The organism is Paracoccus sp. SM22M-07 (assembly GCF_001887735.1).
In the GTDB taxonomy this organism is placed as follows: domain Bacteria; phylum Pseudomonadota; class Alphaproteobacteria; order Rhodobacterales; family Rhodobacteraceae; genus Paracoccus.
The window spans coordinates 1-53,309 of sequence record NZ_JPKW01000017.1; the positions used below are offsets into that span (position 1 = coordinate 1).

Consider the following 53,309-nt stretch of genomic DNA (forward strand, 5'->3'; position numbering starts at 1 on the left):
GTCGTCCCCGGCGGCCTGAAGATCGTCGAACTGGCCGACGGCGTCACCCAAGACCAGCTGCGCGCCGCAACCGACGCAAACATCGTCGAATGACGGGACATCTGCATCGGGTCCTTCCGGTGCAGACATCCATCACGAAAAGCAACAAGAGGGAACAGCCCCATGCACCAGGACGCACCGATGACCGCCGACCGGATCGAGGCCTTGTTCACCCAATCCGATCAGCGGTTTCTCTGCGCCCGTTGGGGGCGGCCCGTGGCGCCGGTGATCTTCGGCCTGGCCGATGAATCACTGAACATCTTTCGGGCCGCCATCAAGGCCGGCTTCGCCCATGCCGGCCACCCGGTGATCGAGACCGATCCCGAGATGGGCGCCAACCTGATGGTCTTCTTCCTGCGCAGCTGGGACGAGCTGAAGGACATCCCCGACCTTGCCCATCTGACCGGCGTCGCGGACCTGCCACAGCGGTTGGCCGGGGGCACGGCCGATCAGTACCGACTGTTCCGCTATGACGACCATGGCGGCATCCGGGCGTGCCTGACCTTCCTGAACATGTCGGGACCGCTGGCCGATGCCCATCCTGCCCTTCTGGCCGAACGCGTGATGATGCAATCGGCCCTGACCTTCGCCACGGATTTCACGGCTGACGGGCAGATGGCCGCGCTGATCCGCGCGGCCTATGATCCGGTCCTGCCCGTGGCCTCCGATCAGCCGACCCACGCATTGCGCCTTGCAGCGCGCGTGGCGGCGCAGGCCTAGGGGGTCAGGCCTTCGGGGTCGGGCAGGCCGTTGGCGCGCGCCGTGGCCGTCAGGGTGTTGGCCAGCAGGCAGGCGATGGTCATGGGGCCGACGCCCCCCGGCACGGGCGTCAGGGCGCCCGCCACCTGTTCGACCGATGCCTGATCGACATCGCCCACCAGCCCGTCTTCGGTCCGGTTGATGCCCACATCGATGACCGTCGCACCGGGCTTGATCCAGTCGCCCTTGACGAAACCGGCGCGACCGACCGCCGCCACCACGATATCCGCCTGACGACACAGCCCCGGCAGGTCGGCGGTGCGCGAATGGGCCACGGTGACCGTCGCACTGTCGCGCAGCAGCAGCTGGGCCATCGGCTTGCCGACGATATTGCTGCGCCCGATCACCACCGCGTTCTTGCCCGACAGCGAACCCAACCGGTCGCGTAGCAGCATCAGGCAGCCCAAGGGCGTGCAGGGCACCATGGCTTTTTGCCCGGTGGCCAGACGCCCGACATTCAGGATGTGGAACCCGTCCACGTCCTTTTCGGGAGCGATGGCATTGATGACGGCGGCCTCGTCCATATGATCCGGCAGCGGCAGCTGCACCAGAATGCCGTTTACCGCCGTATCGGCGTTCAGGCGCGCGACCAGCGCCAGCAGGTCGTCCTGCGCGGTATCGACGGGCAGCCGGTGTTCGAACGACTCCATGCCCACTTCGCGCGTCATCCGCCCCTTGGAGCGGACATAGACCTGGCTTGCCGGATCCTCGCCCACCAGAACCACCGCCAGACCGGGCCTGATGCCGCGTTCGGCCATGCCGGCCACCTCGGCTGCGATGCGCGTGCGAAGGCGGGCGGCAAAAGCCTTGCCGTCGATGATCTGGGCGGTCATGGGCGATCCTTGTTCAAGTGGCGTTCTTCCTGCGCGATGGCGGCCTCGATCAACGCGCGCCACAGCCGGTCATAGAGATCGGGGTCCAGCCCGTGTCGCAGGGCATGGGCGCGGATGTTGGCCACCACCTCCTCGACCCTTTCGGGAATGCGGGCGGGCCAGCCATTTCCCGCCTTGATGCGGGCCGCGCGATCGATCAGCGCATGGCGACGGGCCAGAAGCGCCATCAATTCGCCATCCAGCGCATCGATTTCCAGGCGCAGGGCGGGCATATCCGGAATGTCATCGGTCGGTGTCATGATGGCGACCCATTGCACTTTCGGACGCCGAATCGCAAGGGCCTCGGGCCTAGTCCTGGTCCTGCGCGACGATGGATCTGCGCAGTTTCCGGATCATCGCCTGCAACTGTTGCAATTCCTCCAGCGACATCCCCAATCCGGACACCACGCAGGACCGGATATGGCTGGAATGGGCCTGCAGCGCCCTTCCCTGATCCGTCAGCGACACGATGACCCGTCTTTCGTCCAAGGGATCGCGATTGCGCACCACAAGACCTGCAGCCTCGATCCGTTTGATCAGCGGGGTCAGGGTGCTGCTGTCCAGCCCAAGGCCGCCCCCGATCTGTCCGACCGTCTGGTCGTCCTGCGTCCACAGCGACATCAACACCAGATATTGCGAATAGGTAAGGCCAAGGGGGTCCAAGAGCGGCTTGTAGATCCGCCCGAAGGCCAGATTGACGGCATAGACGTCAAAGCAAAGCATGTCGTCGAACGGGGATTCTTTGATCTGGTTCATCCGAGCATTTTAGGTGGCGCGCGATTGGATCGCAACGATTGCTTTTATCCGCAAAGCTATTATATGTCGCGCTATCCATTATCGCGAAAGGTTAAGTCATGGTTACCAAGGTCCTGTATCGCACCGCTGCCGTCGCCTCTGGCGGGGGTCGCGACGGCCACACCGCGATCGACGATGGCAGCGCCGGGTTCGATCTGACCGTCCCGAAAGAACTAGGCGGCATGTCGGATGCGGGAATGAACCCCGAAAAGCTGTTTGCGCTGGGGTATTCGGCCTGCTTCATGGGGGCATTGCGCCATTACGCGGCCTCGCAGAAGGTGCAGGTTCCGGCGGATACGTCGGTCAAGGTTTCGGTGGGGATCGGCCCGCGCGATGATAACGGTTTCGGCCTGGACGTGCAGATCATCGTGGACCTGCCGGGCATGGACCGTGATCAGGCGCAGGACCTGATCCAGGGGGCGCATCACGTCTGCCCTTATTCGCATGCCACGGGCAGCACGCTGGCGATCACGCCGGTCTTGGCCTGAGGCCATGAAAAAGCCCCCGATCCTGTCCGGATCGGGGGCCTTCTTTTGTCAGGCCCTTCTGGCGGGCGTCACGCCGGTGCGGGATCGCCGCCGGGGTTCGGACCGGTTTTCGGCACCGCCGTCACCGAGGGGATCTTGGTCTTGGGCGTATCATCGTCATTGCTGTCCAGGGAATCGCCGCGGACGATCTTGCCGATCTCTTCGCCGGTCAGGGTCTCGTATTCCAGCAGGCCCTTGGCCAGACGCTCGAACTCGACCTCCTTTTCGACCAGAATGCGATAGGCTTCCTGATATCCGCTCTCGATCAGCTCGCGCACTTCCTGTTCGATCAGCTCCTTGGTGGCCGCCGAGACCGAGAAGCCGCCGGTGCTGCCGGAATAACCCTCATGCGCCTCGGCGTAATCGACGGCGCCGACCTTGTCGGACATGCCCCACCGCATCACCATGGCACGGGCCAGCTGGCTGGCCTGCTGGATATCGCCCGCGGGGCCGTTGGACACGCCTTCCTCACCATATTTGATGATCTCGGCGGCCTTGCCGGCCATCGTCATGATGATCTTCTGCTTGGCCTCGTCCTTGTGGAAGTTCAGGCGGTCCATCTCGGGCAGGCTGACGACCATGCCCAAGGCACCGCCGCGCGGAATGATCGTGGCCTTGTAGACCGGATCGCATTTGGGCAGCGACAGGCCGACAATGGCGTGGCCAGCCTCGTGATAGGCGGTCTTTTCCTTCTGCTCGGGCGTCAGGACCATGCTGCGGCGTTCGACACCCAGCATCACCTTGTCCTTGGCGCTCTCGAAGTCGGCCATGCTGACGAAACGGCGGCCGATCCGCGCGGCGGTCAGGGCGGCTTCGTTCACCAGGTTCATCAGGTCCGCACCGGAAAACCCTGGCGTGCCGCGGGCGATCAAACGCAGATCGACATCGGGACCCACGGGAACCTTGCGGGCATGGACCGAGAGGATCTTCTCGCGGCCCTTGATGTCGGGGTTCGGCACATGGATCTGGCGGTCGAAGCGGCCCGGACGCAGCAGCGCGGGGTCCAGCACGTCCTTGCGGTTGGTGGCCGCGATGATGATGATGCCTTCGTTGGCCTCAAAGCCGTCCATTTCGACCAGCAGCTGGTTCAGCGTCTGTTCGCGTTCATCATTGCCGCCGCCGATGCCCACGCCGCGGGCGCGGCCCACGGCGTCGATCTCGTCGATGAACAGGATGCAGGGCGAGGATTTCTTGGCCTGCTCGAACATGTCGCGCACACGGCTGGCGCCGACACCCACGAACATCTCGACGAAGTCCGACCCCGAGATGGTGAAGAACGGCACGCCGGCTTCGCCCGCGATGGCACGCGCCAGCAGCGTCTTACCGGTACCCGGAGGGCCGACCAGCAGCGCGCCTTTCGGGATCTTGCCACCAAGGCGGCTGAATTTCTGCGGATTGCGCAGGAACTCGACGATCTCTTCCAGCTCTTCCTTGGCCTCGTCGATGCCCGCGACGTCGTCGAAGGTCACGCGGCCATGCTTTTCGGTCAACAGCTTGGCCTTGGACTTGCCAAAGCCCATCGCGCCGCCCTTTCCGCCGCCCTGCATGCGGTTCATGAAGAAGATCCACACCCCGATCAGCAGGATGAACGGCAGCCAGACGCCGATCAGCGACATCAACCCCGAGCTTTGCTGCTTGACCACGCGGACATCGATGCCCTGCGCGATCAGCTTGTCGGTGATCTCCTCGCCCATCGGGCGCACGGTGGTATATTCCTGACCATCCGCGCCGGTCATGGCGACATCCTCACCATCGATGGTGACCGAGCTGACCTGTTCGTTCTGAACGCGCTGGATGAAGTCGGAATAGCTGATCTGGCGGCCATTCATGGCGGTCGAGCCGTCGCTGAACAGATTGAACAGGGCCAGAACCATCAGGAACAGAACCACCCAGAAGGCGAAATTTCGTGCGTTGCCCAAAACGGGTCCTCCGGCGGAATGCGGTTTGAATTGAAAATAGGGATTATCGCGACAGGTTCAATGCGCCTTCACCAGACTGCGGAAATCTGCCGCGCCCCTGAGGGCCGAAACCGTGATCCCCGGCACCTGTCGCAACAGCGGCGCGCCGATCAGGCGGTCCCCCTGCCATATCGCGGGGCTTGCGGCGGCCTCGTCCCGCAACAGGCCCGAATCACGCCAGCCAAGCTGCGGCAGCAGATCCGTCCCCAACATGGCCACATGCTGCCCGGGCTGCATTCCCATGATCCGCCAACGGCGGTCCCAGGTCTGCGTGCCCGAACCCGTCTCATGCACCGCATCGGCCCGCGCGGCCGCGGCGGCTTCGCGAGTCAGGCGCAGGCGTCCGCCCGCTGGCGACAGCATCACCCCGTCCAGCGTGACGCGCCCCTGCGACATCATCGCTTCCAGCGCATGCAGCAGCGTCGCCCGTCGCGGCGGATAGTCGGCCCCGCTGACCCAACGACAACCTGCGACTAGGATGCGCCGTCGGATCTCGGGCGGCGCCTCGCGCAGCTCGGACAGGGGCAGCGACAGGCTGCCGCGGTCGAACTGGGCGTCACGTGCGACCATCAGCGCGAAATCGCACAGGGCGTCGCGGGCATCCGCGATATGCTGCGCCGACCGCGCCAGACCGGCGATGTCCAGCCCAAGCGTCCCGATCGTCTGGCGCACGCGCACCCGGTCGAACTCGGCATTGTCATTGCTGGGATCGTCGATCCAGGAATGGCCGTTCCGGCCCAGCCATTGCCGCAAATCATCACGCCCGACCCCCAGCATGGGCCGCAGCCAGCGCATGTCGAAAGCATCGCGCCAGGGCGCCATCGCCGCCAACCCATCGATGCCCGATCCACGTTCCAGCCGCATGATCAGCGTTTCGGCCACGTCATCGGCCGTGTGCCCCAAGGCCACGGCGGGCAGGTTGTTGCGATGCGCCCATCCCGACAGCAACCGCAGACGCGCATCGCGGGCCTGGGCCATCAGATTGCCGACATCGGTCTGGCGCTGCCACAGCAGCACCGCGTGCGGCAAGGACAGGGCGCGGGCGGCCCGGGCGACGGCCTGCGCCTCGGCGGCGCTTTCAGGGCGCAGGCCGTGATCGACGGTTGCGACCATCAATTTGCGCCCCTTGGCCCAATCCGCGGCGACATGCATCATCGCGATGGAATCCCCGCCCCCCGACACCGCCAGCCCAAGCGCGGGCAAATCCCCCGCCAGCTTGTCCAGCGCGGCTTGGATCGTGGCGACGGGATCGGTCATCGCGGGGTCACTGGTATTCGGCCATGTCCGCCGCAGCTTCGGGATCCAGCGACGGGTCCAGAAGCGGGTCCAGCGCCCCCAGATCATCGACGCCACAACCCAATTCGGCGACGCGCTGTTCGGCGGTCGTGGCCTGCGGCGTGCCTGGGAAACGGGCGGGAACCTCGGCCAGGTACAGGCAGGCGGCGGTGGCATCGCCCTGCCCTTCGATCACCGTGGCGATGCCCAGCAGGCTTTCACCGGCGCGCGGGCCGTCAGGATCGGCGGCGAAACCTTCCAGCCAGGCGGCGGCGGCTTCGCGCGGCTGACCAGCCAGCTGCAAGGCCTGCCCCCGTAGGAACAGCGCCTCGGCGGTCAGGGGACCACCGGCATGGGTCTGGGCGACATTGGCGAACATCTGGGCGGCGCGGGCATGGTCGCCCTGCTCCAGCACGGCGCGGGCGGCGTCGAAATCCTCCTGCTCGCTGCGGGTTGCGGCGGGATCATCGCCGGATGACGGCGCCGGCGCGGCGGGGGCCACGTCCGGATTGCCACCCGCATGCGGGACGGTCGTCGTCAGGCTGGACAGGTCGCAGGTCTCGTCAATCTCGCACAGGCGGAATTCCAGGTCGGCCAGCTGACGGTCGGTGTCGCGGGACATGCTGTTGATGCGGTTCTGCAGACGCTCGGCCTGGTTGGTCAGCTGCATCAGGTGGCTTTCCATCGCATTCATGCGATCGATGGCCGATGCCCCGCCCGCCGCCTGAAAGCCCGCCGTCCCCGAAGCCCGCAATTCCGACCGCAAAGATTGCAACTGGCCGCGCAGATCCGACAGCTGGCCACGCAGATCGGCCAGCGTGGCCGCGTCGGGCGCAGCCCAGGCACCCCCGGCCAGCGACACCGCCAGCATCACCGAAAGCGCGGCCCGTCGGATCATGCGCCGACCCCGCTGTCGTTGACGACGGTCACGGCGCGGCGGTTCTTGGCATAGCAGGCTTCGTCCGAACAGGTCTCGGCGGGACGTTCCTTGCCGAAGGACAGCGTGCGGATGCGTCCGGGATCGACCCCTTGGGCCACCAGATATTCCTGCACCGCGCTGGCCCGACGGGCGCCCAAGGCCAGGTTGTATTCGCGCGTGCCGGTTTCTTCGGCATGGCCTTGGATGATGGCGGTGAAATTGCCGTTCTGCGAAAGCCAGGCCGCTTGGCGCGCCAGCACCGCGCGGGCATCGGATGTCAGGGTCGTCTGATCGACCGGGAACAGCACGGTATCGCCGACGGTCCCCTGGAAATACTGCGCCGTTGCCTGCGACCCAAGTGTGCCGCCATTCAGATCGCCCTGGAACACCGCGCCCCCGCCGACCGCGGCATAGGGATCGACCACGGGCGGCGCCACCGGCGGCGCTGGCTGGGCGCAGGCGGCCAAGGCCAGCAGGCACCCCGTCAATGCGGTCTTCGTCGCGATGTTCATCATGTCATCCTCATGGCATCAGGGGGCCCCAGGACGGATCCGAGGCGGCAAAATCCAGGTTCATCGGTCGCATGTTCCGCCCCGTGATGTCCACGGAATGCAACCTCGGCTGACCATTTCCCCCGGGGGTGACGCGCGTGAACATCACCACGCGGCCATTGGGCGCCCAGGTGGGACCTTCGTCCAGGAAGGACTGGGTCAGCATCTTTTCCGACGACCCGTCCGTGCGCATCACGCCGATGTGGAAGGTGCTGCCCATCTGCTTGGTAAAGGCGATCATGTCGCCCTTGGGGGACCAGACGGGCGCACCGTATCGCCCATCGGCAAAGCTGATGCGGGTCGGCTCTCCGCCTTCGATGGGCATAATGTAAAGCTGCGGCGTGCCCGAACGATCGCTTTCGAAGACGATGCGCTTGCCATCCGGGCTGAAGCTGGGCGAGGTCTCGATCGAGGGCGAGGTCGTCAGCGGCCGCTGCGCGCCGGTCGCCACATCCATCAGCCAGATGTCGGTATTGCCGCCATCTTCATGCGAATAGGCCACCCACCGCCCGTCGGGGCTGAAGGAGGGTGAAAACGCCATCGTGCCCTGGTCGATCGTCAACGGGCGCGACGTCACCGTGGCCACATCCATCAGCTGGATCTGCGGAAACCCGCTGTCATAGCTGGTGTAGAGCAGCTTGCGCCCGTCAGCCGAAAACTTGGGCGCCAGCACTAGGGACGAACTGTCCGTCATCCACAGGATGTTCGCGCCGTCGTAATCCATGACGCCGATGCGCTTGATGCGGGCGCTCTTGGGCCCGGTTTCCTGCACGAAGGCCACGCGGCTGTCGAAATAGGGCTTTTCCCCCGTCAGCCGGGCATAGACCTGATCGGCGATCTTGTGGGCGGCGCGGCGCCAATCGGCGGCGCGGGCGTCGAACTGCATCCCGTCGCCCTGCGGCTGCCCCGACACGACATCGTAAAGCCGGAACCGCACGCTGATGTTGTCGCCGTTCTGCGTCACTGCGGCCGAGACCATGGCCTGCGCGTCCACCGCGCGCCAATCCTCATAGCTGACGGCTTCGGCAAAGCTGGCGGGCTTGGCGACATGGCTTTCGGCGGGGATTTCGCGGAACAGGCCCGTGCCGGTCAGATCGTCGGCCACGACCCCGCGCACCCTGGCCGCCAGTTCGGTCGATCCGTGGAACTGGGGGATGGCGATGGTCATCGGCTCGATGACGCCATCGGTGATCTCGATGCGCAGGGGGGTGTCCTGCGCATGGGCCGCGCTGCCGATCACGCCGGTCGAAACCGACAGGGCCATCAGCAAGGCGGGTGCGAGGATAAGCTTGCGGAACATGACGTCCTCATTACCTTGGGTCGGGCGAAAGCGAAAGGCCGCCCTCGTCCCCTGTTATACTTAAAATTCAACGCCGTCGGGGCGGAAATCCACCACGACATCACGCCAGCGCCCGTATTTGGACGCAGGCAGGTCGAAACCCGCGCGCCCGCACATCAAAATGGCACGACGGGCAACCTCGAAGGCCTGCTGGGCGCCCGTTTCCGAACCACCGCGATAATCCACGATGCGCAGGCTGTTCTGGTCGGGCACCCCCTGCGGGGTCAGGCTGAAGCCCACCGACACCGTCATCCGCGACGCTTCGACCGACAGCGCCCCGACATTCCAGCAGTTCTGGATGGCAAAGCGCAGGCCTTCGCGTTCCGCAAATGACATCGGCTGGCCCATCGGCGCGGCGTTCGCGTCATCCTGACCGTCGCGAGTCTCGGGGGTGACGGGTACCAGCTGCATCAGGTCGCGCGGCGGCCCCGAGACGTCATTCTCCGTCCCCTCGCCGCCATTGCCGGCCATGGCGCCGGCCAGCGCCGCCGCCAGCGGGTCCTGCCCCGCCGAAGCGCCGCTGCCGCCTTCGATCGACTGGCGATCCCCACCAAAGGCATCCCCGGACGAGGCGCTGTCCTGCCCCTCGTTGCCCGCGCCGCCTTCTTGGGCCTCGCGCAGCGCATCTTCCAGCGCGCGCTGGTTCGCCTCCGCCTGCCGCGCGGCCTCACGGGCGGCTTCCGCCTCGGCTTGGCGTTCTGCCTCGGCCTGTCGTTCCGCTTCGGCCTGTCGCTGCGCTTCCGCCTCTCGGGCAGCCTCGGCCTCGCGCTCGGCCTGGGCCTGACGTTCGGCCTCGGCGCGGCGCTCTTCCTCGGCCTGACGCTCAGCTTCGGCCTGACGCTCGGCTTCCGCCTGGCGTTCGGCTTCAGCCTGACGCTCTTCCTCGGCAAGGCGTTCGGCCTCTTCCCGTGCGGCTGCCGCGCGACGCTCTTCGGCCTCCCGCTCCTCCGCCGCCTGCCGCTCGGCCTCCGCCTCGGCTTCCGCTTGGCGGGCCGCTTCGGCTTCTCGTTCGGCCTCGGCCTGACGCTCCGCTTCTGCACGGCGTTCTGCCTCTGCTTCCTGCTCTGCTGCGGCGCGACGCTCGGCTTCCTCGGCTGCAGCAGCCGCAGTTTCGCGTGCCTCTTCGGCGCGACGCTCTTCGGCGGCTTGCTCGGCGGCCTCGGCGGCGCGGCGTTCGGCCGCCTGCTCTGCCGCCTCTTGAGCCGCAAGGCGGGCCGCTTCCTCGCGGGCGGCATCCTGCGCGGCCTGCCTTTCGGCTTCCGCCTCGGCGGCACGTTCGGTGGCGGCGCGCTGTTCAGCCGCGCGGGCAGCCTCGGCAGCGGCCTGACGTCGGTTGAATTCCTCGACCAGACCCGCCGGGCGATCCTGCGGTCGCGGCGAGACATCCAGTGCCAGCGCCGAACGCGGTGCAACCGGCGCCGCTGCCGCATCAGGGGCCGCCGCAACCGGCTGGCTGGGTTGGGCCGCGGGTGCGGGCGCCGACGGCGCGGCGGGAATGCGCGGCGCGTCCTCGGGCTGCTGATCGGCAGCCGTGGCGGGCAGATCGGTCGCGACCTCGACCGGGTCGGCGGCTTCGAAATCGCTCAGATCCGGCACGGGCTCGGATGCGTCCGGCTCGGCCAGCTGCGCGGCATCGGCCGGCTGCGGGGGCTGGGCATCCACGGGCCGCGCCGTGCCATTGGCATCGACCTGCTGTTCGGACTGGTCGGCCACGGCCGAGGCATCGGCGCCCACCGGCCCCGCCCCCCGCGACGCCGCCGCCAGCCTTTCGAAATCGGACCCGCTGATCGTCGAAACCTGGGTCGAGCGCACCGGCGTGCTGGGCTGGGGCCGGAACAGCGCCCCGCCCACGATCGCCCAGAGGATCAGCGCCGCATGCGCGACCCCGGAAACCCAATAACCGGTGCGGCTCTCACGCTCATCCATGGGTCAGCCATCCATCCGGGGGCCGCCGGCCTCGGTGACAAGGACGATGTCGGTGATGCCGGCGGCGTTCAGCGCGCCCATGATCTGGACCACGCGCGCATAGGGGATCGCCCCGTCGGCACGCAGGAAGACCCGGCCCGACTGGCGATCGGCCAGAGCGGTGCGCAGTGCCGCCACGACCTGCGTGTCCTCGACCGGCTGATCCATGACCAGCATCTGCCCCTCGGCGGGGATCGAGATGACCAGCGGTTCCTCCTGCTCGGTCGGAACGGCATTGGCGGCGGTCTGCGGAAGGTTCAGCGGCACCCCCGCCGTCATCAGGGGTGCGGCGACCATGAAGATGACCAGCAGCACCAGCATCACGTCCACGAAGGGCGTGACGTTGATTTCCGACATCGGCTGGTTGCGCCGACGCCCCTTGCGGCTGACCCGTTTGACGACCGAGGACCCCATGACCTAGGCCTCGTCCATCTGGCGCGACAGCAGCGTCGAGAATTCGTCCGAGAACGCCTCCCACCCGCCGGTGATGCGTTCCGCGTCGCCCGACAGCTTGTTGTAGAAGACGACCGCCGGGATGGCCGCGACCAGACCCAATGCGGTGGCCAGCAGCGCCTCGGCGATGCCCGGCGCCACGACGGCCAGGCTGGTATCCTGGGACAGCGCGATGCCTTCGAAGGCGGTCTTGATGCCCCAGACGGTGCCGAAAAGACCGATGAAGGGCGCAGTGGACCCGACCGTCGCCAGGAAGGACAGGCCGCGGAACAGGCGCTGTTCCTCGCGTTGAATGGCGACATTCATCGCGCGGTCGATGCGACTGATGCCGCCCGGGATCAGTCGCCCATCGTCGCGGTGGCTGCGGCGCCATTCGGTCATGCCGGCGGCGAAGATCCGTTCCGACGCGCCCTTGGGACGGTCCCCCAGACGGTCATAGAGGTCGTCCAGCGGTTCACCCGACCAGAAGGCGCGGTCGAAACGGGCAGCCTCGGTGCGGGCGCGTGCGAAGACCATGAATTTCTGCACGATGATCGCCCAGGCCCAGAAAGAGGCCGCGATCAGGATGATCATGACGACCTGAACCGTCAGGGATGCGCGGAAGAACAACGCCATTGCCGAGAAATCGAGGGCCTCAGCGGCCTGAATGGGTTCCATAATCACTGCCTTATCATCAAGGATCGTCGGCCGCTTGCCGCGGCCTGCTGTTGCGCGTCTTTTACCGCGTTCCTAGCAACTGTTTCAGCCCCCGGCGCAACACAATGGCGTCACTTTTACGCAATGCGCAGCCGATATGCCGCAATCGCACGATAGGACGGGCGCAGCGCATCGGCCATTTCGGCCAATTCGCCCTGCAAGACGGGCAGCGGACCCTCGGGTCCGCCAAAGCCGGTCGAACGGTTCACGGCCTCGTACCAGACCGCGCCCCAGACGCCGTCCTCGGGGTGGGGACCGGGGGTCCAGGTCAGCATCGCAGGCGTGAATTCGATCCCGATGGCGGCGCAGAGGGCGCGCAACGCGCGGTCCGGGTCGCGGCGGATATCGGCACTGTCGATCACCACCGGGGCGGGGCCGCGTTCGGACATCTGGCGGAACATCTGCCACTGGCGATCAAAGCCCAGTTCGGCCGGATCGGGCAGACCGCGTTTCTGCGCGAAGGACGCAACCACCCGTTCGGGTTCGCGAATCAGAAAGACATTGGTCAGCCCATCGGTCCAATCCAGATCCATGTCGGGCAGCATGTGCTGGACCATGTGCTTCTGGTATTGCAGGGGCGCCGAGGCCCGCGTGGTCAGGTCTGGCAGCACGTCCCGCCAATTCGTCGGCTGGCTGGCGATGATCTCCTCGCGCATCGGGTGCGGCAGACCCGTCCGCATCAGGTAATGCGCATAGAAGGGCTCGTCCACGCAGGCGCAATCGCCGCGCGCGCCGAAACTGCGCATCATCGCCGTGGACAGGTTGCGCGGCCCCGACCACATGGCGATGCGCCGGGTCATGACCGCAGCGCCCCGGCAATGCCCGCAGGCAGGCGCACGGGGCGGCCCTTGCCGTCCAGGCAGGCGATGGTGACGCGGGCCGTGAACAGGGTTTCATCACCGCGCAGGACCTTCTGATCGACGACGACACGGGCCGCACTGCCCTGCGCCAGGTCTGTCGTGACCGTCAGCAGGTCGTCGAACCGGGCGGGGCGCAGGTAATCGGCCTCGACCCGCCGGACGGCAAAGACATGGCCCGTGGTCCGCTGCATCGCCAGCTGGTCGACGCCCAGTGTCCGCAGCCATTCGCTGCGCCCGCGTTCGATGAATTTCAGATAGTTGGCGTAATAGACGATACCGGCAAGGTCGGTATCCTCGTAATAGACGCGAAGGGTGATGTCATGGCTCATGGCGCGCAGGCTAAGGGGCCGAAGGCGCGGGTGCAATCGGCCTTACTCGGGGAACAGCGTCGCCTGACCGGGCGGGGTCGGCATGTCCAGCCCCAGATGCCGCCATGCGCGGGTCGCCAGCTGACGCCCGCGCGGCGTTCGTGCAATCAGGCCCTGTTGCAGCAGATAGGGCTCGATCACCTCCTCGATGGCGTCGCGGCTTTCCGACAGCGCCGCCGACAGCGTCTCGACCCCGACCGGGCCGCCGGCGTAATGCTGGGCCATCAGCGTCAGATAGCGGCGGTCCGCCCCGTCCAGGCCCAGATCATCCACACCAAGCCGGTTCAGTGCGATATCCGCGATCTCGCGCGTCAGGCGGCCGTTGCCTTCCACCAGCGCAAAGTCCACCACACGGCGCAACAGGCGGCCCGCGATGCGGGGCGTGCCACGGGCGCGGCGGGCGATCTCCATCGTGCCTTCGGGGTCTGCGCCGATCCCCATCAGGCGCGCCCCGCGCTGCACGATCAGATCCAGTTCGGCGATTTCATAGAATTGCAGGCGCGTGGGAATGCCGAAGCGGTCGCGCAGCGGCGTCGTCAGCAGGCCAAGCCGCGTCGTCGCCCCAACCAGCGTGAAGGGCTGCAATTCGATGCGGACCGTGCGGGCGGCAGGGCCTTCACCGATCACCAGGTCCAGCTCGAAATCCTCCATCGCCGGATAGAGGACTTCCTCGACCGCCGGGTTCATGCGGTGGATCTCGTCGATGAACAGGACGTCGCGCGCCTCAAGGTTGGTCAGGATCGCCGCCAGGTCCCCGGCCCGCGCGATCACCGGCCCCGAGGTCATGCGGAAATTTACGCCCAGTTCGCGCGCCATGATCTGGGCCAAGGTGGTCTTGCCCAAGCCCGGCGGGCCGAAGAACAACGTGTGGTCCATGGCCTTGCCGCGCATCTTGGCGCTTTCGATGAACACCTTCAGGTTGGCACGCGCTTCGGCCTGTCCGACGAATTCGGACAGGTTCTGCGGCCGCAGGGCGCGGTCCTCGGCATCACCCTCCAGCTTTTCGGGGCGCAGATCGGGGTCGGGATGGGTCATCAATCGCTCCAGGGACCCTCGCGGCGGCTGGTGCCGCTGCGGGGAATGCGGGTGCTGGCCGAAGGTACGGAGGGGCCGGGCGTCTTCGTGTCCCGCATGGCCATCAGCCGGGCAATGCGCTCCTCGGTCGGGGGATGTGTCGTGAACAGCTTGTCCATCCGCAGGCCGGACAGGGGGTTGATGATGAACATCGCCGCCGCGGCAGGATTGCGTTCGGCAGGCATGTTGACCGTGCGCCCCGCCGCGGTCGCGATGCGCTGCAAGGCAGATGCCAAGGCCCGCGGCTGGCCGCAGATCTGGGCACCGGTCGCGTCGGCCTCGTATTCGCGGGCGCGCGAAATGGCCATCTGCACCATGGTCGCGGCCAAAGGCGCCAGGATCATCGCGGCGATCGAACCCAACATCCCGCCCCGATCGTCGCGGCGGGTGAAGATCATCATGTTGCCCATCATGGCGATGGCACCGGCCATCGTGGCGGTGATGGTCATGGTCAGCGTGTCGCGATGCTTGATATGGGCCAGCTCATGCGCGAGCACACCGGCCAGTTCGTCGGCCGTCAGCGTATTCACCAGCCCCTGCGTCACGGCGACGGCGGCATTTTCGGGATTTCGTCCCGTGGCAAAGGCATTGGGCTGTTCGGTCGGCAGCAGATAAAGCTTGGGCATGGGCAGGCCCGCACGATCGGCAAGATCGGCCGTCATCCGGTGCAGGGCGGCGCCCTGCGTGGGCGACAGTTCGACGGCACCCTGCTGGCGCAGGACCATCTTGTCGCTGTTCCAATAGCTGAAAAAATTCATGCCCCCTGCGATCAGGAAGGCGATGATCACACCCCCCTGCCCGCCCATCATCCAGCCAAGCGCCATGACCAGGGCGGTCATGGCGGCCATCAGCAAGAAGACCTTCGCGTTGCCTGCCATCTGTGCTTCCTCTTGGATCAATCCTTGGGCGCCAAGGCCCTCAGCGCCGCGCGGATCAACGCCTGCATGGTCGCCGCGGGTTCCCGTGCCTGCGCCTCGGCCACGGCCCCGGCCGCTTCGGACGGACCATAGCCCAGGTTCGTCAGCGCCGACAGCGCATCCGCCATGGCCTGCCCCGCATGCGCATCATCGGCAGCCGGGCGCGCCTTGGTGCCGGGGATCGACCCCGGCGCCAAGGCGGCGGACGCGCCGGGCTCGATGCCCGGCTCGTCCGCACCCCCGCCGGCCATCTGTGCGCCGGCATCAACCGTGAAGCTGCCGCCCAAGGCCATCACCGAGGGCGCCTTGTCCTTCAGTTCCAGCACGATGCGCTGCGCCAGTTTGGGCCCCACCCCGTTTGCCTTGCGCACGGATGCCCAATCGCCCAATGCGATGGCCCGGCCCAAGCCTTCGGGACCAAGCGTGCCAAGGATCGCCAGCGACACCTTGGCGCCCACACCCTGCACGCTGGTCAGCAACCGGTGCCATTCCTTTTCCAACATCGTGGTAAAGCCAAAGAGCTGCAGCAGATCCTCGCGGACGACCAGCTCGGTATAGAGCGCCACCGCCTGCCCGACGGGCGGCAGCCCCGCCCCCGTCCGTTCGCTGACATGCACGATGTAACCCACGCCCCGCACATCGATCAGCACGTGATCCTGGGCGCGGTGGATGATGATCCCGGCGATCCGACCGATCATGCCGCACCAGCCTTGGGTTGCGCCACGCGCAGGCTGCGGCCCTGCAGGTGCCGGGCATGGCAGATGGCGATGGCCAGCGCATCGGCGGCATCCGGGCTTTCGAACTGAACCCCGGCCAGCTGGACGCGCACCATATGCTGCACCTGCTCCTTGCCGGCATGCCCAACGCCCACGACCGTCTTCTTGACCGCGTTCGGGGCATATTCACCGACCGTGATCCCCGCCTCGGCCGGGGCCAGCAATGCGACGCCGCGGGCCTGTCCCAGTTTCAGCGTTCCGGTCGCGTCCTTGTTGACAAAGGTCTGTTCCACGGCAGCTTCATCGGGTTGATGCGTGGCGATCACCGCGCAAAGCCCGCGGAACAGGACCGACAGACGCGCACCCAGAGTTTGATCGCCGTCCGAGTGGATGACGCCATTGGCGACATGGCGGATGCGGGACCCGTCCACCTGGATGATCCCCCATCCCATGTTGCGCAGACCGGGATCGATGCCCAAGACCTTCATGCTGCCCCCTTTTTTTCCATGACTAGCACGAAGCGCGAACATCCGCCAAGGCGCTATTCCTCCAGCACATCCAGCACGCCGGGAACGGCCCGCAGCGCCTGACGCGCCGGGGTGGTCAGGGGGGCGTCGTTCGCGATTTCGATCTCGATGACCTCGTCGCCTTCGCGCAGGCGCAGACGCACCGGACCGCGCGACCGCGAGGGCACGATGATGTCGCTGCGGATGCGGCCCAGAACCTCGGCCAGGCGCGGAATGGTGTCGGCGCCCTGCATCTCGACGGCCAAGCACCCGGCGCCCGCATCCGCCACCGCGTCTTCCAGCGCCGTCACGGAATTGGCCAGCATCTTGACCTGATCGCCCGATGGTTCGACCTTGACCTGCAGAACGACGTTCTGGCCCGGTTCCAGCCTGTCACGCGACGCGTTCAGCAGGTCGGAAAACACCGTGACCTCATAGAGCCCGGTCGGGTCGGACAGGCTGACAAAGGCGTATTGCGTGCCCTTGGCGGATTTGCGTTCCATGCGCGCCGCGACGGTGCCCGCGATCTGGGCGACCAGGGGACCGCCCAAGGCCTCCTGGCTGATCTCGGCCAGGGTCTGGACCTTCTTGCGGCGCAGCGCCGGGATGTAATCGTCCAGCGGATGGCCGGACAGATAGAAACCAACGGCCTTGTGCTCCTCGGCCAGCTTTTCGGCTGGCAGCCAGATGCCGGCGATGGGTACGCGCGGGGGGGGCAGATCCTCTCCGCCGCCGAACAGCGATGTCTGGTTGGAACTGGCCTGTTCCTGGACCGCCGCCGACCAGGCGACCAGCCCGTCCAGCGACTTCATGACCCGCGCCCGGTTGTCGTCCAGCTGGTCGAAGGCGCCCGCACGGGCCAGCATCTCCAGCGGGCGCTTGCCGACACGCTTCATGTCGACGCGGCGGGCGAAATCGAACAGGTCGCGGAACGGCTCGTCGCCCCGCGCGGTGTCGATCAGCTTCATGGCGTCCAGACCGACGCCCTTCAGCGCGCCCAGGGCATAGTGGATGCGCCCCTGCCTGACGGTGAAGGTCGGCGCCGAGCGGCTGACGCAGGGCGGCACGATCTCGATCCCCATCCGGTCGCATTCGCGCTTATAGATCGCCAGCTTGTCGGTCAGGTGGATGTCGCAGTTCATCACCGCGGCCATGAATTCCACCGGGTGGTTCGCCTTCAGCCACGCCGTCTGATAGCTGACCACGGCATAGGCCGCCGCGTGCGATTTGTTGAAGCCGTAATTGGCAAATTTCTCCAGCAGGTCGAAGACCTCTCCGGCCTTCTTTTCGGGGACCTTGTTCTCGATCGAACCCTTGATGAATTTCGGGCGCTCCTTGGCCATCTCGGCGGCGATCTTCTTGCCCATGGCGCGGCGCAGCAGGTCGGCCCCGCCCAGGGAATATCCCGCCATGACCTGGGCGATCTGCATCACCTGTTCCTGATAGACGATGATGCCCTGCGTTTCTGCCAGGATGAAATCGATGCTGGGATGGACCGATTCCAGATCGCGCAGCCCGTTCTTGACCTCGCAATAGGTCGGGATGTTCTCCATCGGGCCGGGACGGTACAGCGCCACCAGCGCCACGATATCCTCGATGCAGGTGGGCTTCATGCGGCGCAGCGCGTCCATCATGCCGCTGGATTCCACCTGGAAGACCGCAACCGTGCGGGCGCTGGCGAACAGGTCATAGCTGGCCTTGTCATCCAGCGGGATCAGGTTGATCTGGTTTTCCGTCCCCGGCGTCGGGTCGTAAAGCTGCCGCCCGTCGGCTGCGATGTGCAGCGGCCGCCCGCCCCCGTTGATCAGGTCCACCGCGTTCTGGATGACGGTCAGCGTCTTCAGACCCAGGAAATCGAACTTGACCAGCCCGGCCTGTTCCACCCATTTCATGTTGAACTGCGTCGCCGGCATGTCCGAGGCCGGATCGCGGTACAGCGGCACCAGCCGGTCCAGCGGACGGTCCCCGATGACGACCCCCGCCGCGTGGGTGGAGGCGTTGCGGTAAAGCCCCTCCAGCTGTTCGGCGTAATCCAGCAGACGTGCCACGACCTCCTCGCGCGCGGCCTCGCGCAGGCGGGGTTCGTCGGCACGGGCCTTGGTGATGCTGACGGGCTTCACGCCCTCGACGGGGATCATCTTGGACAGGCGGTCCACCTGCCCGAAGGGCAGCTGCAGCACCCGACCCACGTCGCGCACGGCGGCCTTGGACAGCAGCGCGCCAAAGGTGATGATCTGGCCAACCTTGTCGGCCCCGTACTTGCCCTGCACGTAACGGATCACTTCTTCCCGACGGTCCATGCAGAAGTCGATGTCGAAATCGGGCATGCTGACCCGTTCGGGGTTCAGAAAGCGTTCGAACAGCAGGCTGTAACGCAGCGGGTCAAGGTCGGTGATGGTCAGCGCATAGGCGACCAGCGACCCGGCCCCCGAACCCCGCCCCGGCCCGACCGGAATGCCCTGATCCTTGGCCCAGCCGATGAAATCCGCCACGATCAGGAAGTATCCGGGAAAGCCCATCTGCTCGATGATGCCCAGTTCGAAATCCAGGCGGGCGTGATAATCCTCGACGCTGACGGCATGGGGGATGACCTTCAGCCGCGCCTCGAGGCCCTCGCGGGCCTGACGCCGCAGTTCGGCGACCTCGTCATCGGCGAATTTCGGCAGGATCGGCGCGTGCTTGGCCACGGCAAAGGCGCAGCGGCGGGCGATCTCGACCGTGTTGTCGATCGCCTCGGGCAGGTCGGCGAACAGGACCGCCATTTCCTGCGGCGTCTTGAAATAATGCTGCGGCGTCAGGCGGCGTCGGGGCTGGGACTGGTCGACATAGGCCTTTTCCGCGATGCAGATCAGCGCGTCATGCGCTTCGTACATGGTGGATTTCGGGAAATAGACGTCGTTCGTGGCCACCAGCGGCAGATCGCGCGCATAGGCCAGGTCGATCAGCCCGGCCTCGGATGCGGCTTCGGCCAGCATCAACTGGCCGTTTTCGCCCGGATGGCGTTGCAGTTCCACATAGAGCCGCGTGGGGAACGCCTTGGCCAGCCTATCGGCCAGCGCGGCGGCCTTGTCGGCCTGCCCCTGCGCGATCAGCAACCCCAGGGGACCCGTCGCGCCGCCGGTCAGGCAGATCAATCCTTCGGACCGTTCGCACAATTCCTCGACCGTCACATGCGGCAAGGCACCCCCGTCCCGCAGGTAAAGGCACGAGGATAGCGACATCAGGTTCAGCCATCCCGCCTGGTTCTGCGCCAACAGGACGACCGGCCCGGTGGCCTCGCCCTGCAGCGTCACCTGGCAACCGACGATGGGCTGCACGCCCTTGTCGCGGGCCTTCACGCTGAATTCCAGCGCCGCGAACATGTTGTTGCTGTCGGTCAGCGCGACCGCCGGCATGCCGGCATCTGCCGCCAAACTGGGCAGTTTGCCTACGGGAATGGCACCTTCCAGCAACGAATGCTCGGAATGTGTGCGAAGGTGGATGAATCGAGGGGATTTTTCGGCCATGATCGGGACAGTATCTCAGCCTGACCAAACAGCGCAATTGCCCTGACGGGGATTTGCGGTCTAAGCAGGTCAGGTTTTGACCAGGGGGATCAAATTTGAACAGCACCGCCGTCTTTCGCGCCGAGGGGATCGGCAAGTCCTATCCCGGCGTCCGCGCCAATGACGACGTGTCCTTCCAGGTCGATGCCGGGCAGATCCACGCCCTGCTGGGTGAAAACGGCGCGGGCAAATCGACGCTGGTCAAGATGATCTATGGCCTCGTGCGCCCGGACCAGGGGCGGATGTCGCTGATGGGCGCCCCGCATGCGCCCGCCGACCCGCGGGCGGCGCGGGCATCCGGCGTGGCGATGGTGTTTCAGCATTTCAGCCTGTTCGACGCCCTGACCGTGGCCGAAAACATCGCCCTTGGGATGGAAAACCCGCCCCCGCGCCGCGAATTGTCGGCCCGCATCACCAAGGTCAGCCATGATTTCGGCCTGCCGCTGAACCCTGCGCGGCGCATCGTTACCCTGTCGGCGGGCGAACGTCAGCGGGTCGAGATCATCCGTTGCCTGCTGCAGAACCCGCGCCTGCTGATCATGGACGAACCGACCAGCGTGCTGACCCCGCAAGAGGCCGAGCTGCTGTTCGCCACCCTGCGCAAGCTGGCAGACCAGGGCACCGCGATCCTGTACATCAGCCACAAGCTGGACGAGATCCGCACCCATTGCGATTGCGCCACCATCCTGCGTCATGGCCGCGTGGTCGACAGCTGCGATCCCCGCGCCCATTCGGCCCGCGAACTGGCCGCGATGATGGTCGGAGGCGAGATGCGCGACATCGACCGGACCGGTCGCCAGGCCGGAGAGGTTCTGCTGACCATCCGCGACCTGTCGCTGCCCGCCCCCAATGCCGAAGGCACGGCGTTGAAAGCGGTGTCGCTGGAGCTGCGCGCCGGGCAGATCCTGGGCATCGGCGGCGTGGCGGGCAACGGCCAGGAGGAATTGCTGGCCGCCCTGACGGGCGAGGTCCGCGCCCGCCCCGGCACCATCACGCTGGACGGGGCCGACCTGTCGATCCTGGGACCGGACCCCCGCCGCAAGGCGGGGCTGCTGACCGCCCCCGAGGATCGCCTGGGCCATGCCGCCGTCCCCGATTTCAGCCTGACGGAAAACACCCTGCTGACGGCGGGTTTGCGCAGAAAACTGGTCAAGAACGGCCTGATCGACCACCGCGCCGCGCGGGGCTTTGCCGAAACCGTCATTGCCGGGTTCGACGTCCGCACCCCCGGCCCCCATGTCGCCGCCCGCGCCCTGTCGGGCGGCAACCTGCAGAAATTCGTGATCGGGCGCGAGGTCCTGCAGGACCCCCGCGTGCTGGTCGTCAACCAGCCCACCTGGGGCGTCGATGCCAGCGCGGCCGCCTTCGTGCGGCAATCGCTGCTGGATCTGGCGCGGCAGGGGGCGGGTGTCATCGTCATCTCTCAGGACCTGGACGAGCTTTTGGAACTTTCCGACCAATTCTGCGCCCTGAACGAAGGCCGCCTTTCCGAACCCCGGCCCACCGAGGGGCTGACCCTGGACCAGATCGGCCTGATGCTGGGCGGCGCGCATGGCATGCAGGAAGCCGCGCTATGATCCAGCTTGTTTCGCGCAGCACCGCATCGACCTTCTGGCAGATCGCGACGCCTGTCATGGCGGTCCTGGCCACGATGATCGCGGGCGGCATCCTGTTCGCCATCATGGGCCACGATCCCGTCACGGCCATCCGCACCATCTTCTGGGACCCGCTGTTCGGGCCGGCGGCCTCCTATTCCCGCCCGCAGCTGCTGGTCAAGGCGGCGCCGCTGATCCTGATCGCCAGCGGCCTGGCGATCGGTTTCCGCGCCGGCATCTGGAACATCGGGGCCGAGGGGCAATACATCATCGGCGGGCTGACCGGGGGCGCCGTCGCCCTGGCCGCCTATCCCGCCGAAGGGGCGTGGATCTTTCCGGCGATGGTCATCGCGGGCGCTGCCGGGGGCTGGGCCTGGGGCATGGTCCCCGCGCTCTTGCGCAACTGGTTCGGCGCGTCGGAAATCCTGGTGTCGCTGATGCTGGTCTATGTCGCCCAACGCGTGGCGGCCTGGATGGCCTTCGGGCCGATGAAGAACCCCGAAGGCTTCGGCTTTCCCGGGTCGCGCAACCTGCAGCAATATCCCGCCGCATCGAACCCCGAACTGATCGCGGGCACCGGCGCGCATTGGGGCGTCGTTGCCGCCGCCGTCGCTGTCCTGGTCACCTGGGTGCTGGTCAGCCGCCACATCCGTGGGTTTCACATCCGCGCGGCCGGTTCCGCCCCCCGCGCGGCGCGTTTCGCGGGCGTGAACCCCGCCACGCTGGTCGCCTTCTGCCTGGGCCTGTCGGGCGCTTTGGCGGGCATGGCGGGCCTGTTCGAGGTTGCGGGCCCGGCCGGTCAGATCACCGACAAGCTGGGCACCGGATACGGATTTACCGCCATCATCGTGGCCTTCCTTGGCCGGCTGCACCCCTTGGGCATCCTGCTGGCGGGGCTGTTGCTGGCATTGACCTATATCGGCGGCGAACTGGCGCAGCTGACCATGCAGCTGCCCGCCGCCACCGTGCAGGTGTTCCAGGGGATGCTGCTGTTCTTCCTGCTGGGCTTCGACGTGCTGACCCGGTTCCGCATCCAGCGAAAGGGCCAATCATGATCGATCCGCTTTCGGTCTTTCTTCTGCTGCTGTCGGCATCGACGCCGATCCTGTTCGCGGCCTTGGGTGAACTGGTCGCGGAACGCGCGGGCATCCTGAACCTGGGCGTCGAGGGGATGATGATCGCCGGCGCGCTGGCGGGTTTCGCCGCCGCCTATGCGACCGGCAACCCTTTCCTGGGCTTTGCCGTCGCGGCGCTGGCGGGGGCCGCCATATCGCTTCTGTATACCCTGCTGACGCAGGTGTTTCTGGCCAACCAGGTCGCATCGGGCCTGGCGCTGACCCTGTTCGGGCTGGGCCTTGCTGCCATGTTCGGCAAACCCTTCGAGGGCGTGAAGGCCCCGCCCATGCCGGACGGCCCCCTGGGGATCAACTGGATTGTCTGGCTGGGCCTGCTGATGGTGCCGGTCATCTGGTGGTTCCTGAACCGCACGCGCCGCGGTCTGATCCTGCGTGCGGTCGGCGAAAACCACGAGGCCGCCCATTCCCTTGGCTATGACGTCCACCTGACGCGCACCGCGGCCATCGCCTTCGGGGGCGCCATGGCGGGCGTCGGCGGCGCCTTCATCAGCATCGCCACCGTCCTGCAATGGACCGAGGGCATGACCGCGGGCGCGGGCTGGATCGCGCTGGCCATCGTGGTCTTTTCCAGCTGGACGGCCTTCGGCGTCCTTGCGGGGGCCTGGCTTTTCGGCGGCGTCACCGTTTTGCAGCTGCGCCTGCAGGCGGCCGAGGTCGACGTGCCGGTGCAGCTGTTGTCGATGGCCCCCTATCTTGCCACGATCATCGTTCTTGTGCTGATCTCGGCCCGGCAGACCTACAGCCGCAAGGCTGGTGGCGCGGCCCCCGGATCACTGGGCAACAACTTTCACGCGCTGCGCTGAACGCGGCCGGATACCCTTCCAACAGAGGATACCTTACATGCAACGCAGAACCCTTCTTGCCTCGGCCTCCGCGATCCTGATGGCGCTGGCCGTGCCCGCGATGGCGCAGGACGAACCGCTGAAGGTCGGCTTCATCTATGTCGGTCCCGTGGGCGATGGCGGCTGGACCTATCAGCACGACCTGGCCCGTCAGGCCGTCGAGGCCGAATATGGCGACAAGGTCGAAACCACCTTCATCGAAAGCGTCCCGGAAGGTGCGGATGCCGAACGCGCGCTGACCCAGCTGGCGCTGGCCGGCAACAAGCTGATCTTCGCGACCAGCTTCGGCTTCATGGACCCGGTGATGAACGTCGCCGCCAAGTTCCCGGACGTCAAATTCGAACATGCGACCGGCTACAAGACCGCGCCCAACGTCGCCACCTATGATGCGCGCTTCTATGAAGGCCGCGCCGTCATCGGCACCATCGCGGGCCACATGACCGAGTCGAACAAGATCGGTTATATCGGGTCCTTCCCGATCCCCGAAGTGATCCAGGGCATCAACTCCAGCTTCATCCACGCCCGCAAGGTGAACCCGGATGTCGAGATGAAGGTGGTCTGGGCCTATAGCTGGTTCGACCCGGCGAAAGAGGCCGACGCCGCCGCCGCCCTGCTGGCCGAAGGCGTGGACGTGATCCTGCAGCACACCGATTCGACCGCCCCCCTGGCCAAGGCGCAGGAGGCAGGCGCCATCGGCTTTGGCCAGGCCAGCGACATGGCGGCCTTCAAGCCCAGCCCGCGCGTGGCCTCGATCATCGACGAATGGTCGCCCTATTACATCAAGCGCGTCGGCGCGATGCTGGACGGCACCTGGGAAAGCGGTTCCAGCTGGGCCGGGATCGGTGACGGCGAGGTCGTGATCGGCGAGATCACCGACGCCGTCCCCGCCGAGGTCAAGGCCGAGGCCGAGGCCCTGCGCGACAAGATCGGCGCCGGCAAATACCACCCCTTCACCGGCCCGCTGAACAAGGCCGATGGCAGCGAATGGCTGGCCGAAGGCGAAACCGCCCCCGACAGCGATCTGCAGGGCATGAACTTCTTTGTCGAAGGCATCACCGCGCAGATCCCGCAGTGATCCCCACCCCGTGACGTCACGCCCCGCCCCGTCCGAAAGGGCGGGGCGTTCGAAATTCTGATGGTCTCGGCCGCCGCGATCTTGCAGATCGAGCAAGCCCCTGCGCATGATGCCGGGACCGTGACCGCCGCAGCCCGCTTTGTTGTCTGCGCCCCAAGATACAGGCCCAGATGCTATTCCCGAAGCGCCGTGCGCAAGCCAAAGACATCTATCGCCGCCTGCCCGTCGCGAACCTGCGCCTCTGAACGTCATGACCTCGCTTGGCGGGGATGATGCGGATGTGCTGCAGGTGATGCTGCTGTCGCTGTCACAGGACAAGCTTCGCGAACTTGCCGCCTTCTGCGACCGCTTGCCAAACCTGACGCTGCACGTGATCGCCGTGCGGGAACGCAAGGATTTCGCCCAGCTTAGCCAATTGGGCAGCCAGCCCTTCGGCGCACGCTTCCTGTGGTATATCGACCATCAATACCTTGGCAGCAACTATCTGCGCGCCCATGACCGATACAACTATCGTTTCCACGATTTACCGCGGGACTTCACCCCCGCGGTGGTCCATTTCGCAGGAAGGATCGCCAAGCCCTTCCACCTGCGTCTGACCCCAGAACACGAAGCGCAGATCCGCGACCATCTGACCACCACGGGCGACCGGGCGCTGCGGATCAACCCGTTCCAGACCATCAAGGCCGAAGACATGGTCTATTACCGCCAGTGGTGGGAGGTCTGCGCCCAGACACCGGTCTTCGACCGCATCGCCCCCATCGCCGCCGAATACACGGATTACGTCCTGAAAGGGCCGCGTCTGCCCCTGTTCTGACGCGTCTCAGCCCATGCGTTCGCTGGCATAGCTGCCCGGAGAGGCCGGGAAGACCACCGTCTTTGCGGCGTTGAGGAACACCCGCCCGTGGATATGGGCGTGGACCGCGCGGGCCAGGACCTGCGCCTCGACGTCGCGACCCAGCGACACGTAGTCGCCAGCCGATTGGGCATGGGTCACGCGCACCGTATCCTGTTCGATGATCGGGCCTTCGTCCAAGTCGGCGGTGACGTAATGGCTGGTCGCGCCGATCAGCTTGACGCCGCGTTCATAGGCCTGCTTGTAGGGGTTCGCGCCCTTGAAGCTGGGCAGGAACGAATGATGGATGTTGATGATCCGGCCCGACATCTGCTGGCACATCCGGTCCGACAGCACCTGCATGTAGCGCGCCAGAACCACCAGTTCGGCCCCCGTTTGGTCGATGATCTCCATCTGCCGGGCCTCGGCCTCGGCCTTGTTCTCGGGGGTCACGCGGATCATGTGGAAGGGGATGTCGTGGTTCACGACGACCTTCTGGTATTCGTGGTGGTTCGAGATGACGCCCACGATGTCGATCGGCAGCGCCCCGATGCGCCAGCGATACAGCAGGTCGTTCAGGCAATGCCCGAAGCGGCTGACCATGATCAGCACCTTCTTCTTGACGGCGTCGTCGGTGATGGCGACCTCCATCTTCAGGCGTTCGGCCACGGGGGCGATATCGGCGCGCAGGCTGTCCAGCGTGGCCTCGCCTTCGGACCGGAAACTGACGCGCATGAAGAAGCGTCCCGTCTCGACATCGTCGAATTGCGCGCTGTCTGTGATGTTGCACTGCGCATCCGCCAGAAAGCCCGAGATCGCCGCAACGATTCCGCGGGTCGAGGCGCAGGTCACGCGCAAGGTATAGCTTTTCATCTGACGTTCGTCCCCTTGATTGCCGTGGCGCGGAATGTCACATCCCGCGCCCCTGCATTTCGAACGATTGCCGGGGAATGACAATCATGTTTGCGACCGCTGGCATGCAGGCCGCGACATCGCCATCGTTGGGGGCGTCACGCGGCGGGCAGACGGGCCTCGACCATGCCGGCATACCAGCTGGACCCGGCGGGGATCGCCTCGTCGTTGAAGTTGTAGGCGGGGTGGTGGACCATCGCCGTGTCGCCGTTGCCGACCCAGATATAGGCGCCGGGGCGTTCGTTCAGCATATAGCTGAAATCCTCGCCGCCCATCATCGGCTGCATGTCCATGTCGACGTCGCCGCTGATCTGGCGGGCGATGTCGGCGGCCCAGACGGTCGCCTGTTCGTTGTTCATGGTGACGGGATAGCCGCGCTGGTAATCGACCTCGGCCACGGCGCCCATGGCGGCGGCCATGTTGGTGGCGACGCGCTTGATGCCTTCCTCCAGCTGGTCGCGGACCTCGGGGGCCAGACTGCGGGCGGTGCCCTTCAGCCGGACGACCTGCGGGATGACGTTGTAGGCGGTCGAATCCGTGCTGACCACGCAGACCGAGATGACGGCGTTCTTCAGCGGATCGACATTCCGCGCCACGACCGATTGCAGCGCCACGACGATCTGGGCGGCGGTCAGGGTGGTGTCGATGCATTCATGGGGCTTGGCGGCATGCCCGCCCTTGCCCGTGACGGTGATGTCGAACTGGTCGGCAGCCGCCATCATCGCGCCGGGCCGGATCGAGAACTGGCCGACCGGCATGCCGGGCATGTTGTGCATGCCATAAAATTCGTCGATGCCCCAGCGGTCGACCAGACCGTCCTGAATCATCGCCTCGGCCCCTGCCCCGCCTTCTTCGGCGGGCTGGAAGATGACCACGGCGGTGCCGTCGAAATTGCGGGTCTCGGCCAGGTATTTCGCCGCGCCCAGCAGCATGGCGGTGTGCCCGTCATGGCCGCAGGCATGCATCTTGCCGGGGGTCTTGCTGGCATATTCGACGCCGGTCTGTTCGTTGATGGGCAGCGCGTCCATGTCGGCGCGCAGGCCCACCACGCGGCCCTTGGTGTCGGTGCGACCCTTGATGACGCCCACGACGCCGGTACGGCCGATGCCCTCGGTCACCTCGTCGCAGCCGAACTCGCGCAGCAGGTCGGCGACCTTGCCGGCGGTGCGGTGCACTTCGTACAGCAGTTCGGGGTTTTCGTGGAAATCGCGGCGCCAGGCGGTGATCTCGGGCAGCAGTTCGGCAAAGCGGTTCTTGACGGGCATGTTGTTCTCCTTCGGCGTCAGGTTGGCGCGTTCCTGCAGGTCGTGCAAGTCCGGTTCAGCCATGCGTGACGGGATCGACCAGCACCCGGTGCCCCGGCGCCACCTCGCGATAGACCGACGGCTGGGGCGTGTAATCGACCGGATGGATCGGCGAGGGGATCGGGCGGAAGTTCAGATCCTCGGAGATCTTCTTCTGCCGCGGATCGGCCACCGGCACCGCCGACATCAGCTGGCGGGTATAGCTGTGCTGAGGGTTCTCGAAGACCTGCGCGCGGGTGCCCATTTCGACGATCCGGCCCAGATACATCACGCCGACATGGTGGCTGACGCGTTCCACGACCGCCATGTCATGGCTGATGAACAGCATGGAAATGCCCATGTCCTGCTGCAATTCCATCAGCAGGTTCAGAACCTGCGCCTGGACCGACACGTCCAGCGCCGACACGGCCTCATCGGCGATGATCAGCTTGGGGTTCAGCGCCAGGGCACGGGCGATGGCGATGCGCTGGCGCTGGCCGCCCGACATTTCATGCGGATAGCGGCGCATGAAGTGGCGGGGCAGTTCGACCCGGTCGAACAGGGCCGCGATGCGGTCCTCGCGCTCGCTGCGGCTGCCGATGCCGTAATTCTGCATCGGTTCGGCCACCTGGTCATACAGCTTCATATGCGGGTCCAGGCTGGCGAAGGGGTCCTGAAAGATCATCTGCATGTCGCGCCGCGCCTTGCGCAGCGCCCGCGGCGACAGCGCCAGAATGTCGGTGCCGCCCAGATCGACCTGCCCCGATTGCGGTTCCACCAGCCGCAGGATCGACCGCCCGCAGGTGGATTTCCCGCAACCCGATTCCCCCACCAGCGACAGCGTCTCGCCGCCGTTGATGGTGAAGCTGACATCCTCGACCGCGTGGACATTGGCCAGCGTTCGCCGCAGCACGCCGCCCTTGACGGCAAAGCGGGTGGTCAGGTTCCGAACCGTCAGCAGCGGTTTGGGATCGGCCACAATGATGGGTTCGGGTGCACCATGTGTGCCGTCGCGCATCAGGCGCAGGCGTTCGGGGGCGGGCTTGCCGGTCATCTCACCCAGGCGCGGCACGGCGGCCAGCAGCATCTTGGTGTAATCTTCGCGCGGGTTTTCAAAGATCTGGGTGACCGGTCCTTCCTCGACCTTGTCGCCGCGATACATGACCACGACACGATCTGCCATTTGCGCGACCACGGCCATGTCATGGGTGATGAAAAGAACGGCAATCTGCTTTTCCCGCTTCAACCGGTCGATCAGCGCCAGGATTTCGGCCTGGATGGTGACGTCCAGCGCGGTCGTGGGTTCGTCGCAGATCAGCAGGCGCGGTTCGCAGGCCATGGCGATGGCGATGACGATTCGCTGCCGCATCCCCCCCGAGAGTTCATGCGGATACTGGTCCAGCCGGCGCTCGGGCTCGGGCATGCGGACCTGGCGCAGGATCTCCAACGCGCGGGCGCGGGCCTGCGTGCGGTTCATGCCGCGATGGGCCATCAGGCCTTCGGCCAGCTGGTCGCCCACGGTGAAGACCGGATTCAGCGCGGTCATCGGTTCCTGAAAGATCATGCCGATCCGGTTGCCGCGAATGTCGCGCATGGCCGGGCCACCCTGCGTCGCCAGGTCCACGACCTGCCCGTCGCCCTTGTCGAACATCAGCCGACCGCCCGCGATGGTGCCGCCGCCGAATTCCACCAGCCGCATCAACGACAACGAGCTGACCGACTTGCCCGACCCCGATTCCCCCACCACGCAGACGCATTCGCCCGGCTTGATGTCGAAGCTGACATCCTTGACGCCCACCACCACGCCGTCATTCGTCTCGAACTCGACACAAAGTTTTTCGATTGAAACGAGCGGTTTGTCGTCAAGCATGCTGTCCCCCGGAAAATGTCCAAGCCCGAAGGCTAGTCGCTGCCCTGCAAAAGTCAAAGCGCAAAGGCTGCGGCCGCGTCTGCGTGATGGGACTTGCTTTCGGATTGGGCTTTGACTGATGATGACCCCATTCCGCAGGGACGGCGACATCACGAACATGCCCAACAAGACCGGGACACCCGAACCAAGAAGCGGCCCTCGAACGGCCGCCGATGCGCAGACGCCCCGCGGGTTCATTCCCAACAGGAGAGCCTGATGAAACTGAGAACCGTTCTGATGGGCGCCGTCGCGTCGCTGACGATGGCCCCGGCCGCATTCGCCGAACGCGGCAGCGACGGTCAGCTTGGCCTGATCATGTGGCAGGCGCCCACGACCATGCACCCCTATCTGTCGGGCGGCACCAAGGAAGTCATCGCCAGCAGCCTGACCCTGGAACCGCTGGCCGGGTATGATGCCAAGGGCACCATCTATCCGCGTCTGGCCGCCGAACTGCCCAGCCTGGAGAATGGCGGCATCGCCGAGGACATGACCTCGGTTACCTGGAAGCTGCGCGACGACATCAAGTGGTCGGACGGCACGCCCTTCACCGCCGATGACGTCGTCTTCACCGCCAATTACTGCATGGACCCCGATGGCGGCTGTTCCCAGCTGGCCAAGTTCGAAGGCATCAAGACCATCGAGGCCGTCGATCCCCACACCGTCAAGATCACCTTCAACGCGCCGCGCCCGGACCCGTTCTCGGCCTTCGTGGGCGCCCAGTCGCCGATCCTGCAGAAGGCCCAGTTCGAAAACTGCACCGGCGCCAATGCGCCCACCTGCACGGAACAGAACTTCAACCCCGTCGGCACCGGCCCCTTCCGCGTGACCGAGTTCCTGACGAACGACACCATCTCGCTGGAAGCGAACCCCGAATATCGCGACCCCGACAAGCCGGCCTTCGCGACCGTGCTGGTCAAGGGTGGCGGCGATGCGGCGGGTGCGGCGCGTTCGGTCCTGGAAACGGGTGAGTTCGACTATGCCTGGAACACCCAGCTGGCCCCCGACGTCATCGCCGGGATGGAGGCCGCGGGCCGCGGCAAGGTCACGGCCGCCTTCGGCAGCCTTGTCGAACGCCTGCACGTGAACCTGACCGACCCATCGCCGAACCTGCCCGCCGAGACGCGCTCGACGCTGGAACATCCCCATCCCTTCCTGTCGGACCCGGCTGTGCGCAAGGCGCTGTCCATGGCCATCGACCGCGAGCTGCTGGTCGAAATCGGCTATGGGCCCGCGGGCAAGGCCACTTGCAACTATGTGCCCGCCCCCGCGGCATGGGCGTCCGAAAACACCGAATGCCTGACCCAGGACATCGAGGGCGCCAATGCCCTGCTGGACGAGGCGGGCTGGGTCAAGGGTGGCGACGGCGTGCGCGAAAAGGACGGCGTGCGCCTGTCGATGCTCTACCAGACCTCGGTCAACGCGGTGCGCCAGGACTTCCAGGCCCTGATCAAGCAGTGGTGGTCGGAAATCGGCGTCGAGACCGAGCTGAAGACCATCGATGCCTCGGTCTTCTTCGGATCGGATGCGGGCTCGCCCGACACCCTGCAGAAGTTCTATGCCGATATCGAGATGTATGCCGACAACTTCGACGGCAACAACCCGGCCCCTTACCTCTCCAAGCACACCTGCAACAAGGCGCCCGGCCCCGACAACCAGTGGCAGGGTGAAAACACCAGCCGCTTCTGCGATCCCGAATACGATCGCATGGTGTCGGAACTGGAAGGCATCGTCGATGCCGACGAACGCGCCGCCATGGGCCGCAAGATGAACGAGATGCTGACCAAGGATACCAACGCCATCATCCCGCTGGTCTATCGCGGCACCGCCTCGGCCCATTCCAACACGCTGCAGGGCGTTCAGCTGAACGCATGGGACAGCGAGATCTGGAACGTCGCGGACTGGTCGCGCGCGGCGGAGTGACACCCGCGGCCGCCCCTGACCGGGGGCGGCCCCTCTGGCGCAGGGCGGGACAGGTTCCCGCCCGCAACCCTTCGACCGAGGCACCATGCTCAATTTCACCATACGCCGGCTGTTGCTGGCGATCCCGACATTGCTGTTCATCTCGCTGGTGATCTTCCTGCTGCTGGAAGCATCCCCCGGCGATCCGCTTGGCGATGTCCCCCTGACCGTCCCCCCCGAAGTGCGCGACCGCATGCGCGCCGCCCTGGGCCTGGGCGAGCCGTGGTTCGTCCGCTATGTCCTGTGGCTGAAGCAGTTCTTCTGGGTCGAGCCGCTTTACTGGTTCGACCAGGCCTTCGGCACCGGTTTCAGCGACGGCATGCAGCGCATCATCAGCTTCCAGTCGCGCAGCCCCGTCTTCGACGTCATCGCGCAGCGCGTCCCCCAGACGCTGACGGTGGTCGGCATGTCCTATGTGGTGGGCATCCTGATCGCCATTCCCATCGGCATCCTGTCGGCCTATCGCCAATACAGCTGGTTCGACCAGATCGGCACCTTCGTGTCGATGATCGGCTTTTCCATGCCGACCTTCTTTACCGGCGTGGTGCTGATCATCATCTTCGGCGTGAACCTGCAATGGTTCCCTTCGGTCTATGACACCACCCTGCAGGTGCGGGACTGGGACAGCTTCATGGCGCAGGTCCGCCAGATGGTCATGCCCGTCACGGTGCTGGCCCTGTACAATGCCGCCCAGATCAGCCGCTTCATGCGATCATCCATGCTGGACAACCTGGGCCAGGATTACGTCCGCACCGCCCGCGCCAAGGGCCTGTCGGAACGCGTCGTCGTGCTGAAACACGTGTTGCGGAACAGCCTGATCCCCGTCGTCACCGTGATTGCGCTTGGTCTGCCGGCCGTCTTCGGCGGCGCCATCATCACCGAACAGGTCTTCAAGGTGAACGGGCTGGGCCAGCTGCTGATCACCGCCATCCACGGCAACGACATCCCGATGGTGCTGACCCTGACCTTCATCTTCGCGATCCTGATCGTCGTCTTCACCCTGATCGCAGACATCCTCTATGGGGTGCTGGACCCAAGGATCCGTTATGACTGACCCTGCCGACAAGACCACCACCCTGACCGCCGGGAACGCGGCCACCCCCGCCGCCGCATCGCCCCCCGTGGCCCCTTCACCCAACCGCAGCCAATGGGGCGATGTCTGGCGCCAGTTCCGCAGCCATCGCGGCGCGATGGTGGCGCTGGTGCTGTTCGTGGGGATCATCCTCTTCGTGTCGGTGGGGCCGCTGATCTGGCGGATGGACCCGACCTTCGTGGACATCCGCGCGCGCAACCAGGGCTTTTCGCTGGCCCATCCGCTTGGCACCGACCAGCTGGGCCGCGACATGCTGGCCCGTCTGATGGCGGGGGGACAGGTGTCCATCGCGGTCGGGTTGACCGCCATGGCCATCGCCATCTTCATCGGCAGCCTGATCGGCGTGTCGGCGGGCTATTTCCGCCGGTTGGACGGTCCGCTGATGCGCGTGACCGAACTGTTCCTGGCGCTGCCGCTGCTGCCGCTGCTGTTGCTGATGGTGACCCTGTTCCGCGAGCCGCTGTCCCAGACCTTCGGCGCGGCCTTCGGGATCTTCCTGCTGATCGTCTCGGCCATCGGGGCGACCAGCTGGATGCAGGCCGCCCGCATCGTCCGGGGCGAGGTGCTGGGCCTGAAGGAGCGTGAATTCATCCTGGCCGCCCGGTCCATCGGCACGCCCAGCCATCGGATGATCCTGCGCCACATCCTGCCGAACGTCATGTCGCCGATCATGGTGGCGGCGACCCTGGGGATCGCCACGGCGATCATCACGGAATCGGCGCTCAGCTTTCTGGGACTGGGCTTCCCGCCCGATTTCCCGACCTGGGGGCGGCTGCTCTATGATGCGGTGGACCAGATGGTGCTCTACCCGTCGCGGGTGATCTTTCCCGGTGTCCTGATTTCGCTGACGGTGCTGTGCGTCAACTATATCGGTGACGGATTGCGCGACGCGATGGACCCGCGCATCCGCGGACGGTGATGCGAAAGGGGGGCCGCGCGGCCCCCCTTCTTCGTCAATAGGCCGCGCTGCCGCTGCCCGCAGGCAGCGCGCCATAAGGCAGCCAGATCGTCTTTTGCCGCACGGCATGGTTCAGGAAATCCTGCCCCTGCGCGTCATTGCCAGTCCAGTCGCGATGCGGGACGGGCCAGACGGGTTTCAGATTGCCGCTGGCGGCCTGATCGACGGCCTCGTGCCCTTCGGGGGTGCCGCAATACCACAGGGCCGCGACCTCATCATGCAGGGCCAGATGCGTGGCCAGCGCGTCGCGCGCGCCTGTCACGATGTTCACCACCCCGGCCGGCACATCCGACGTGTCCAGCACCTGATACAGATCCGCCACCGCCAGCGGATCGTTCTGCGCGGGGATCGCCACGACGCTGTTGCCCATGGCGATGGCGGGCAGGACCAGCGACAGGAAGCCCGCCAGAGGGTTCCGATTCGGACAGGCGATGCCGATGATGCCCATCGGTTCGGGGATGACATTCACCAGATGCCCCGGCTTGGCCTGCACGTTGCGCCCGTCGAACTTGTCGGCCCAGGCGGCATAGTGGAAGGCACGGTCGATAGCAGCCTCGACCTCGCGCTTGTTGGTGCGGGCGGCGAATTCATCGGCGCGGGCGGCCAGGTTCTCGGCGAGGAAATACAGAACCTGTGCGCGGGCGTGACCGCCCATTGCGGCCCATTTTCCAGCCTTGGAGGCAGCCTCGACCGCGTTGCGGATGTCCTTGCGGCTGCCAAGGGGCGCCAGCCCGCCCGGCACCGCATAGGAGGCGCCACCATCGGGACGCTTCTGCGCGCCGCCGATATACATCTTGGCGGTGCGGTCGATGCCCTGCGGCTTGGCCGCATCGCCGTCGGTCACGGCGTCCAAGGGCTTCAGCTTGCCCTCGCCGCCATTCTTGGGGGCGGGGGCGGCCAGGTAATCCAGCATCCCCGCATGGCCGCCTTCGCGTCCATATCCGCTTTCGCGATAGCCGCCGAAAGGCGCGGCCGCGTCGAACATGTTGGCGCAGTTGATCCAGATGACGCCCGCCTTGATGCGTGCGGCCATGTCGGTGGCGACCGTCGCGCTTTCCGACCAGACCGAACCGGCCAGGCCATAGCGGGTGTTGTTGGCCAGCTCGATCGCCTCATCCGCGGTGCGGAAGGTCGACAGGGTGGCGATGGGGCCAAAGATTTCGTCCTGCATGCCGGGATTGGCCGGGGCGATGTTCTTCAGATAGCCCGGCGCGATAAAGCAGCCGTCCTGCGGCTGGCCACCGACCAGATCGGCCCCGGCATCGGTCGCGGCCTTGCAGATCGACAGGATGCGGTCCTTTTGCACCGGGTCGACGATGGCGCCGATATCGGTGGACTTGTCCAGGGGCGAACCCACGCGCAGCCGGTCCATGCGGGCACGCATCAGGGTTTCGAACCGTTCGGCCACGGATTCCGCGACCAGGATGCGCGATCCGGCGCAGCAGACCTGGCCCTGGTTGAACCAGATGCTGTCCACGACACCTTCGACGGCGGCGTCCAGATCGGCATCCTCCATCACGATGAAGGGCGACTTGCCGCCCAGTTCCAGCGTCAGCTTGCGCCCGGTTCCCGACAAGGCCCGCGCGATGCCGCGCCCGACCTCCGTCGATCCGGTGAAGGCGATCTTGTCCACATCGGCCGCGACCAGTGCCGCGCCCGTGGTGCCGTCACCGGTCACGATGTTCACGACGCCGGCGGGCAGGCCGACCTCCTGGCAGATTTCGGCAAAGGCCAGCGCGGTCAGGGGGGTGTATTCGGCGGGCTTCAGCACGACCGTGTTCCCGGCGGCCAGCGCCGGCGCGATCTTCCACGCCAGCATCAGCAACGGGAAATTCCACGGGATGATCTGGCCGCAGACGCCCAGGGGCGCGTGACCCGGGAACTGCGTGTCGCGCAGTTCGGCCCAGCCCGCATGGTGATAGAAATGCCGCGCAACCAGCGGGATGTCCCCGTCGCGCGCCTCGCGGATGGGCTTGCCGTTGTCCAGCGTCTCCAGCACCGACAGGAAGCGTTCGCGTTTCTGGACATGGCGCGCGATGGCATAGAGGAACCGCGCCCGTTCCGTCCCCGACAGGTTCGCCCAAGGGCGCTGCGCCTTGCGGGCGGCCTTGACGGCGGCGGCGATGTCGTCGGCGGTCCCTTGGGTCACGCGGGCCAGCACGTCGCCGGTCGAGGGATCGCGGGTGTCAAAGACCTGACCCGGGGTCGTGAAGCTGCCGTTGATGAAATGGCCGAATGTCCCACGCCGGGCCAGCCAGTCGCGGGCGGCCGAGGCATCCTCGGACGAGGGGCCGTATTCCATGGATTGCATGATGTCGTTCACAAGGCTCATCCCGTTTCCTTACGCAAGTGCCAGGCGATGGGCGGCGGCATAGCGGCCCGTCACGTGATGACTGATCTGTCGTTCGATATCGCCCAGAAGGCTGCTGGCGCCGATCCGGAACAGGTCGGGCGTCAGCCATTCGCGGCCCAGCTCTTCGGCCATCAGGACCTGCCAGCTGATCGCGTCCTTGGCGGTGCGCAGGCCACCCGCGGGCTTGAAGCCCACCTTGTGGCCGGTGCGCATGCCGTAATCGCGGATGGTGCGGCACATGACCAGGCTGACCGGCAGGGTCGCGTTCACGCCCTCTTTCCCCGTGGATGTCTTGATCCAGTCGGCCCCGGCCTGCATGGCGACATGGCTGGCGCGGGCAACGTTTTCCAGCGATTTCAGATCGCCCGTGGCCAGGATGGCCTTCATGCGGGCCGCACCGCAGGCCTCGCGCATGGCGCGCAATTCGTCGTAAAGCGCCGCCCAGTTGCCCTGCAGCACATGGGCGCGGGTGATGACGATGTCGATCTCATCCGCGCCCTGGTCAAGGGCATAGCGGATCTCGGCCAGGCGCAGGTCCAAGGGCATCAGGCCGGCGGGAAAGCCCGTCGCGACGCTGGCCACCGGAATGCCGGAATTGCCCAAGGCGCGCTTGGCGGGACCGACCATGGTCGGATAGACGCAGACTGCACCCGTGGTCAGGCCCGCGACGCCCATGGCATCCAGCAATTCGGACGCGATGGGCTGGCGCGCCTTGGCACACAAGCGCGCCACGCGGTCGGGCGTGTCGTCGCCCGCCAGCGTCGTCAGGTCGATGCAGCGCACCGCGTTCAGCAGCCAGGCCGCCTGGTGATCCTGCTTCAGGCTGCGCCGCGTGGGCAGCGTCGCCGCGCGCCGTTCGACGGCGGGGGTGTTGATGCGCAGGTCCGCGAACCAGTCGGTCCGCAGGTCGGTGCCGGGGTTCTGGGTCATCACTTGCCCTTTCGGTTCAGGCGGTCACGCATCGGCGTCAGCCCGCGTTCGTGAAATTGCGCCCACATCCGCCAGATCAGCGCCAGCAGGACCAGCATGACCGCGCAGATCACCATGGCGGGCCAGTTCGTGGGGCGTTCGTCGGGCCCCGCGACAGTGTTGATGGAAATGGCGTTGGGATAGGTCGACATCCACGGGATGCGCCAGCCGTAACCCGTCACGCTGACCCAGATCGGATCGCTGCCTGGGGATTTCAGGTTGGTCGCCTCGGCATGCAGATTCGAGCTGTCATATTTGAAATAGGGCGGCCAGACCCAGCCGGTGTCTTCGTTGCGATAGACGAAGACGCTGCCGCCGGGGCGCACCGTGTCGATGAAGCGCACGTCGCGCTGACCGGATGCGTTTTCCACCGTGCCGGTGCTGTCCGCGGCCCAGAAGATCGTGGCCGAGGGCGGGATCGATGTCAGCCGGTTATAGGTGTTGCTGATCCTGACCGTGTTCTTGGACGGCAGGGTGTAATCCAGCAGCGCAAAGGCCAGGATGCCGAACAGGACGCCGATGGCGACGCGAAGGTAATACATGTGACGGCAGCTCCTAGTGCCAGTTGACCAGATAGACGATGACCAGGATGGCCAGCGTCGGCAGCACGAAGACCAGCAGGGACAGACGCGCCCTCAGGCTCTTCTCAAAGCCCGTCATCGCCTTGGCGATGAAGGCGCGCCGGGCCGCGCTGTCGCCGGGTCTGTCGGGGTGGCGCGCATCCCAACGGTGTTCCAGACGTTCGACCTGCTGGGACCGGACATAGACGCGCAGCAGCACATAGAAAAGCAGTTGGACCGCCAAGACGAACAGCTACAGCCGGATCAATGCCACCTTGCCCCTGTCCTTCCCTTGGGTCGCGTCCTCCAGCGTAACACGCGGGCGCAAGCGGGGACCAGATGTCGCGTCACGTCAGGCAACCCATGCGCGGGGGGCCGCGTTGGCATGCCAGCCACAACCACCATGGGAATGTCCAAGATGACCCTGCCCGTCCCCGACGATCTTACCCGACAGCTTGACCGCCTGGCCGCCCGGCACCTGCGCGGCCGCAGCCTGCTGATGCGCGGGGTCGAGGCCGTGGGCCGCCTGACCGAAGGGGCCGCGACGACCGTGCTGGGCATGTCGCCCGTCGCGCTGGAGAAGGTCCTGGAAAGTGCCTTCCAGCAGCTTTACGACCTGTCGGGACGGACCGACCAGATCGGCGTCGTCCGCCACGCACCGCTGATCGCCAATCGCGCGGCGGCGGTGGTATCGGGTGCGACGGGCGGTTGGTTCGGCTTTGCGGGGCTGGTGCCCGATCTGGTCGCCTCGACCACGGTGATCTTCAACTCGATCCAGAAGGTCGCGCGCCAGCACGGGTTTGACACCAGCGATCCGCAGGTGCGACTGGAATGCCTGGCGGTGTTCCAATACGGCGAACCCGGCAAGGATGGCGACGCGGTCGCGCAATCCTTCCTGGCCAACCGCGTGCTGACGAACGGCCAGACGGTTTCGGCGCTGATCAGCCGCTTTGCCGGCACCTTCGCATCGCGTGTGACGGCCAAGCTGGGCGCGCAGACCGTTCCCGTGCTGGGGGCCGCCACGGGCGCCGCCATCAACTATGCCTTCGTCGAACATTACGAAACGGTGGCCGGCATTCATTTCGGCCTGCTGCGCCTGGCCGCCGATCATCCCGATCAGGATATCGACGCGCTTTACGCGGCGGCGCTGGAGCGCGCGGGCCACACGCCCCGGATCGGCCGCCGCCGCAGCGCCTAGAAGGGCACGTCGTCGTCGCCACCTGCGGGCTGGACATAGGCGGCCTTGATGTTCTTGAAGCCCGCCGCGAACTGGATTGTCAGCGTATCCTCGGCCACGCCCATCACTTGGCCCTCGCCGAATTTGGCATGGCTGACCGTGTCGCCCACCGCAAAGCGGCTGGCGGGGGCGGCGTCGATGGTGACGGGGGTGCGATGGACCGGCGCGCGGCGTTCCGCGGCCTTGGCCTGCATGCGTTTCCAGCCGGGCGAGTTATAGACATCGGCCTTGGCCGCCCGGTCGTGCATCTGCACGCTGCCCGCTGATGCCATGGCCGCACCATAGCCACCGCCGTAAAGGCCGGGGGGCGTCAGAACCTCGACATGTTCCTCGGGCAGTTCGTCGACAAAGCGCGACGGCAGAGAGCTTTGCCACTGACCGTAAAGCCGCCGGTTGCCCGCAAAGCTGATCGTGGCCAGCCGTTCGGCGCGGGTGATGCCGACATAGGCCAGACGCCGCTCCTCCTCCAGGCCCTTGGTGCCTTGTTCGTCCATGGCGCGCTGGTTGGGGAACAGCCCGTCTTCCCACCCAGGCAGGAAGACCACCGGGAATTCCAGTCCCTTGGCACCGTGCAGCGTCATGATGCTGACCTGCTCGGTCTGCTGGCCGTCATCACGGTCCATCACCAACGCCACATGTTCCAGGAAGCCCTGGAGGTTCTCGAACTCCTCCAAGGCCTTGACCAGTTCCTTGAGGTTTTCCAGACGACCCGGCGCATCGGGCGACTTGTCGTTCTGCCACATGGCGGTATAGCCGGATTCGTCCAGGATGCGTTCGGCCAGCTCGATATGGTTGGTGCCGTTCAGCACCTCCATGTGCGACCGTCCGATCAGCGCCACGAAATCGCGCAGATTGGCCAGCCCCTTGCCGCCGACATGCTTTTCCTCGACCACGATGCGCGCGCCCTCCAGCAGGTTCACGCCATTCTGCCGCGCCGCCAGCTGGATGGTCTGCAATGCCTTGTCGCCCAGGCCGCGTTTGGGGGTGTTCACCACGCGTTCAAAGGCCAGGTCGTCATCAGGGCTGGTCACCAGCCGGAAATAAGCCATCGCATCGCGGATTTCCTGGCGTTCGTAAAAGCGCGGGCCGCCGATGACGCGATAGGGCAGACCGATGGTCATGAAACGGTCTTCGAAGGCGCGCATCTGATGCGATGCCCGCACCAGAATCGCGATGTCGTCCAGCGACACCCGCCCCAGGGCCGCCCGGTGGCCACCCTGAAAGGCCTCGATCTCCTCGCCGATCCAGCGGGCCTCGGCTTCGCTGTCCCAATGGCCGATCAGGCGCACCGGTTCGCCCGGTTCGGCATCCGTCCACAAGGTCTTGCCCAGACGTCCGCTGTTCGCAGCGATCAGCCCCGAAGCCGCCCCCAGGATCTGCGGGGTCGAGCGGTAATTCTGTTCCAGCCGGATCACCTCGGCGCCCGGAAAATCCTTTTCGAAGCGCAGGATGTTGCCCACCTCGGCCCCGCGCCAGCCATAGATCGACTGGTCGTCATCGCCCACGCAGCAGATGTTGCGATGCGATTGGGCCAGCAGGCGCAGCCACATGTACTGCGCCACGTTGGTATCCTGATATTCGTCGACCAGCACATAGCGGAACCGGTCCTGCCATTGCCGCAGCACGTCGGGATGGGCCTGAAACAGGGTCACGCAATGCATCAACAGGTCGCCGAAATCGACCGCGTTCAGCGTCAGCAGACGATCCTGGTATTGGGCGTAAAGCTTGCCGCCCTGGCCGTCAAAGGCCGCACCCTCGCCCTTGGGCAGGTTGGCGGGGGTCAGGCAGCGGTTCTTCCAGCCGTCGATCAGATGGGCCAGCTGCCTTGCGGGCCAGCGCTTTTCGTCGATGTTCTCGGCGCGGATCAGCTGCTTCAGCAGACGGATCTGGTCGTCGGTGTCCAGGATGGTGAAGCTGGGCTTCAGATGCAGCCCCTCGCGTCCGATCAGCTCGGCATGGCGGCGCAGGATCTTGACGCTGATGCTGTGAAAGGTGCCCAGCCAGGGCATCCCCTCGACCGTCTCACCCAGCAGACGGGCGATGCGTTCCTTCATCTCGCGCGCGGCCTTGTTGGTGAAGGTCACGGCCAGCAGCTGACCGGGCCGCGCCTTGCCCAGCATCAGCAGATGCGCGATGCGCGTCGTCAACGCACGCGTCTTGCCGGTCCCTGCCCCGGCCAGCATCAGGACCGGCCCGTCCAGCGCCTCGACCGCGGCGCGCTGCGCGGCATTCAGCCCTTCCAGATAGGGCATCGGGCGCGCGGCCATCGCACGGCGCGACAGCGGCACGGGGGTCTCACCTTCGGAATCGTCGATCACATCCATACCTTCAGCATAGGCGCGGGAAACCGATATGGAAAGGGCATGTTCCCATTTCGTTCCGCGCCGTCCTTCATCTGCAGATCAGCCCCAGGGCCAGGTTCCGCGTGCAGCCGGGCTTGCGGCGTCAGGCCTTCAGTGCCGCAAAAGTGGTCGGGTCCAGCGATTCCTGCGCGAATGTCGGGCCGCTGGTCAGCAGGCTGACCGCATCATGGGAATGCAGCGATTCCTGATGGCTGGCGATCACCCGGAAATCCCCGATGCGCGGATCGGCCAGCATCTGTCCCGCAAAGGCGCGCACCGCGTCCTCGACAAAGATCGGGTTGGCGGCGTTCAGTTCCGCAAAGGCCTGTTCATCCTCGCGCTTGACCATGACCTGCGTTTCGGTGGGCACGGCGCGACGGCAGAGGTCGATGACATCCTCGAACCAGATCTTCTCGCTTCCCTCCATGACCAGCGATATCCGCGCGACCGAGCGCTGCGAATGCGGCGTGGCCAGGCGACCGCGGGTTTCGCGCGCATGTTCGGACAGTTCCAGCGAACAGGGGCAGGTCGAGGAATAGACGTAATCGACATGCATCACCCGCAGGCGTTGGCCCTTGTGTTCGATCACCTCCAGCGCGATGTCGTAATACTGCCAGCCCGACAGCCCCGAACGCAGCGAATCCACCCGCATCGGATAGGAGAACCGCATCTGGATGCGCGCATCCAGCGCGTCCAGATGGGACTTGTAGTCCTCCAGCGCGGCTTCCAGCACCGACAGGCTGAACAGATGTTCGGAATGGCCATAGAAGGACCGCATGATGCGGCTCATGTTGATGCCCTTGCGGTCGGCCTCCAGGCTGACGGTGCCGGTCACGCTGGTTTCCAGCACGATCTCTCCGCCATTCACCCCGTCGTCGCGGGTCTGATAGCGGATCGGCAGCCGGAAGTTCGAGATCCCGACATGCTGGATGGGCGCGCGGGCCCCGATGATCAGACTGGCGGGACCGTTCTGCAGGTCGGGCAGATCGGCCTTGTAGGCCTCGTCGACCTTGAAATCCGCGTCATAGCTGCGGATCAGGGCGGGATAGGCGGGCGTCATGGGGCGGGCTTGGGTCATCATGGCCTCCGGGGCAGCGTCCGGGCCCATATAAGCAACCCAAGTCGAAATGTTAATGAAAAGCGCGACCCGGCATCGTCATTGCCGGGTCGCGGGTGCCGTTTTCAGCCCAGCGCGTTCAGCAGGTCGCGGGTCAGATCGCCCGCATCCTCCAGGCCGATGGACAGGCGGATCAAGCCGGGCGTGATGCCCAGATGCGCCTTGTCGGCATCCGACAGACGCTGATGGGTCGTCGTCGCGGGATGGACCGCGATGGATTTCGCATCGCCCAGGTTGTTCGAGATCTTGATGATCTCCAGCCCGTCCAGAACCGCAAAGGCCGCCTCCTTGCCGCCTGCGACCTCCAGCGCGATCATCGTGCCGCCCGACCCGATCTGGCGCATGGCCAGGTCATGCTGGGGATGGTCGGCCAGCCCCGGATAGATCACCCGCGACAGCGCCGGATGGCCATGCAGGGCCGCGGCGATCGAGGCCGCCGCATCGGCCTGCGCGCGCACCCGCAGATCCATGGTCTGCAGCCCGTTCAGCATGATCCAGGCGTGGAAGGGGCTGATCGCACCGCCGGTATGTTTCAGATAGGGCTCGGCCACTTCGCGCACGAATTGGCGCGTGCCGCAGATGACGCCGGCCAGGGCGCGCCCGCCGCCGTCGATATGCTTGGTCGCGGAATAGACGATGACATCGGCGCCCAGTTCGGCGGCGCGCGAAAAGACCGGCGTGGCAAAGACGTTGTCCACGACCACGGTGGCGCCGACGGCATGGGCCATCTCGGCCACGGCCTTCAGGTCGATCACCTCCAGCGTGGGGTTCGACACGCTTTCGAAGAAGACCGCATGGGTGTCGGGGCGGATCGCGGCGCGCCACTGGTCCAGATCGGTGCCGTCGACGAAGCTCACCTCGACCCCGAATTTCACCAGCAGGTCCAGCACGTAAAGGCAGGACCCGAACAGCGCGCGAGCGGCCACCACATGATCGCCGGGCTTGCACATGGCAAACATCGCGCCGTTGACGGCCGCCATGCCGCTGGCGGTGGCGAAGGCATCCTCGGTCCCTTCCAGCGACGCGATGCGATCCTCGAACATGCGGCTGGTGGGGTTGCCATAGCGGGCATAGATGAATTCGTCCGGCCCCGTCCCCTGGAAGCGCCCCTCGGCCTGGGCGGCGTTGTCATAGACGAAGCCCTGGGTCAGGAAGATCGCCTCGGCCATCTCGCCGTACTGGCTGCGGCGGGTGCCGTGATGGACGGCACGGGTGCGGGGGCTGAGGTCCTTGTCGGACTTGGCGGTCATAAGTTCTGCCTTTCGATGACGGCTGCGGGGCTTACAGGTAGTCGCCGCGCTGCAACCCGTATTTTGCCATTTTCTCGTTCAGGGTCCGACGCGGCAGGCACAGTTCGTCCATGACGCTGGCGATGCTGCCCTTGTGGCGGCGCATGGTGTTGTCGATCAGCATCTTCTCGAAGCTTTCGACATATTCCTTCAGCGGCTTGCCCTCGGTCGTGGTGGCCTGCTGGTTATCCTCGCCATCCGCCATCAGCAAGGAGGCGATCGACCCCGATCCGCGACGGTTCTGCAGCACGGCGCGTTCGGCCACGTTGATCAGCTGGCGGATATTGCCGGGCCAGGGCGCCTGCAGCAGCTGGGCGGCCTCCTGGGCGCTGACCTGCGGGGGTTCGCAGCCGTATTCTTCGGAAAACTGCTCGGTCATGCGGGTGAACAGCGCCAGAATGTCTTCACCCCGCGCGCGCAGCGGCGGCAGGGTGATCTTCAGCGCCGAGAGGCGATAGAAGAGGTCCGGACGCAGCGAATCCTCGGCCTTGCGGCCCTCTCCGCGGGCGTTGCTGATGGCGATGATGCGGGTCTCGGCGGGCGTGCCCTGTTCGCTGATGAAGGCCAGCAGACGCGCCTGCAGCGGTTCGGACAGCGCCTCGATATCCTCAAGACACAGCGTGCCGGCGCGGGCTTCCTCGACCGCGGGCAGGCCTTCCTCCATCGGGCCGAACAGGCGCGTGGCCAAGGCCTCGTCGTTGAAGGCCGCGCAGCTGACCGGCACGAATTTCTTGGACGCGCGCGGACCGACCGCGTGCAGCGCATGGGCGACCAGCGTCTTGCCGGTGCCTGTTTCCCCGTCGATCAGCACATGGCCGTCGGCCTGCCCCAGGTCCAGGATGTCCTCGCGCAGGCGTTCCATCACCGGGCTGGCGCCGATCAGCTTGGACATCACCTGCTGGCCCTCGGACAGGTCGCGGCGCAGGGCGCGGTTGTCCAGCGTCATCCGCCGCGCCTGCGTGGCCTTTTTCGCCAGCGCCGTCATGCGGTCGGGGTTGAAGGGCTTTTCCATGAAGTCCATCGCGCCAAGGCGCATCGCCTCGACCGCCATGGGCACGTCGCCATGGCCGGTGATCATGATGACCGGCAGGTTGCTGTCCAGCCCCATCAGCCGCTTCAGGAAGGCCATCCCGTCCATGCCGGGCATGCGGATATCGGTCACGACGACGCCGGGCCAATCGGTCCCGATGACCTTCAGCGCGTCTTCGGCGCTGGCGAATGTCTCGGTCTCGAAGCCGGACAGGACCAGCCACTGGCTGATGGATTCCCGCATGTCGGGTTCGTCATCCACGATCGCGATCTTCAATTTCCGGGACATTCTGCAATCCTCTCGTTTGGCGTCATTCGGCCGCAAGGGCCTGGCGGGGCTGTCCGGGTCGGTGCAAGGGCAGCTCGACTCGGAAGACGGCGCCGCCTTCGGTTTCGTTATGTGCGGTCAGCCGACCCCCGAAATCCGCCACGATGGTGGAGGAGATGGCCAACCCCAGTCCAGTGCCCTCGCCGGGCTTCTTGGTCGTCCAGAAGGGTTCAAACAGCTTTTCGAGGTCCGATACACCCGGCCCGTTGTCGCGAATCGACACATAGGCGTGAGCGCCGGCCTCGACCGTGATCTCGATCGCGGCATCGGGGCGGCCCTTGACCGCATCGACCGCGTTGCGCAGCAGGTTGATCAGCACCTGTTCCAGCCGGATGCGGTCGGCCATGACCATCACCCGTTCGCGCGGCACGTTGCGGATGATGCGGATGGGGCGCGTGCGCAGCTGCGGTTCCATCATGGTCAGCGCGCTGCTGACGGCGGCGCGCAGGTCCACGGGTTCGACCGCCTCGCCGCCCTTGCGGGCATAGGATTTCAGCTGCCGGGTGATGGCCCCCATCCTGTCGATCAGGTCGTCGATGCGCTGGAAGCTGGACAGCGCCTCCTCGGGGCGGGACCGCTGCAGCAGCAGGCGCGCGCCCGCCAGATAGGTCTTCATCGCGGCCAGCGGCTGGTTCAGTTCGTGGCTGACGCCCGCGGACATTTCCCCCAGGGCGGCCAGCTTGCTGGATTGCTGCATGGTCTGTTCGGCGACCCGCAATTCCTTCTGCACCCGTTCGCGTTCCGCGATCTCGCGCGTCAGGCGGGCGTTCAGGGCACGCAGATCGGCGGATTCGCGGCGATAGGCGGCCGATTGCAGCCGCGCGCGGCGCGACATCAGCCAGAAGGTCCCCGCCAGCAGGATGGCAAAGCCCATGATCTGCAAGGCGAGGATCGCGTTGACCTTTTCACGCACCGAACTGTAGGCGGTAAAGCTGATCATTCGCCAGCCGCGGAAGGGCACGCGCGCCTCGGACCGCATCACGGCGCGGCCCTGGACATAGGCATCGGCGGGCGTCGCGGTCCAGTCGGCGGTGACCTGGAAGGCGCGCTGGATGGCCGATGGTGCCGACCGCACCGCCAGGGCCTGCGGCATGGTCAGGCCGCGCCAACGCGGTTCGGTGGACAGGATGATGTTGCCTTCGCTGTCGGTAACGGCCACCGCGTCCGAAATGCCTGCCCAAGACCGTTCCAGCTGGGACAGATCGGCCCCCACGACGATGACCCCCAGGGTCTTGCCATCCGACACGACGGCACGGGAATAGGCGAATTCATAGGCCCCCGAGGCCAGTTCGGATACCGTGAAGACGGTATCGCGGGCACGCAGGGCCTCGACGAAATAGGGGGCGGCGACGCTGTTCACGCCGATCTGATAGCGGTCGGTCGATCCGACCACCCGTCCCGAGGCATCCAGCAGCCGGATCGAGGCGGCGCCGATCTCCTCTTGCGCGGTCATCAGACGCGCCGAGGTGGTCGAGAAGTCATTGCCCAGCAGCGCCGCGATCAGCGCCGGGTCCCGCGCCAGCAGCAGCGGCACCACGGAATTGCGCTGCAGTTCCGACATCAGGTTGCCGCTGTAGAGCGCGATGCGCAGTTCGGACCTGACGCGGGTGTTTTCGGAAAACCGGTCGGTCAGCCATGCGTTGGTCGTCCAGATCGTCGCCAGCGCCGTCAGGAATATCAGGACGACGGTGGAACGCAGCCACCACGGGTTCGACAGGCGCGACCGTCTGGTCCGCCCGCGTTCGACACTGTCCTGAATGTCCTGTTCACCGCCCACACACCGGCCCGTCCATTTCGCGTGACTGACGCAATCTAGGACCAACCGGCGCGCGGCTCAAGTCAGGCATGGGCAAGCGCGTCGACCAGCCCCCGGAACATCGCGGCGCCATCCGTGCCGCCGGTGACCGGATCGACCGCGCGTTCGGGGTGGGGCATCATGCCCAGCACGCGGCGGTTTTCCGACAGCACGCCCGCGATGTCCTGAACGGATCCGTTGACAGCGGGGGCATAGGTGAAGGCGATGCGGTCCTGATCCTGCAGCTGCGCCAGCCCGTCGGACGTGATCTGATAGTTGCCGTCATGGTGGGCGACGGGAATGCTGATCGTCTGGCCCTTGTCATAGCCCGCGGTGAAGGCGCTGTCGGCGGTTGCGACGCGCAGGGTCGTGGGCTTGCACAGGAAGGTCAGGCCGGTGTTGCGCATCAGCGCGCCGGGCAGCAGGCCCAGTTCCGTCAGGACCTGAAAGCCGTTGCAGATGCCCAGGACATAACCGCCACGCGCCGCATGGGCCCGCAGCGCCGCCGCGATGGGCGATTGGGCCGCGATGGCCCCGCAGCGCAGATAGTCGCCGAAGGAAAAGCCGCCGGGGACGCCCACCAGATCGATGCCCTCGGGCAGGCTGTCATCCTTGTGCCAGACGCGGGTGACGTCGGCCCCCGCCTGTTCCAGCGCGACGGCAAGGTCGCGGTCGCAGTTCGATCCGGGGAAAGTGACGACGGCGGCTTTCATCGCAAGGACTCCTGTCAGCGGGGATGGGCGGGACATAGCGCAGCTTTTCCCACGAAGAAAGGGGCCACCGGCCCTCGCATGCGAAAGGGGCCGGGCGATGCGCCCGGCCCCTTCGCGGTTCCGACTTAGGCCAGGGCCTTGTTCAGGTACTGATCGACCTTTTCCAGATAGCCCATGGTGGTCAGCCATTTCTGGTCGGGGCCGACCAGCAGCGCCAGGTCCTTGGTCATGTGACCGTCTTCCACGGCCTGGACGGTCACCCGCTCCAGCGTCTGTGCAAAGTTCAGCAGCTCGGCGTTGTCGTCCAGTTTCGCGCGGTGCTTCAGGCCACCCGTCCAGGCAAAGATCGACGCGATCGAGTTGGTCGAGGTCGCGTTGCCCTTCTGGTGTTCGCGGTAGTGGCGCGTGACCGTGCCATGGGCCGCTTCGGATTCCACGACCTGCCCGTCGGGCGTCATCAGCACCGAGGTCATCAGGCCCAGGCTGCCGAAGCCCTGCGCGACCGTGTCGGACTGAACGTCGCCGTCATAGTTCTTGCAGGCCCAGACATAGCCGCCCGACCATTTCATCGCGGATGCGACCATGTCGTCGATCAGGCGGTGTTCGTAATGGATGCCGGCCTTCTTGAACCGGTCTTCGAACTCGGCCTCGTAGACTTCCTGGAACAGGTCCTTGAAGCGGCCGTCATAGGCCTTCAGGATCGTGTTCTTGGTCGACAGATAGACCGGATAGCCGCGCGACAGGCCATAGTTCATCGAGGCGCGAGCGAAATCGCGGATCGAATCGTCCAGGTTGTACATGGCCATGGTGACACCCGAGGAGGGCGCGTCGAAGACCTCGTGCTCGATCGTCTCGCCGTCTTCGCCGACGAACTTGATCGTCAGCTTGCCCTTGCCGGGGAAGCGGAAATCGGTGGCGCGATACTGGTCGCCGAAGGCGTGGCGGCCGACGATGATCGGCTGCGTCCAGCCCGGCACCAGGCGGGGCACGTTCTGGCAGATGATCGGTTCGCGGAAGATGACGCCGCCCAGGATGTTGCGGATGGTGCCGTTCGGGCTGCGCCACATCTTCTTCAGGCCGAATTCCTCGACCCGGCCCTCATCGGGGGTGATGGTCGCGCATTTGACGCCCACGCCGTATTTCTTGATGGCCTCGGCCGCATCGATCGTGATCTGGTCGTCGGTGCGGTCACGCTCCTCGATGCCCAGGTCATAGTATTTCAGGTCGATGTCCAGATAGGGCAGGATCAGCTTCTGCTTGATGAAATCCCAGATGATCCGCGTCATCTCATCGCCGTCAAGCTCGACGACGGGATTTGCGACCTTGATCTTCGACATGGGGTCCCCCTTGGCGTTTGAATTGGATGGCACGGCTATAGCCCGAATGGGGCCGCAAGGGAAGACGGTATGCAATTGTATGCGAAACCGTTGGAACCCTCGGAAATCCCATCGAATATGTGTAAACATATCCTTTTAGACAAATAGTACAAAAGCGCGCGTGGGTGTATTTGGGTCCTTTATCTAGCGCGAGGGTTCCGTGATGGCGTACTATCCCACTGAAAGTGCGACGTGGATGTATTTCGGCAATGAACCGCAATACAACACCACTGCGTGGACACCCCTGTCCGAGTCGGATGCCGACAATCTGGTCGGCTACAAGGCGGTCGGACCCAATCAGATCAGTGCGGTGACCCTCAGTGCCCCGACCAATTCCCTCAGCGTCGAGGGCCAGCCCGTTGCCGCCTGGGCGACCACCTACAATCCGGCCCAGAACGGCGCAAGCCGGATGAACTACGACTCGCCCTCCGAAGGTGGCGAGACGGTTCAGAAGATCACCGGTTTCGCGCGCGTCGACTATCGTGTCACGATGCCCGACGGAACGCAGGTCGATCAGGAAGGCGTCATGATGCAGATGCGGAACGGGGACATGTTCTTCCGTCCGGCGCTGGATACGGTCGACGATTGGTCCGACATCAAGCAGCTGTATTCCGTCGAAATTCTTGATGCCGAGCCGCTGCCGAAATACACCTATGTCGCGTTGGTGTCGTTCAACCCCGACATCTTCGATCTTGATATCGTCTGCTTTGCAGCCGGAACGATGATCCGCACCGACAAGGGCGACATCGCCGTCGAGGCCCTGCAGGTCGGCGACATGGTCTGGACCCGCGACAACGGCTTCCAGCCGCTGCGTTGGGCCGGTGTCAGCCATCTGGACGCCATCGACTTGGCATCCAAGCCCAACCTGCTGCCGATCCGCATCAAGGCGGGCGCCCTGGGCGCGGGCATGCCCGCAACCGATCTGGTCGTGTCGCCGCAGCATCGCATCCTGGTCCGTTCGGCCATCGCCCAGCGGATGTTCGGCGCGCTCGAGGTGCTGGTTCCGGCCAAGCACCTGACGGAACTGCCGGGCATCGACGTTGATGCGGCGGTGACCTCGATCACCTATCATCACCTGATGTTCGACGCCCACGAGGTCGTGTTGTCGAACGGTGCCGACAGCGAATCGCTTTATCCCGGCGCACAGGCCCTGCGCGCGCTTGGCGCCGAAGCGGTGGCCGAGATCGAGGCGATCTTCCCCGGCGTGCTGATGGCCTCGCCCCAGACGGCGCGGCCCTTTGCACGCGGTGCCAAGGTCCGTCAGATGGTGTCGCGCCACGTGGCCAACGGGCAACCGCTGGCCTCCTGATCCTGGCTCTGCCCGACCACGGTCGGGCGGCGGTTCAGGCGGCTGCGAAGTGACGCGCCAGCCGGTCGTGAAGCCAAGCCCACAAATCAGATGACGCGCGTCCGACAGGTTGTCCGACGCGCGTTTCCATTTGTGCCAGCGACACGTCGTATTCGATCCAGCCCAGGCCACCGGTATGCAGATGCTGGATGGCGGGCTGGGCGCGATCCAGCCCCTTGGCAAAGATCGCGTCCGGGGTCTGCTGTTCCTCGAATTCCCGCCACAGGGCCAGGAACTCGGCCCCCTGCCCCGCAGGCAGCAGGCCGAAGATGCGGCGCGCGGCGGCGGCTTCGTCGGCCTGGATCTGTGCCGAACCATGCGCCTGCCCGCCCGCCGAATGCAGCGGCACGTCACCCACGTCGATTTCGACCAGGTCATGGATCAGCAGCATGCGGATGACGCGGCCGATATTCACGCCGGGACCCGCCAGTTCAGCAAAGGCCAGCGCGTAAAGCGCCAGATGCCAGCTGTGTTCGGCGCTGTTTTCATGGCGCGACAGGTCGATCAGCGTCGTGGCGCGATGAACCGATTTCAGCTTGTCAGCCTCGGCCAGGAAGGCCAGGCGACGGGACAGGTCATCATCCGGCAGGGGTTGGCCTGCCAGCAGCAGCCGCGCCGCCTGCATGATCTGCGGCCATTCATGGTTCAGACGCGCGGCGCGACCCCGGTCCAGGTTGTCGCGCACGATGTCGACATGCTCGGGCACAGGCCTGGGCGCCTGCATCACCTGGAACAGCGGATGCACATGGTCCATCCGCTTGGCCATCACCGCATCATCGGACCCGTGGGTTTCGAATTCGGACCACAGCGCCAGAAGACGATCGGCATCGGGCGACAGTCCGAAGATGCGGCGGGCGGCGGCCAGTTCGGCCCGGTTCAGGGCCGCGACGTCATGGTCCAGGTGGATGGGTTGATCGCCCACGTCGATCTCGACCAGGTCGTGGATCAGCAGCATAGCGATGGCGCGGTCGCTGGCGCCGAAGACCATCGCGTAAAGCGCGACGTGCCAGCTGTGTTCGGCGCTGTTCTCGTCCCGCGACAGGTCCATCAGGACATTGGCGCGGGTGACGGATTTCAACCGGTCGGCCTCGCACAGGAAAGTGACATGCTGGCCGATCCGGTTGGTCATTGACAAAACGTCCTCAGCGCGTGGTTTCGGTCAGACGCTTGCGGACATAGGTCTGCATCAGGTCGATCATCGGCTTCATGTGGGCCTCGTCATCGCGGAAGAAGTGATCGGCGCCATCGATCTCTTCATGCGTGATGGTGATGCCCTTCTGTTCGCGCAGCTTGCCGACCAGCGTGTGGGTGTCCTTGGGGGGCGCCACGCGATCGGCCGTGCCGTTCACGATCAACCCCGAAGACGGGCACGGTGCCAGGAAGCTGAAATCATACATGTTCGCGGGCGGCGACACGCTGATGAAGCCGGTGATCTCGGGGCGGCGCATCAGCAGCTGCATCCCGATCCAAGCGCCGAAGCTGAAACCCGCGACCCAGCAATGCTTGCTGTTCGGGTTCATCGACTGCAGGTGATCCAGCGCCGATGCGGCATCGGACAATTCGCCGACCCCCTGGTCGAATTCGCCCTGGCTGCGGCCCACGCCGCGGAAGTTGAACCGCATGACGGTAAAGCCCATGCGATGGAACGCATAGTGCAGGTTATAGACCACCCGGTTGTTCATCGTGCCGCCGAACTGGGGGTGCGGATGCAGGACGATGGCGATGGGCGCGTCGGGCTTGCCGGGCTGGGGGTGGTAGCGCGCTTCGAGACGGCCTTCGGGGCCGGGGAAAATCAGCTCGGGCATGGTCTTCCTTCACAGGGCTTTCGGGTTTCTTGACGCTTGCGCGCATGGCTTCTAGACGGGATATCTGGGAAGCCCGCGCGGACTTGGCAAGAAACATGCTGGGCTGGGCATAGCGCGCGATGACGGCGCCCGTCAATGCAAGGCACATGTTTCGGTGCCGCTTAAAAGAGGCTGTGCCATGAAACTGTCGACCAAGGGGCGTTACGCCATCATCGCGCTGGTGGATCTGGCCATCGCCAAGAACGACGAACTGACCTCGCTGGCCGAAATATCGAACCGCCAGGACATCTCGCTGCCCTATCTGGAACAGCTGTTCGTGCGCCTGCGCCGCGCGGGGCTGGTGTCATCGGTGCGGGGTCCGGGCGGCGGCTATCGCCTTGCGCGCGCACCCGAAACCATCCGCGTGGCCGAAATCCTCGAAGCCGTCGATGAAACCGTCAGCGCCATGCATATCGGGGCCGGCGCTTCGGGTGGCATCTCGGGGTCGCGGGCGCAGACGCTGTCGAACCGGCTTTGGGAAAGCCTCTCGGCGCATGTCTATGTGTTTTTGCACAATCACAGCCTGGCGGACGTGGCCAAGAACCAGCTGCTGCCCTGCCCCGCGCTGCCCAAGATCCTGAACGTCGTGGACGAATGATCCGCCCGTTCACGGGGTGATGAAGTTTTTTTGATCCGACGCGCATCCGGTCGCCCCCGGCCCGAGTCATCGGTGCCAGAGGCCGCGAACGGGCCTTGATGCACATCGGATGAGGAGAACGTCATGTCAGCCACCCCGAAACACTCCATGAAGATCGCGACGCTTTACGGCAGCGTCGCGTTTGTCGCGCTGATCGGCGGCGCAGGGCTTGCGCGGGCCGATGCCACGGCGGATTGCAACACGGGCGCGGGCACCAATTCGGTGGAATGCGGCGTGAATTCGACTGCCGATGGCGAATTCTCGGTCGCCATCGGCGACGACGCAATGACCGACGAAACAGCGGTCGACGGCGTGGCCATCGGCGGCGTCGCCATGGCGACGGGTCCCTCGACCACCGCAGTCGGTGGTGAAAGCGTCGCGACCGGGCCGGGCGCATCGGCCATCGGCTGGCAGTCCATGGCATCCGCTGAGCGCGCCCAGGCCTTCGGGCACCTGGCCACCGCGCAGGGCGTGCGCTCGCTGGCCATCGGTGAAAATGCCGACGCACAAAGCGACCTCTCGACCGCCATCGGCAACGAGACCGTCGCCAATGGCGTCGACGCGCTGGCCATCGGCGACACCGCCGCCGCCAACGGCAACTCGACCACCGCAGTCGGCGGTGAAAGCGTCGCGACCGGGCCGGG

48 protein-coding genes and 1 pseudogene are annotated in these 53,309 nt (G+C 65.9%); 15 read left to right on the forward strand and 34 right to left on the reverse strand.

From position 1 onward, the window contains the following. Positions 1-93 (forward strand): annotated as a pseudogene (locus IE00_RS19910) (succinyl-CoA--3-ketoacid-CoA transferase); the annotation flags it as partial. Positions 94-162: 69 nt separating this feature from the next. After that, positions 163-759 (forward strand): hypothetical protein, encoded by a 597-nt coding sequence (locus tag IE00_RS17200; RefSeq protein WP_240493981.1) that lies wholly within the window; start codon positions 163-165, stop codon positions 757-759. Here the strand turns inward: IE00_RS17200 and folD are convergent. Genes folD through IE00_RS17215 form a run of 3 tightly spaced genes read right to left on the reverse strand, consistent with a single transcriptional unit; the run spans position 756 to position 2,426 of the window. Then, positions 756-1,631, reverse strand: coding sequence for a bifunctional methylenetetrahydrofolate dehydrogenase/methenyltetrahydrofolate cyclohydrolase FolD (gene folD, locus IE00_RS17205; protein ID WP_072298426.1), 876 nt, complete (start codon positions 1,629-1,631; stop codon positions 756-758). The two genes, IE00_RS17200 and folD, sit on opposite strands and share 4 nt — an antisense overlap. Then, entirely contained in the window at positions 1,628-1,930 is a 303-nt protein-coding gene (locus IE00_RS17210; RefSeq protein ID WP_072298427.1) for a chorismate mutase, read from the reverse strand. Before IE00_RS17210 ends, folD begins: the two co-directional genes overlap by 4 nt. Before the next feature lie 49 nt (positions 1,931-1,979). Further along, positions 1,980-2,426: a MarR family winged helix-turn-helix transcriptional regulator gene (locus tag IE00_RS17215; protein WP_072298428.1), complete on the reverse strand. Its 447-nt coding sequence runs from the start codon at positions 2,424-2,426 to the stop codon at positions 1,980-1,982. Positions 2,427-2,524: 98 nt separating this feature from the next. Here IE00_RS17215 and IE00_RS17220 point away from each other — a divergent pair, with 98 nt between their 5' ends. Then, positions 2,525-2,953: an organic hydroperoxide resistance protein gene (locus IE00_RS17220; RefSeq protein ID WP_072298429.1), complete on the forward strand. Its 429-nt coding sequence runs from the start codon at positions 2,525-2,527 to the stop codon at positions 2,951-2,953. Between the two features lie 68 nt (positions 2,954-3,021). On the opposite strand, the gene ftsH is transcribed toward IE00_RS17220, so the two are convergent. The 15 genes from ftsH to dnaE form a co-directional block, all read right to left on the reverse strand. Next, positions 3,022-4,911, reverse strand: a complete 1,890-nt coding sequence (ftsH, locus tag IE00_RS17225; protein ID WP_072298430.1) for an ATP-dependent zinc metalloprotease FtsH — start codon at positions 4,909-4,911, stop codon at positions 3,022-3,024. Positions 4,912-4,968: 57 nt separating this feature from the next. After that, on the reverse strand, positions 4,969-6,207 hold the full coding sequence (tilS, locus tag IE00_RS17230; protein WP_072298431.1) for a tRNA lysidine(34) synthetase TilS: 1,239 nt from the start codon (positions 6,205-6,207) through the stop codon (positions 4,969-4,971). A 7-nt stretch (positions 6,208-6,214) separates the two neighbouring features. After that, complete coding sequence (locus tag IE00_RS17235) at positions 6,215-7,123, reverse strand: tetratricopeptide repeat protein (protein ID WP_240493983.1); 909 nt, start codon at positions 7,121-7,123, stop codon at positions 6,215-6,217. Then, positions 7,120-7,656: a peptidoglycan-associated lipoprotein Pal gene (gene pal, locus IE00_RS17240; RefSeq protein ID WP_072298465.1), complete on the reverse strand. Its 537-nt coding sequence runs from the start codon at positions 7,654-7,656 to the stop codon at positions 7,120-7,122. Before pal ends, IE00_RS17235 begins: the two co-directional genes overlap by 4 nt. 10 nt (positions 7,657-7,666) lie before the next feature. After that, positions 7,667-8,995, reverse strand: a complete 1,329-nt coding sequence (tolB, locus tag IE00_RS17245; protein ID WP_072298432.1) for a Tol-Pal system beta propeller repeat protein TolB — start codon at positions 8,993-8,995, stop codon at positions 7,667-7,669. A 60-nt stretch (positions 8,996-9,055) separates the two neighbouring features. Beyond that, complete coding sequence (locus IE00_RS17250) at positions 9,056-10,960, reverse strand: hypothetical protein (RefSeq protein ID WP_072298433.1); 1,905 nt, start codon at positions 10,958-10,960, stop codon at positions 9,056-9,058. A gap of 3 nt (positions 10,961-10,963) precedes the next feature. After that, positions 10,964-11,413, reverse strand: a complete 450-nt coding sequence (tolR, locus tag IE00_RS17255) for a protein TolR (protein ID WP_072298434.1) — start codon at positions 11,411-11,413, stop codon at positions 10,964-10,966. Between the two features lie 3 nt (positions 11,414-11,416). Further along, positions 11,417-12,109 (reverse strand): protein TolQ, encoded by a 693-nt coding sequence (gene tolQ / locus IE00_RS17260; RefSeq protein ID WP_072298435.1) that lies wholly within the window; start codon positions 12,107-12,109, stop codon positions 11,417-11,419. Positions 12,110-12,225: 116 nt separating this feature from the next. After that, complete coding sequence (locus IE00_RS17265; RefSeq protein WP_072298436.1) at positions 12,226-12,948, reverse strand: sulfotransferase family protein; 723 nt, start codon at positions 12,946-12,948, stop codon at positions 12,226-12,228. Beyond that, entirely contained in the window at positions 12,945-13,337 is a 393-nt protein-coding gene (gene ybgC, locus IE00_RS17270; RefSeq protein ID WP_072298437.1) for a tol-pal system-associated acyl-CoA thioesterase, read from the reverse strand. The genes IE00_RS17265 and ybgC overlap by 4 nt, the downstream gene beginning before the upstream one ends. A gap of 42 nt (positions 13,338-13,379) precedes the next feature. Further along, complete coding sequence (gene ruvB / locus IE00_RS17275) at positions 13,380-14,411, reverse strand: Holliday junction branch migration DNA helicase RuvB (RefSeq protein ID WP_072298438.1); 1,032 nt, start codon at positions 14,409-14,411, stop codon at positions 13,380-13,382. Continuing rightward, complete coding sequence (gene htpX, locus IE00_RS17280; protein WP_072298439.1) at positions 14,411-15,328, reverse strand: zinc metalloprotease HtpX; 918 nt, start codon at positions 15,326-15,328, stop codon at positions 14,411-14,413. The genes ruvB and htpX overlap by 1 nt, the downstream gene beginning before the upstream one ends. 17 nt (positions 15,329-15,345) lie before the next feature. Next, entirely contained in the window at positions 15,346-16,065 is a 720-nt protein-coding gene (gene ruvA / locus IE00_RS17285) for a Holliday junction branch migration protein RuvA (RefSeq protein WP_072298440.1), read from the reverse strand. Further along, complete coding sequence (gene ruvC / locus IE00_RS17290) at positions 16,062-16,571, reverse strand: crossover junction endodeoxyribonuclease RuvC (RefSeq protein ID WP_072298441.1); 510 nt, start codon at positions 16,569-16,571, stop codon at positions 16,062-16,064. The genes ruvA and ruvC overlap by 4 nt, the downstream gene beginning before the upstream one ends. A gap of 53 nt (positions 16,572-16,624) precedes the next feature. Next, positions 16,625-20,095 carry a DNA polymerase III subunit alpha gene (gene dnaE / locus IE00_RS17295; RefSeq protein ID WP_072298442.1) on the reverse strand — a complete coding sequence of 1,157 codons (3,471 nt, stop codon included), beginning with the start codon at positions 20,093-20,095 and terminating at the stop codon, positions 16,625-16,627. Positions 20,096-20,190: 95 nt separating this feature from the next. On the opposite strand from dnaE, the gene IE00_RS17300 reads away from it, so the two are divergent. The 5 genes from IE00_RS17300 to IE00_RS17320 all read left to right on the forward strand — a co-directional run bounded on the left by IE00_RS17300 (position 20,191) and on the right by IE00_RS17320 (position 25,596). Beyond that, entirely contained in the window at positions 20,191-21,711 is a 1,521-nt protein-coding gene (locus IE00_RS17300; protein WP_240493984.1) for an ABC transporter ATP-binding protein, read from the forward strand. Then, positions 21,708-22,784 (forward strand): ABC transporter permease, encoded by a 1,077-nt coding sequence (locus IE00_RS17305; RefSeq protein ID WP_072298443.1) that lies wholly within the window; start codon positions 21,708-21,710, stop codon positions 22,782-22,784. The genes IE00_RS17300 and IE00_RS17305 overlap by 4 nt, the downstream gene beginning before the upstream one ends. Further along, positions 22,781-23,668: an ABC transporter permease gene (locus IE00_RS17310; protein WP_072298444.1), complete on the forward strand. Its 888-nt coding sequence runs from the start codon at positions 22,781-22,783 to the stop codon at positions 23,666-23,668. The genes IE00_RS17305 and IE00_RS17310 overlap by 4 nt, the downstream gene beginning before the upstream one ends. 37 nt (positions 23,669-23,705) lie before the next feature. Then, on the forward strand, positions 23,706-24,782 hold the full coding sequence (locus IE00_RS17315) for a BMP family ABC transporter substrate-binding protein (RefSeq protein ID WP_072298445.1): 1,077 nt from the start codon (positions 23,706-23,708) through the stop codon (positions 24,780-24,782). Between the two features lie 250 nt (positions 24,783-25,032). Then, entirely contained in the window at positions 25,033-25,596 is a 564-nt protein-coding gene (locus IE00_RS17320; RefSeq protein WP_072298446.1) for a hypothetical protein, read from the forward strand. Positions 25,597-25,602: 6 nt separating this feature from the next. Here IE00_RS17320 and purU read toward each other — a convergent pair whose 3' ends face one another. From purU to IE00_RS17335, 3 genes are all read right to left on the reverse strand, one after another. Continuing rightward, entirely contained in the window at positions 25,603-26,487 is an 885-nt protein-coding gene (gene purU / locus IE00_RS17325; protein WP_072298447.1) for a formyltetrahydrofolate deformylase, read from the reverse strand. A 137-nt stretch (positions 26,488-26,624) separates the two neighbouring features. Further along, on the reverse strand, positions 26,625-27,791 hold the full coding sequence (locus IE00_RS17330) for a M20 aminoacylase family protein (protein WP_072298468.1): 1,167 nt from the start codon (positions 27,789-27,791) through the stop codon (positions 26,625-26,627). A gap of 55 nt (positions 27,792-27,846) precedes the next feature. Continuing rightward, positions 27,847-29,679 (reverse strand): ABC transporter ATP-binding protein, encoded by a 1,833-nt coding sequence (locus IE00_RS17335; RefSeq protein ID WP_072298448.1) that lies wholly within the window; start codon positions 29,677-29,679, stop codon positions 27,847-27,849. A 255-nt stretch (positions 29,680-29,934) separates the two neighbouring features. Between IE00_RS17335 and IE00_RS17340 the strand changes: the two genes are divergently transcribed. From IE00_RS17340 to IE00_RS17350, 3 genes are all read left to right on the forward strand, one after another. Further along, positions 29,935-31,638, forward strand: a complete 1,704-nt coding sequence (locus IE00_RS17340; protein WP_072298449.1) for a peptide ABC transporter substrate-binding protein — start codon at positions 29,935-29,937, stop codon at positions 31,636-31,638. 85 nt (positions 31,639-31,723) lie between these two features. Beyond that, a complete protein-coding gene (locus IE00_RS17345; protein ID WP_072298450.1) occupies positions 31,724-32,731 on the forward strand; it encodes an ABC transporter permease in 1,008 nt (335 codons plus the stop codon). Next, positions 32,724-33,689, forward strand: a complete 966-nt coding sequence (locus IE00_RS17350; RefSeq protein WP_083554495.1) for an ABC transporter permease — start codon at positions 32,724-32,726, stop codon at positions 33,687-33,689. The genes IE00_RS17345 and IE00_RS17350 overlap by 8 nt, the downstream gene beginning before the upstream one ends. A 34-nt stretch (positions 33,690-33,723) precedes the next feature. Here the strand turns inward: IE00_RS17350 and IE00_RS17355 are convergent, their stop codons facing one another. Genes IE00_RS17355 through IE00_RS17370 form a run of 4 tightly spaced genes read right to left on the reverse strand, consistent with a single transcriptional unit; the run spans position 33,724 to position 37,854 of the window. Next, positions 33,724-36,060, reverse strand: coding sequence for an aldehyde dehydrogenase family protein (locus IE00_RS17355; protein ID WP_072298451.1), 2,337 nt, complete (start codon positions 36,058-36,060; stop codon positions 33,724-33,726). Positions 36,061-36,069: 9 nt separating this feature from the next. Beyond that, positions 36,070-37,011 carry a deoxyribose-phosphate aldolase gene (gene deoC / locus IE00_RS17360; protein ID WP_072298452.1) on the reverse strand — a complete coding sequence of 314 codons (942 nt, stop codon included), beginning with the start codon at positions 37,009-37,011 and terminating at the stop codon, positions 36,070-36,072. Further along, complete coding sequence (locus IE00_RS17365) at positions 37,011-37,592, reverse strand: DUF1523 family protein (protein WP_072298453.1); 582 nt, start codon at positions 37,590-37,592, stop codon at positions 37,011-37,013. The genes deoC and IE00_RS17365 overlap by 1 nt, the downstream gene beginning before the upstream one ends. A 13-nt stretch (positions 37,593-37,605) precedes the next feature. Beyond that, complete coding sequence (locus tag IE00_RS17370) at positions 37,606-37,854, reverse strand: hypothetical protein (protein ID WP_083554496.1); 249 nt, start codon at positions 37,852-37,854, stop codon at positions 37,606-37,608. A 165-nt stretch (positions 37,855-38,019) separates the two neighbouring features. Here IE00_RS17370 and IE00_RS17375 point away from each other — a divergent pair, with 165 nt between their 5' ends. Further along, on the forward strand, positions 38,020-38,808 hold the full coding sequence (locus tag IE00_RS17375; protein ID WP_072298454.1) for an EcsC family protein: 789 nt from the start codon (positions 38,020-38,022) through the stop codon (positions 38,806-38,808). On the opposite strand, the gene IE00_RS17380 is transcribed toward IE00_RS17375, so the two are convergent. The 7 genes from IE00_RS17380 to IE00_RS17410 form a co-directional block, all read right to left on the reverse strand. After that, complete coding sequence (locus tag IE00_RS17380; protein WP_072298455.1) at positions 38,805-41,171, reverse strand: ATP-dependent helicase; 2,367 nt, start codon at positions 41,169-41,171, stop codon at positions 38,805-38,807. The genes IE00_RS17375 and IE00_RS17380 overlap by 4 nt on opposite strands. A 121-nt stretch (positions 41,172-41,292) precedes the next feature. Beyond that, positions 41,293-42,324 carry a GTP cyclohydrolase FolE2 gene (gene folE2 / locus IE00_RS17385; protein ID WP_371328456.1) on the reverse strand — a complete coding sequence of 344 codons (1,032 nt, stop codon included), beginning with the start codon at positions 42,322-42,324 and terminating at the stop codon, positions 41,293-41,295. A gap of 47 nt (positions 42,325-42,371) precedes the next feature. Beyond that, the gene (gene metZ, locus IE00_RS17390; RefSeq protein WP_072298457.1) at positions 42,372-43,556 is read right to left on the reverse strand and encodes an O-succinylhomoserine sulfhydrylase; all 1,185 of its coding nucleotides are present in this window, start codon (positions 43,554-43,556) and stop codon (positions 42,372-42,374) included. 31 nt (positions 43,557-43,587) lie between these two features. Further along, entirely contained in the window at positions 43,588-44,913 is a 1,326-nt protein-coding gene (locus IE00_RS17395; RefSeq protein WP_072298458.1) for a sigma-54 dependent transcriptional regulator, read from the reverse strand. 22 nt (positions 44,914-44,935) lie between these two features. Further along, entirely contained in the window at positions 44,936-46,669 is a 1,734-nt protein-coding gene (locus IE00_RS17400) for an ATP-binding protein (protein WP_371328457.1), read from the reverse strand. 122 nt (positions 46,670-46,791) lie between these two features. Continuing rightward, positions 46,792-47,460: a phosphoribosylformylglycinamidine synthase subunit PurQ gene (gene purQ / locus IE00_RS17405; RefSeq protein WP_072298459.1), complete on the reverse strand. Its 669-nt coding sequence runs from the start codon at positions 47,458-47,460 to the stop codon at positions 46,792-46,794. Between the two features lie 125 nt (positions 47,461-47,585). Then, the gene (locus IE00_RS17410; protein WP_072298460.1) at positions 47,586-48,797 is read right to left on the reverse strand and encodes an NADP-dependent isocitrate dehydrogenase; all 1,212 of its coding nucleotides are present in this window, start codon (positions 48,795-48,797) and stop codon (positions 47,586-47,588) included. Between the two features lie 235 nt (positions 48,798-49,032). Between IE00_RS17410 and IE00_RS17415 the strand changes: the two genes are divergently transcribed. After that, positions 49,033-50,145 carry a Hint domain-containing protein gene (locus IE00_RS17415; protein WP_240493985.1) on the forward strand — a complete coding sequence of 371 codons (1,113 nt, stop codon included), beginning with the start codon at positions 49,033-49,035 and terminating at the stop codon, positions 50,143-50,145. A 34-nt stretch (positions 50,146-50,179) separates the two neighbouring features. Here IE00_RS17415 and IE00_RS17420 read toward each other — a convergent pair whose 3' ends face one another. Together IE00_RS17420 and IE00_RS17425 are read right to left on the reverse strand one after the other, a co-directional pair. After that, positions 50,180-51,313, reverse strand: coding sequence for an HD domain-containing protein (locus tag IE00_RS17420; protein ID WP_072298461.1), 1,134 nt, complete (start codon positions 51,311-51,313; stop codon positions 50,180-50,182). Between the two features lie 13 nt (positions 51,314-51,326). Beyond that, positions 51,327-51,989, reverse strand: coding sequence for an alpha/beta hydrolase (locus IE00_RS17425; RefSeq protein WP_072298462.1), 663 nt, complete (start codon positions 51,987-51,989; stop codon positions 51,327-51,329). A 178-nt stretch (positions 51,990-52,167) separates the two neighbouring features. Here IE00_RS17425 and IE00_RS17430 point away from each other — a divergent pair, with 178 nt between their 5' ends. After that, entirely contained in the window at positions 52,168-52,626 is a 459-nt protein-coding gene (locus IE00_RS17430) for an Rrf2 family transcriptional regulator (RefSeq protein WP_072298463.1), read from the forward strand. 147 nt (positions 52,627-52,773) lie between these two features. Then, positions 52,774-53,309 (forward strand): hypothetical protein (locus IE00_RS17435; protein ID WP_371328455.1); only part of this gene is annotated, 536 nt, incomplete at its 3' end.

Coding starts and splice junctions, on each gene's coding strand:
- IE00_RS17200 (WP_240493981.1), top strand. CDS start 163: ATGCACCAGGACGCACCGATGACCGCCGACCGGATCGAGGCCTTGTTC.
- folD (WP_072298426.1), bottom strand. CDS start 1,631: ATGACCGCCCAGATCATCGACGGCAAGGCTTTTGCCGCCCGCCTTCGC.
- IE00_RS17210 (WP_072298427.1), bottom strand. CDS start 1,930: ATGACACCGACCGATGACATTCCGGATATGCCCGCCCTGCGCCTGGAA.
- IE00_RS17215 (WP_072298428.1), bottom strand. CDS start 2,426: ATGAACCAGATCAAAGAATCCCCGTTCGACGACATGCTTTGCTTTGAC.
- IE00_RS17220 (WP_072298429.1), top strand. CDS start 2,525: ATGGTTACCAAGGTCCTGTATCGCACCGCTGCCGTCGCCTCTGGCGGG.
- tilS (WP_072298431.1), bottom strand. CDS start 6,207: ATGACCGATCCCGTCGCCACGATCCAAGCCGCGCTGGACAAGCTGGCG.
- IE00_RS17235 (WP_240493983.1), bottom strand. CDS start 7,123: ATGATCCGACGGGCCGCGCTTTCGGTGATGCTGGCGGTGTCGCTGGCC.
- pal (WP_072298465.1), bottom strand. CDS start 7,656: ATGAACATCGCGACGAAGACCGCATTGACGGGGTGCCTGCTGGCCTTG.
- tolB (WP_072298432.1), bottom strand. CDS start 8,995: ATGTTCCGCAAGCTTATCCTCGCACCCGCCTTGCTGATGGCCCTGTCG.
- IE00_RS17250 (WP_072298433.1), bottom strand. CDS start 10,960: ATGGATGAGCGTGAGAGCCGCACCGGTTATTGGGTTTCCGGGGTCGCG.
- tolR (WP_072298434.1), bottom strand. CDS start 11,413: ATGGGGTCCTCGGTCGTCAAACGGGTCAGCCGCAAGGGGCGTCGGCGC.
- tolQ (WP_072298435.1), bottom strand. CDS start 12,109: ATGGAACCCATTCAGGCCGCTGAGGCCCTCGATTTCTCGGCAATGGCG.
- IE00_RS17265 (WP_072298436.1), bottom strand. CDS start 12,948: ATGACCCGGCGCATCGCCATGTGGTCGGGGCCGCGCAACCTGTCCACG.
- ybgC (WP_072298437.1), bottom strand. CDS start 13,337: ATGAGCCATGACATCACCCTTCGCGTCTATTACGAGGATACCGACCTT.
- ruvB (WP_072298438.1), bottom strand. CDS start 14,411: ATGACCCATCCCGACCCCGATCTGCGCCCCGAAAAGCTGGAGGGTGAT.
- htpX (WP_072298439.1), bottom strand. CDS start 15,328: ATGGCAGGCAACGCGAAGGTCTTCTTGCTGATGGCCGCCATGACCGCC.
- ruvA (WP_072298440.1), bottom strand. CDS start 16,065: ATGATCGGTCGGATCGCCGGGATCATCATCCACCGCGCCCAGGATCAC.
- ruvC (WP_072298441.1), bottom strand. CDS start 16,571: ATGAAGGTCTTGGGCATCGATCCCGGTCTGCGCAACATGGGATGGGGG.
- dnaE (WP_072298442.1), bottom strand. CDS start 20,095: ATGGCCGAAAAATCCCCTCGATTCATCCACCTTCGCACACATTCCGAG.
- IE00_RS17305 (WP_072298443.1), top strand. CDS start 21,708: ATGATCCAGCTTGTTTCGCGCAGCACCGCATCGACCTTCTGGCAGATC.
- IE00_RS17310 (WP_072298444.1), top strand. CDS start 22,781: ATGATCGATCCGCTTTCGGTCTTTCTTCTGCTGCTGTCGGCATCGACG.
- IE00_RS17315 (WP_072298445.1), top strand. CDS start 23,706: ATGCAACGCAGAACCCTTCTTGCCTCGGCCTCCGCGATCCTGATGGCG.
- IE00_RS17320 (WP_072298446.1), top strand. CDS start 25,033: ATGACCTCGCTTGGCGGGGATGATGCGGATGTGCTGCAGGTGATGCTG.
- purU (WP_072298447.1), bottom strand. CDS start 26,487: ATGAAAAGCTATACCTTGCGCGTGACCTGCGCCTCGACCCGCGGAATC.
- IE00_RS17330 (WP_072298468.1), bottom strand. CDS start 27,791: ATGCCCGTCAAGAACCGCTTTGCCGAACTGCTGCCCGAGATCACCGCC.
- IE00_RS17335 (WP_072298448.1), bottom strand. CDS start 29,679: ATGCTTGACGACAAACCGCTCGTTTCAATCGAAAAACTTTGTGTCGAG.
- IE00_RS17340 (WP_072298449.1), top strand. CDS start 29,935: ATGAAACTGAGAACCGTTCTGATGGGCGCCGTCGCGTCGCTGACGATG.
- IE00_RS17345 (WP_072298450.1), top strand. CDS start 31,724: ATGCTCAATTTCACCATACGCCGGCTGTTGCTGGCGATCCCGACATTG.
- IE00_RS17350 (WP_083554495.1), top strand. CDS start 32,724: ATGACTGACCCTGCCGACAAGACCACCACCCTGACCGCCGGGAACGCG.
- IE00_RS17355 (WP_072298451.1), bottom strand. CDS start 36,060: ATGAGCCTTGTGAACGACATCATGCAATCCATGGAATACGGCCCCTCG.
- deoC (WP_072298452.1), bottom strand. CDS start 37,011: ATGACCCAGAACCCCGGCACCGACCTGCGGACCGACTGGTTCGCGGAC.
- IE00_RS17365 (WP_072298453.1), bottom strand. CDS start 37,592: ATGTATTACCTTCGCGTCGCCATCGGCGTCCTGTTCGGCATCCTGGCC.
- IE00_RS17375 (WP_072298454.1), top strand. CDS start 38,020: ATGTCCAAGATGACCCTGCCCGTCCCCGACGATCTTACCCGACAGCTT.
- IE00_RS17380 (WP_072298455.1), bottom strand. CDS start 41,171: ATGGATGTGATCGACGATTCCGAAGGTGAGACCCCCGTGCCGCTGTCG.
- metZ (WP_072298457.1), bottom strand. CDS start 43,556: ATGACCGCCAAGTCCGACAAGGACCTCAGCCCCCGCACCCGTGCCGTC.
- IE00_RS17395 (WP_072298458.1), bottom strand. CDS start 44,913: ATGTCCCGGAAATTGAAGATCGCGATCGTGGATGACGAACCCGACATG.
- purQ (WP_072298459.1), bottom strand. CDS start 47,460: ATGAAAGCCGCCGTCGTCACTTTCCCCGGATCGAACTGCGACCGCGAC.
- IE00_RS17410 (WP_072298460.1), bottom strand. CDS start 48,797: ATGTCGAAGATCAAGGTCGCAAATCCCGTCGTCGAGCTTGACGGCGAT.
- IE00_RS17415 (WP_240493985.1), top strand. CDS start 49,033: ATGTATTTCGGCAATGAACCGCAATACAACACCACTGCGTGGACACCC.
- IE00_RS17420 (WP_072298461.1), bottom strand. CDS start 51,313: ATGACCAACCGGATCGGCCAGCATGTCACTTTCCTGTGCGAGGCCGAC.
- IE00_RS17425 (WP_072298462.1), bottom strand. CDS start 51,989: ATGCCCGAGCTGATTTTCCCCGGCCCCGAAGGCCGTCTCGAAGCGCGC.
- IE00_RS17430 (WP_072298463.1), top strand. CDS start 52,168: ATGAAACTGTCGACCAAGGGGCGTTACGCCATCATCGCGCTGGTGGAT.